The organism is Idiomarina fontislapidosi (assembly GCF_003226255.1).
Lineage (GTDB): Bacteria > Pseudomonadota > Gammaproteobacteria > Enterobacterales > Alteromonadaceae > Idiomarina > Idiomarina fontislapidosi.
Window position 1 is genome coordinate 459,273 of sequence record NZ_QJST01000001.1, and the last position, 55,534, is coordinate 514,806.

Genomic DNA, 55,534 nt, shown 5'->3' on the forward strand with positions numbered 1-55,534 from the left:
ACCTTGGTGACGGTATTGGCAACCGTTTCGGCGTTGGCACCCGGGTAGTTAACCTGAATCTCAACCGCAGGCGGTGCAATCGTTGGATACTGCGCGATAGGGAGCTGGATCAAAGAGATCGTCCCCGCGAGCATCACCAAAATTGCAATCACCCACGCAAATATGGGTCGATTAATAAAAAACTTTGCCATTATGACGTTCCCTTATTTGGAATCTGGCTGTTGACCTTGTGACACGGTCACTTGTGCACCTGGTCTAATTTTCTGCAAACCGGCGGTCACAATACGGTCGCCCGCCTTGAGCCCCTCGCTAATTAACCACTCGTTATCGATAGCGCGTGCCGTTGTCACCATACGTTGCTCGACTTTGTTGTCGTCGTTAATCAACATGACATAAGGACGTCCGCGTACATCGCGTGTCACAGCTTCTTGTGGAATTAGGATGGCGTTATTTAATGTACCCTCGCTGACCTTAGCGCGGACAAACATGCCGGGGTAAAGGTTATTGTCTGGATTTGGGAATTCAGCACGAAGCAAAATCGCGCCAGTGTCCTGATCGACACTCACCTCAGAGAATAAGAGTTCACCTTCAGTTTCATAGTCTAAACCGTTTAAATTTAACGAAACCGGTGCATTACCGTTTTGGTTAGCTTCGATACGACCGGATTCGATTTCTGCCTTAAGTTCAAGGAACTCACGGCTCGATTGATTAATATCGACATAAATCGGATCAAGCTGATTAATGGTCACTAATGGTGTGCTTTGTGAAGCAGTGACCAATGCACCTTCGGTGACATTGGAACGACCAACGATACCGGTAATCGGGGCTTTAACCTTGGTGTACTCGAGGTTAATTTGCGCACGCTTAAGTTGCGCTTCAGCCAGTGCCAACGCCGCTTTGTTTTGCAAATAAGTGGCTTCAGCCGAATCAAATTCATCTTGACTCACCGCGTTATCAGCAAGAAGCTCTTTCAAACGCTTTTGGCGCAATTCAGCAACTTTCAGTGCAGCTTGTGCGCTTTCAAAATCAGCTTCTGCGCTGGCGACTTCAGCTTCGTAAACAGCCGGGTCAATTTGATACAACTGCTGGCCCTCTTCAACTTTTGTGCCTTCCACAAACTTACGTTCAAGAAGCACACCGCTGACCTGAGGACGCACCTCAGCAACACGATACGCAGCTGTACGGCCTGGTAATTCATTTTGAATCTCGACCGACTGAGTCTTAATGGTTAGTGCTTCAACGGGAACCGCTTGTTGTTCTCCACCTTGAGCAGCAGCTTGCTGTTCATCACTACACCCGTAAAGGGTAGCGGAGGTGAGCGCAACAGCGAGTACCGCTGCAATAGGAGTATTCCGCTTTTTCATGAACGACCTCTAGTCATAACTATTATCATTTAACGCATCAATTATACATACATACTTGTATGTTTGTAAATTTAATATGCGACAGGAAGTACGATCTTGCCGATAGCTTTTCCCGATTCGAGTAATTGATGCGCTTCTTTTAATGTGGCTGCAGACATTGCATTCAAGCGCGTGCCCTCGGTGGAGCGAATTTTACCTGCATTAACCAGCTCTGCGACTTGGTTTAGAATATCGCGTTGTGTACTGATGTCGGCGGTTTCAAACAATGACCGGGTATACATAAACTCCCAGTGTAAACTGACACTCTTTTGTTTCATCAAGCGTATATCGAGGGCTTCCTCTGGGTCGTCGATGATACCAATACGACCTTGGGGTGCGATGACTTCGGTGGCAGTTTGAAAGTAATCTGCGCTATGAGTTAACAAAGCAATGTCGGTCGGTTGCGGGAGACCTTCGAGCTGTTGCTTGATGTCCTGATGATGATTAATCACGTAATCCGCACCAAGTTGTTTGACCCACGCTTGAGTTTCGTCCCGTGATGCCGTGGCAATAACCGTCACATCGGTTAATTGTTTGAGTAATTGGATCATGATGGAACCGACACCGCCGGCCGCACCAAAAATAAGCACACAGCGTTGCTTATGCACCGAAGGAACATTCACCTGTAATCGGTCAAAGCTCAGCTCCCAGGCTGTGAGCGAAGTCAACGGTAGGGCGGCGGCCGCCAAATCATCAAGTGATTGCGGCGCATGACCCACAATACGGTAATCAACACAGTGATACTCTGCGTTACAACCTGGCTTGCTAATATCGCCTGCGTAATAAACGCGGTCACCTATTTCAAAACCACTGACTTGAGTGCCTTTGCTTTCGACAACACCCACGGCATCCCAACCGAGAACTTTATAGTCGTCAGCTTGTCCTACACGCATACGGATTTTGGTATCCACAGGATTGACCGCAACGGCGGTAACTTTAATTAACAGTTCATTTTCACCCACACTTGGCTTAGGAATATCAATATCAACAAGCGCCTCTTGTTCGGTGATGGGGAGTGATTGTTTCACGCCGACTGCTTTCATCTGGTTTCTCCTTTTGGGGTAAGTGTGGTAAACAATATGACTATACTACGTGGTTTTTAAATTTTTGATTATTAACGAGAGAATAATGAATAAAAACGTATTCGTTTTACTACTGACTTTAGTACCTTTATTGGCAACAGCTCAAACGGGTGAGACCAAGCCCAGTGATAAAGAAGCGGAAGTCATTCAAACCATCGAAGCGCTGCGTGCGCAGCGTGGTGTTGAGTTTAATTATCAACGCCAATCGCAAATCGGTGACACCCTCCGCATTGAGGAATACTTGGGTGGCAACGAGGATGGCTACCGTTGGCAACTCCTTAGTGAGAACCAGCAAACGCCAAGCAAGGAGCGGTTAGAAGAATACCGTGATATGCGAGTAACCGAGGCGAAAGCCCGTGCCGAAGAGAAGGGGCCAAGCAAATCGCTTGCTGATTTAATCATTATTGATTCACTTGAGTTTGTTAGTGAGTCCAAAAATAACGGTGAACCGGTATGGCAATTTGCGTTTAAACCAAAACTTGATGATTTTTCTGAGTTTGCCGATCAAATCGAAGCACGGATCACCTATCTGCCAGAGCAAACGTTGTTAAAACGCATTGCGCTAAAAAATAAAAATGAATTCTCGCCCGCAACGTCGGTGACAGTAGAGCACTTTTCGATGGAAATCGACTTTATGCGTTTTGCTAACGAGTACACTGTGCCCGTTAGCATGAAACAAAACGCGCAGGGCTCTTACTTATTTTTTAAAGATTTTCACGACCAAACGTCACGCACGTACTCTAATTATTCATTAGTGCCCAGTGCAGACGATAGCAACGATGAGAACGCGTTAAGCGCCTCCAAGCCTTGTGGATCCTCAGACAGCAAAGGTAATCGCACCAGCTCGTGCTGAGCAAAGGTCTTATCTATCTCCTCAAGATAAGCTGCTTCCTGAACGCGTCGTTTTGCAAGAAAGCTACCATCGGCGTCGTCAGGGAGCACGCGGTTCACAAAAATGCCACCAACCGGTAAATGCTCAGCTCGCAATGCCTTCATCGCGCGCTCTGTTTCTTGTATGGGCAGCCGTTCAGGCGTCATTACAAAGACGATGGCAGTATGTTGCGCATCCTGCAGCACACGGCGTGTGCGTTGAAATAAACGTTGCCGATTTAGCAGTTGCTCGCTGACCGCCTTACTACGCTCTGATAAACCGTCGCTGGCATGCTGATCAGGGTTGGCCATTGGATTATGGACATCCTTACCGGACTTAGGCGATAAGTGCTTTAAAACACCCTCGAATTCCTCTGAACGGTTTTGTGAACGCAACATGCCTTGTGTCCAAGCCGCCATCGCCTCTGGTAATGTGAGCAACCTTAGCGTGTGACCCGTCGGCGCGGTATCAAATATTAATAAGTCGTAATTCTGCTCAGACTCATCAATTAGCTTAGCAATACGCTCGAGCAGGGCGGCTTCTTGTGCTCCCGGAGACTGTTTAGACAAACGCATTTGACGCTCAACTTCGGGGAACAAATCAGGATTTGTGAAGCGTTTCATCTGCTGGGTGACGCGGTCAATATGAGCAGCCACTTCGCGATCCGGATCAATCTCAAGCGCGGTCAAGCGGTCGCTGATTGATGTGAGTTTATCACCTATTTTTACGCCAAAGGCGTCAGCGAGACTGTGTGCGGGATCCGTTGAAACGACGAGTACGTTTTTACCTTGCTTTGCAGCAAGGAGGGCAAGAGATGCAGAAACTGTGGTTTTTCCAACACCGCCTTTACCGCCGACCAATACTACCTTACGGTCGAGAATCGACTTCATAAAGACACCTCAAAGTCGCAGGCTAACAGCACCGGAAATGATCAAGGGGTGAGTGTTCCATTCCCATGCGTTGATGCCAATCATGAAAGCGCTCCAGCATCAAAGGCTGGAGCTCAAGCGTGTAATAAGATGCGGGGTTGGGTACCCCCATCATTTCGGAAAAGACCAGCATCATGAACAAATCGTCTTCATCGCGTTTAGCGCGCGCAATAGCCGACCGATAGGGTGCGTTGTAAAACTCATTAACTAACTCACCCGCACGACTAAACCATTGTTGAATCGATTTAATGTTCATGTTGCGCATGGTCTTACTCCTTTAAGTCTATGGTTTAAGACTTTTGCTCTTTCTTAAGGTTCGACAATGCTGATGTTGCTTCGAGTGCGATCCATACAGCGGCAACGAGTACCACAATATCTAAACCGAACAAGAACCAGTTTTCCTGCATGTAGAAACCTTTTAACTGAATAAACAGGGCGAACACTGTCATAATCAGCAAGAAAATCAATGGCAATAGTGTCACATACATTGGACGACCCAAGCGAACCAACATGACGGTGATAACCATTAAGGTCAAGCCAGCAAGTAACTGGTTAGTCGTACCGAACAGCGGCCAAATGGCTAAACCACCAGAACCGTCTGAACCTGCACCAAAGGCAAGGGCAACACACGAGATGACAGCAAGCAAGGTCGCAGGCAGCGCTTTTTGCATCCAAGAGATGTTGTAGATATTACCCCATTCTTGGAAGATGTAACGCTGTAAGCGCAAGCCAGTGTCCATAGTCGTACCGGCAAACAGGACCGCCATAACGGTTAGCAAGGTCTCGGCAATTTCATTATCAAGACCAACACCTTGGCTGATAATATTTGCGCCACCTTCAACGAAGGCTGCCACACCACCTTGACCAAACGAGCTGTACACGGCCTCCCAGTCGGCGAGTGTCGCGAAACCAGCACAGGCAGCGATAATTGTTGCCAGTGAAAGCGAGCCTTCACCAATTGCGCCAAAGTAACCTACAAAACGTAAGTCAGTTTCTTTATCCAACTGTTTTGAGGTCGTACCCGAGGCGACTAAGCCGTGGAAACCTGAGATAGCACCACACGCGATCGTGACGAACAACAACGGTAGCATCGACGGTGTATCTTCCGGCAGATTGGTGTTAAACGCAGGTGCGGTCATATCTGGACCCAGTAAGAGCACCGCTGCGTATAGCAAAATCAAACCAATGAATAGCTGTAGACCATTGATGTAGTCACGAGGTTGCAACAACATCCATACAGGCAACAGCGAAGCAATCGCCGCATAACCGAATAGAATCAGTACCCAAGTCGCGTTATCAGTTAAACCACCAATGGTTTCTGGTAAGGCTAACGGCGCTGATGGACCTGCCCAAATCAGCAAGTATAGTGCGACCACACCAAGGACCGAGATAGCGCCGAGTCCCATCCATTTACGGAAAATAATCTGACCGATGATTAAGGCAACAAAAATGGCACCCCAAACAGGAATAACAGAGCTCGGGAATTTAACCAGCAGACCTGAAATGGCTGTGGCAAATACCGCGTTCACCATGAGTAGTACCAAGAAGATAACAATCATGAACAGGGTTTGAGCGCGTTTACTGACGACATCACCTGTTAGGTTACCCATTGATTTCGCTTTATTACGGTTACTTGCCCAGATTGCGCCAGCGTCATGCACACCTGCGAAGAAAATAGTACCGAAAATAACCCATAAAAACGCAGGTACCCAACCCCAGATAACCGCGATCGCAGGACCTATGATGGGTGCCGCGCCGGCTACGGAAGTAAAGTGGTGACCCCAGAGAACATACTTATTGGTTGGGACGAAATCCACACCGTCTTCAAATTCATGAGCAGGTGTTTTGAAATTTGGGTCTAGCTTGTAGATCTTCTCGGCGATGAACTTTGAATAAAACACATAGCCTAAGAACATCGCAGCTAGACCCAATAGCATCACGAATATTGCATTCATGGATGAAGCCTCTTGTTGTGGTTGATTTTGAGTTTCGCCACCCATTGTAGCGCAAATTCAACCCCAACAGGCATGCGACTAACGTCTAATAGACGATAAATTGGTTATCGACGTCGTTTGCCTAGGAGACCCATTACAATTGAAATAGCGAATAAAATGATGAAGATATAAAAGATAATCTTCGCGATTTCAGCGGCTGCACCAGCGATACCACCAAACCCAAACACCGCTGCCACGACGGCAATGACAAGAAAAATCAGAACCCAACGTAACATAGTATCTCCTTATTTTTTAAAGGTTCACTATTACGTTAGTCGTAATTTGAGCGAATGGATCAAAATAATAGAAAAAAAGCCGTCATTTTTTTCATATGACGGCTTTTGAATAGTGCGTTTATTTTGCTTAATTAGTGAGCAGCAGCGGCCTCGTCAGCGGCTGCTTTGTCTTTCACCGGGTCAGCATAGGTTTCAATTGCGGGTGCTAAGTAGATTGCATTACTGAGCAATTTAGCGGTACCCCAGAAAAAGGCGCGGAAATTAACATTATCCGCAAAGCCAATCACACGTCCTTCGCCAAGACGGTGTGCCGCGATGTTGGTTTTACCGGCGAGCACATCCTGATTGCGCTTGTCAGCATAACCACTGAGTAACGGCTGCTCGCTGTAGTGGGCGACACTGACAAATGGGCTCTGTGGTGCTTCCATCGCGTTTAGCTCGTCCTTAAAGACGGGCATGCTGCGGTTTGGAAAACCAAACATTAATGGGTTCTGAGCATCGATGTCCATTTGGAAAATCGCACCGGCAATACGGCGTTGAGCATAGAAACTATCGCGATCGCCGTAGCCTAGACCCTCAGTTGAGAAGGCATCGCTAAAGGTTTTATCGTCGACAAACTGCGTGTACAACAGACCCTGACGGCTCATCCATTCAGCGCCACCTTGCTGACCAATTAACACGCCACCCTGACGGACCCAGTCGGTTAAGCGGGCGATATCACTCTCGCCAAGCGTGTAATAACTGCCATCGACCAGAATGATATGGCTGTAGCGTGTTAAATCGATGCGACCCACGCGGTCAGTATCGACCATGGACAGTGGCAAGCCTACGTGGCGGTCAAGGTAATACCAGGCTTCACCCGCCTCATACAGGTTAACGCCGTCACCCGTGAGCATCATCACACGAGGTTCATCAACCGGTTGAATGTTGCGACTACCTAAGTCGATACCCTTTGGTGTTAAGCCAGTCTCGACCGAGTAAACAGTGACATTTTGTTGTTCCGCGACATTTTTTACGGCCGCTACCACGTTTGACCAGTTCTGCTCTTGATATGCACGAGTGACAACGATAGAACCTGCCGATAAATCGGCAGTTTTACCATTTACCGTTGGCACATGCAGCGGCTTGAAGCTCTGGCGTGCGTGAATGTCCTGCTCAAGCAAGGCTTGTAATACAGCGGGTGCTTTATAGTCGTTCCAATCAAATGCCAGTGCATAAGCGTTCGCGTTAATCGGCACTGCATCACGTTTAGGTGCATTCCAAGCGGTGTCGTCTAAGCTAATGCGACCACGGTAGGTGGTGAACTGCGCGTTAAAGGCCATCGGTAATGTCCAACCCGATACATCGTAAAACGTATTATCTGGGAAGTCTTTACGCGTGCTAAAAATACCTTGAATGAGACCGTATTGAGCTTGCTCGGCAGGAATAAAGTAACTTAAACCTGCTTTAAACTGCTTGTTGTTGGTCTCGAGATCGCGTTCAACACGATACCCTTGAATACCATGTTGTTTAAGCAGATCGACTAATCCGGTTAAACGGTTAATGTCATTCGCACCAATCAAGTAGCCATCAAAGTTAGCATCATCGCCGGCTTCCATAGCGTCATCATAGACACGCTCTTGGAAGTCGATAAACCGTTTTTTATTCGCATGAGCGCCATACAGCGTGCTTAACGAGGTAATGAATTGATTACGAATGGTAAACGGGAAGCTCACTTCGCCGTTGACAGAATCCTGTAAGTGACCACGGCTGGACGCTTGTTCAAACAATACGCCTACGGCACCTTGGATATCGGGATACGTTGAGCCTTTGCCATAGTAGAAGTCGTCAAAGGATTCTTCGGTGTAGTACAGGTTACCCAGATTATCGAGTGACTCAGCATGTGCTGCGGCTAGTATCTCGGTAAGGCGCACGTTTTCATCAGGTGTTAACGGGTTTTTCCGTGATGGGATACCCGGTTGGAAGAAAAAGGTGCTGTTGGTGCCCATTTCATGAAAGTCGGTTAGCACGTTGGGCTTCCACTTTTGGAAGTTGGCGATGCGCGCACGCGATTCTGGATGTTGTAACAACAACCAATCGCGGTTTAAGTCGAACCAGTAATGATTTACACGACCGCGGACAAACGGCTGCACATGCTCACGTGATTGCGGATCCGCGACTAAGTTCTGGCTGCGATGTTGGTTTGCCCATTGTGCAAAACGAGCCAAGCCATCGGGGTTGAGTGATGGATCGAGCAACACTACAGTATCTTGCAATGCCTTATCGAGCGCAGGGTTCTGTGCGGCGGCGAGGTAGTATGCAAATAAAAGGGCAGCATTTGAACCACTGGATTCGTCACCGTGAATACTGTAACCCATGTACAGAACGAGTGGGGTATCGGCATCAGCATCACGATTAGGATCGGCTGCGGCTAAATGCTTTTCACGCACGGCGTCGATATTTTGTTGGTTGTCAGGTGATGTAACCGTCAGTAGCAGCAACGGACGTTGCTCATGGGTACGACCTGTTTCTTCAATCGTAATGCGATCAGATGACTCTGCCAACTGATACATGTACTGTACGATTTGATCATGGCGTACGTGCCATTCGCCCACTTGATAGCCTAACGCTTCTTCGGGCGTTGGCACAGACGGGTCATACGTTACATCTTGCGGAAGGTAGTAATCCAACTCAACTGGGTCGGTTTGCGCTGCCGTCACAGTGGATGTGAGCAACGCGACACCCGCCAAGCAAGTCGTCAGTGCTTGTTTCAGCATTTGTTATACTCCTAGTTGTTATTGTTAGCAACAGACTAGCAGAAAACCGCGCTGCACGGGATGAGTTTCGTTTAATGGCAAACCAGATGCCACTAACAACTGCTTATGGCTTTATCTGGCGTGCTATGGGCTGCTGCAAGGAGATCCAAGTGTCCGTTGCCTGCACTTCTTTAATGATTTGAATGCGATTAATCAGAATATCTTGCAAATCTTCAATCGAGCGTGTCATGAGTTTGGCGAAAATATTGTAGTGCCCCGTCGTATAGTGGGCTTCGGTAATCGCATCGACGTTAGCCAGTTTTTCAATGGCAATCGGGTAGTCGCCTGCCGTTGTCAGTGTGATACCAATAAAACAACAGACGTCATAGCCCAGTTTTTTGGTGTCGACTGTTAAACGTGTGCCAGTGATAAGCCCAAGTCTTCGCATTTTTTCAACCCGCACATGCACTGTCGCGGTACTGACCTGTTGTTGCGCGGCCATGGTTGCATAGGAAACACGCGCATCATTTAACAGTGTTTCTAAGATAAATTTATCGAGATTGTCTAATTTATAATTTTTCATGAATTAACGGCTTAATATTTAAATATTTTTTAAAATATAAATGAAAATGTAAGACATTATTTTCACATTTTCAATAAATGGTTAAACGCTATTGAAAAACTCATCTAAAGCGTGCTTTTCTTACTTAACAGCCACGAATCATCTATCTGTTTAGGAGCGCGTCATGTGGGAAGGTTACTTTAAGAAGCAACAACAAATTGAGTTCATCAAAAGCGAGTTTCTCTCGCATCTATGTCAGCAAATGGAGTTAGTGAAAAGCGAGGGGCCTTTACTAACCGAGCAGGGTACCGGGTTGCAGGATGATCTCTCGGGTATTGAACGACCTGTATCAGTGCAGGTGTCTGCATTGCCCGAAAAGCAGTATCAGGTGGTGCACTCACTGGCAAAATGGAAGCGTCAAGTTCTTGCGGATTACCGAGCGCCGGTTGGGCAAGGAATTGTGGTAAACATGACCGCTTTACGTCCTGATGAAGAAAAATTAGATGCAACCCACTCAGTATTCGTTGATCAGTGGGATTGGGAAAAAGTCATCGCAGAAGAGCAGCGCAGTGTTGAGTTCTTGAAGCAACAAGTCGAAAAGATTTATACCGCACTGAGAGCGACTGAAACACGATTCCGTGCGATTTACGGCGGGTTGTCGATACTGCCAAAGCACATCGTCTTTATCAGCAGCGAAACACTCCGTGCTGAGTATCCGGAGTTAACCGCAAAACAACGAGAGGATAAAATCGCAGAGAAGTATGGTGCGGTATTTATACATGGAATCGGCGGCGCCTTAAGCGATGGTAAGAAGCACGATGAACGTGCCCCCGATTACGATGATTGGAGCACGCATTGCGAGCAATATGGCACAGGTTTGAACGGCGACCTGCTGGTTTGGAGTCCTAAGTTAAAGCAGGCGATTGAACTGAGCTCGATGGGTATTCGTGTTGATGCTCAAGCGTTAAAGCGTCAGCTTGAACTGACCGAGCAGACGCATCGACTCGCCTTACCTTGGCACCAACGTTTAGTCGCTGGCGAGCTACCTTTTACCATCGGTGGAGGTATCGGTCAGTCACGCGTAGTGATGCTTTTGCTGCAAGCGGAACATATCGCACAAGTTCAGTGCAGCGTCTGGCAACCAGGCATCCAAGAGGCGCTTTAGTGCGTAATTAAGTGCTCAAGTCAATTGGAGTTGTATGATGAAAGCACTCGATGAAGCAGACATTTCGCGTGTGATTGAAATGGCGTGGGAGGATCGCACGCCATTTGAAGCGATTGAAGAAACCTACGGATTGACTGAGCAGCAAGTCATTAAGTTAATGCGTAAGCAGCTCAAGCGAACCGCTTTTAATAATTGGCGCGCTCGAGTATCAGGTCGCGCGACCAAACATCGTAAAATTCGTGGTTTTGAGTACGGGCGTGGTTACTGCCCAACCCAGTACAAGCAATCATGACCGTGATATTATAGCGAACATGCGTGACTATTACAGAAACGGTCCGCCGCATCGCGGCGGTGCCGACGTCAGCTTTGCGGATATCGTCAAGCTTTTTGGCTTTAACTCAGTGCGTATTGGGCGTTGGGTGACAGCGCAAGAGCAACAAGCGGCGGCGAACTTATTCTTTGATGCTTTATGTGATCTGCAGGCGATACTCGGTGTGAATGAGTCGGTCATCTCGCTACGCGGCAGCTTATCAATTAATTATGGCATTGGCGGTCGGCTCGGTGCGAGCGCTCATTATATTCCGTCTCGGCGTTTACTCGCGTTGGCTAAGAATGCCGGCGGCGGAAGCCTTGCCCATGAATGGTTTCATGCCTTCGATCACTACATTGCAACACATTTATTTACGACACCGGCACAGCCCGGACGGTTTGCCAGTAAATCGTGGTTACTTAATGAGCCGGTTCGTTCGCACAGCCTGAATGAACGTTTAGGGCTTGGCTTTCAACGTTTATTTCTATCGGCGGACGGCAAGGCGGCAAGCCCTTTAATGAAACGGTGTATGGCGTTTGATAAAGCCGAGGGCGGTTATTACTTTTCGATGCCCGAAGAGGTCGCAGCGCGCTGTTTTGAGCGGATTATCCAGCAACAGTCGTTAAAGAATCACTTTCTTGTTGCAGGTACCCTTAAAAGCAAGACGGCTGAGCTAGGTCTCTATCCGAATCAAACCGAAGCCAATGCCGTTGCTGAGTGCTGGTTAGATTACTTTCACGCGCTCGGGCAGTCTATCGAGCAAACGGCGCATCGGTATCGGATTTAAGCAAAATATGGTAGACTTTGCGCCCTTTAGAGATGCGAGAAACAGCGAGGCAGTACGGTGCGTATTTTAATTCGTTATTTTTTTAGATTGGTGCGTTTGATCCTCACGCCATTTATGTTGATTATGGAAAAATTAACGACACCCAAAGGTATCGAGCGAACTGAAGCTGCGCAAGCAGAAGTGGACGAGGCCTGTAAAGCGCTTAGCTTGTACCAGTTCAAGACGTGTCCATTTTGCATCAAAGTCCGCAAGGAAATGGCGCGGTTAAATTTACCGATCGAGTTGCGCGATGCTCAACATAATGAGCAGCACCGAGCAACGCTCGCGGAGCAGGGTGGTCGCGTTAAAGTGCCGTGCTTACGCATCGCCGATAACAACGAAGCCGATCGTTGGATGTACGAATCAGACGATATCATTGCGTATTTGCGCGAGCGTTTTGAGCAAGCTTAATCGTCGCGCCATTCATGGTAGCGATGTTTTTTAGCCAAACTACGCTCGATAATTAACATGGTTCCTGCGGTCAGCATCACGATAATGCTCACTGTATAAAGTTTAGGGTGTTGACTCAGGAATGTGTGAGACTCGGTAAACATCGTGTTCAGCCAATCAGCGACAAAAATAATGGCGCCAATGAGCGCAATACTCATTACACTGTAAATACTTGCCGCCCAAAGTTTTCGACTCTTTAAGCGAGTGTGGTGACCGACATTCAATGTATTCCATTCTGACGATTTCATAATGCCTCCAGCAGAATGTTGCCTTCTAACGCGATGACTCAATTATAGTCCTACTCTATACATCGCATGTGTGACATTCGTTAGATGCGCTATACCAAATTGGAATATTTAGCGCGGTTAATCGAGTCATCTTTCTATTAACAAGTTCTACGCAGATGATCGTATTTAGGATTGATTATTTTTTAACAAACAGTCCAGTGTAAGGTTACGCCTTGCTCTTGGGTGATTCGCACACAGGCGTGTTGGTCAAAGCGACGATTAATATGGTACGCGGATGCGAGAGGAATATTGGCAATAGCGACGCCGTGTTCTACCGGCCAGTCACAATCAGGCGCAAGTGCAGCCGAGGCAAAAAAGCGAATGCCGAGTTCACGTAATTGTTGTGTAAGCGCTGAATGATGACGCGTAAACGTGGTGCGGGCGCACTTTTGACTGCCAGGGTTATCCACCGTAATAATGGTGAGCGAGCGGCAAGCTGCATCCGCTAATACGTGCTCGACATGAGTGAGTGAGCTGGAGGTATTGAGCGTGTACCGATGACCCCCGATATCAACACGATAAAGGGCATCGTCGTATGCAGTGGCGACAGCGTGTTGACTAACCAATCGTAAAACTATCCTTAACCCATTGATGCGCGGTATCAGGATTACCCACTAAGGTACCCAAATTACGGCCTGTGCGATTGAAGAAATTGTCACACACCAGTTGACTCCGCTCTGGTTGCATGTGCTCTATTGCTAATGCTGCTTGAGTCAGTAGGGCAATCTCATCGACTAAACGACGGGCGTTAAATGGTGTTGGTGATTGAGCATCAAGCTCACGCTGTAAACGTTCTGCCGCTTGGTCGAAGCTATGATATCGACCATATGCACGACTGATAAAACGGAACCAGGTGGTGAGCAGTTGCGGATCTTTTTCGCACGCGCGCAATACATCTAAGCACTGGATGTTGCCGCTGCCTTCCCAAATCGCATTAATCGGTGCTTCGCGATATAAGCGCGGCATTGGGGTATTCTCCATCACGCCCATGCCACCAATGACTTCCATGGCCTCGTACGTGATTTGAGGTGCACGCTTACAAATCCAATATTTGCCAACGGGAATAAGCAACCGAGCGAGCTTTTTCGCCTCATCATCTTCAGGCTCGTCTAACCATCGCGCTACACTCATAGTCCAAAGCAATGCACAATCGCTTTCGATAGCCATGTCACACAAAAGGTTTACCATAAGTGGCTGTTCAATCAGGCGAGCGCCAAATGCTGTGCGGTAATGGCAATGATGTAACGATTGTACTAACGCCTGACGGAGTAAAGCAGATGAGCCAATCATACAGTCGAAACGAGTCATCGCGACCATATCGATGATCGTTCTCACTCCTTTGCCTTCGGTACCCAGTAATCGAGCCTCTACATCATGCAATTCGACCTCGCAGGATGCGTTGGATTGATTACCCATCTTGCGTTTTAACTGTTGAATATGAATACCATTTCGGCAGCCGTCTTCTTGCCAGCGAGGGACCAAAAAGCAACCCAGTCCTTGTTCTGTTTGTGCCAACATGAGAAACAGATCGCTCATCGGCGCCGATAGAAACCACTTGTGACCGTTCAGTCGATAACGTTCACCCTCACCACCGTGCGTGAAAGGCCTTGCTTGGGTTGTATTACTGCGTACGTCAGAACCACCTTGCTTTTCGGTCATCCCCATACCTACGGTTACAGCTGACTTGTCATAAAACGGGACATCGCGTGCGTCATAGCGAGGCTGCAGGAGGGGCTCTTTTAATTGTGGGTACAAACGACTGTTTTGCAGCACTGGAATAGCAGCAAAGGTCATGGTAATGGGGCAACCATGACCCGCCTCAAGTTGACTATTGAGGTAGTAGCGAATCGTGCGTTCAACATGGGAGTAGGGCGCTTTCGAACGCCACACGCCATTATGAAGCTTCTGCTCTGTCGCGATATGCATGAGCTCATGGTAGCTTTCATGGTAAGCAATGTGGTTAATGCGTTCGCCATACCTGTCATGGGTGAACAACTCGGGTAGATAATGATTCGCCGACTCACAGCGAGCAAGATGCTGCTCGCTCCCCAACAGCGCACCGAATCGCACGCGCTCGGCTTCATCGCGTTGATTGCCAAAGCGCTGAGCACATTGTTGCAAAAAGCGATCACTGTGGTACACATTGTAATTGACCAAATGAGGCGGTTGGTTAAATGCCATGTCGGTATCTATTTATTGACGCTCATCGCTGAACTCAGGGCGGGGACGATCCGTGCCCAACCATAAATCCAACGACTGCAGAAAATCGGAATCGCTCTTAACCTGATTGAGCACTCGGTTCATATTATTTATCGCGTGTTGGCCCCATCGATTATTACTGCAACCCACAGCACCCAAAATAACCTTATCTTGATTCTCTTTGATGGGGATAAATACCAAAGGTTCAAAGTCAGGATCGCTCTGCCCCTCGGTGCGCTGAAAGTAGGTCATCAGCATTTTGTAATCGAGTGTATAATCGATTCGGTTGGTCGCGATCATCGCCATAAGGTTCATATGCGCACCTTCGCCGGATACCTCTTGAAAGTGATCGGACGGAATTAAGTAATCTTCAACAATGGGTTGTAACTCACCGTAGCGCCGTTCTATTGGCTGTGCAAATCGATAATTGCTCTGTGCCAGTTGTGTGAACGACAACGGCTCTCCAAATCGTTTGATGAGTTTTTGAGCATTGGATGCAGAAGTGATAACTCCGTGCGGTGGGTAGGCATGGGTTACCTCAGAGAAAATGAAATCTTTGTTATAATTGCTACCTTTAATTAAGCAAGGAAAGCACAAATGCTGATTACTACGCATGAGCTTGGTAATGCGCCGCGAGGGTAGTTTACGTTTAGTTTGTGAGAGTGTAGGTAGCTCGCGTTCGAAGGTGTTCACTAACGTGTCGCAGAAGCCAGCATTCTCGTACTCGCCTTGCCAGATATGGAATGGAGGTGACACATTAACTCCCCAAACGATCTCGTTATGTTGATCGGCAAAGGTCCAAGTTGATGCAAGTAACATGAACAAAAATAGTTGTACTTTTAAAATAGAACCTATCATATGCGGATTCTCTAACCGTTAGAGCCGCGTCTATCGTTGACGCTTTCTAACAAAAAATCAATATTTTTATAAATTTAAGTTATAGAGGCGAAAATGACAAAGATCGTTTTCAATCATGGCAAGGAAAGTGGCCCGTGGGGCTTAAAAATAAAGGCGCTCGCGGATAGTGCAAAAAATCGAAACTTCGCAGTCGAGAGTATTGATTATCAAGATCAGATGGACCCTGATGCACGTGCTGAGCGTTTAGCGGACTACCTTAATGAACAGCACGATGAGTCCGTGCTCCTCGTTGGCTCCAGCATGGGGGGCTACGTCGCGCTTGCTAACAGTGCCCACCCGAGCGTAGTAGGATGTTTTTTAATGGCGCCGGCGCTCTATATGGGAGGACGTGTTGATTTTGATAAGTTGTCACCTCGTGGACCCGTGAGTGTTATCCATGGCTGGCACGATGACATCGTAAACTGGCAAAACAGCGTCAAATTTTGTCAACGGATAGCGGCGGACTTGCATTTGATCGCCGATGACCACCGCTTGGTCAACCAGCTTGACGAGGTCGTGCGTGATTTTGAACATTTTTTAGGGAACTTTAAATGAGTGATTTTGAACTTGATGCACGGTTAGCGCAGGACTCTGTGTTGTTAGCACGTGGGCCTTTGTCACAGTTGAGATTAATGAAGGCAGCGGATTGCACCTGGTTTTTGCTTGTGCCAGAGCAAAAGGGTGTCACCGAAATAACCGATTTGTCGGAAACTGACCAGCTGAATCTGTGGAAAGAAAGCCAAGCGCTCAGTGAGTGGTTGTTACAAATATATACTGGGTGCAAACTTAACGTTGCCGCGATTGGCAATGTGGTCAGTCAACTCCACATGCATCACGTCGTTAGATATCCTACCGATGCATTTTGGCCAGCGCCGATTTGGGGACAAACAATGACTCGTTTTCATGCCGATAACGATATCGAGGCTATTCGCTCGCGCTTGAGCGAGTGTTCTAAATTTATTTTGGTTTAGGCTGATCGATAACTTTCATATAAACGTTTGATAAGGCATGAAAAAGCACGCAGCACTAAAACATCTAAAGCAAGCAACCGACAGCGCGCACCAAGCAGCGGAGAAATCAGGGCTCATGCAACCACTGATGTCTACCGATGTAAGCAAAGAAGCGTATCTGCATGCGCTGAATGGTTTGTACTATTGGCTCGATAAGTATGAGGTGTGTTTGCAAACGTGGTTGTCCAAAAATAACCACGTGCTGCCCGAGTATGTTTATCAAGCGCGGGCAGGGCACATTGTCAGTGACATACATGAGCTGGGCGGGTTCACGCCACCGCCTCAGACTCAGCATGAACGAGCGACCTCGGTCTATCAAGCGCTCGGATATGCCTATGTCATTGAGGGCAGTACGCAGGGTGGTCGTATGTTGAGCCAACGGTTAGATAAGCTGCTTCAACTTAACGGTTCGGGATTAAGTTATTTTAATTATTATCAACAGGGTTCGTGGCAGCGATTCGTGAGCGCATTTGATTCATTTACGTGCACTCGATCGCAACTTGATGAGATGACTGCAGCTGCACTGAGTGCATTTCATTCGTTTACCCGAGTCGCGCAACAAATGACTCTGAATGATCGCGCAAAAGTGGCTCATTAATTATGTTAGGTGATTTTAGTGACTGACAGTACTTCGGTTTCATATCAAGAGGCAATGGAGAATTGTGCCAAGGAGCCAGTTCATGCACCGCAATGTGTGCAATCAATAGGCACGTTACTCGCTGTAGATAACAAAAGTGACCGTATCGTTGCAGTCAGCGAGAATAGCCACGAGATATTAGGTTGTACCGTCGATAAATTGATAGATCGACCATTAGATGAATGCTTACCCGAAGATTTTTTGAATCAGTATCAGGTGGCACTATCGCAATTAAGACAAGGCGCTGAGCACGAGAATTTTGCCTGGCAAAATGCTGACCACTATTTTTTCTCGCGCATCTATTTTAGCCAATCATGGTTAGTGATAGAAACGGAAATTGATAACGCCGAGCCCGACCTAAAACGTTCGTGTTACTTTGACAGAGCATTGCTTGATATTTCCAATGCTAAGAACGTCGACCAAACCATGAAGAAACTGTGCCAATCAATCAGTGAATTAAGTGGTTACGAACGGGTATTGGTTTATAAATTCGATGATAATTGGAACGGTCGCGTGGTGTGTGAGCATACGAGCCGTGATGATATCGAGCAGTATAATGGGTTAAGCTTTCCAGCCAGTGATATTCCCAAGCAAGTGCGTGAATTGTACCGAGTTAATCCGATTCGCTATATCGCCGATGTCGATACGGCCGACGCCGCTATTATTTACACCGATGAGTTAACCTCAACACGGCTCGACCTCTCTCTGGGTACCATCAGAGGCAAATCGCCAATCCATACGGAATACATGAAGAATATGGGGTTGCAGCGTTCCATGTCGGTGGCGTTGTTCGACCAAAATCAGCTGTGGGGATTGGTCTCGTGCCACGGCGTTTCAGCCCACCGGTTATCTTATTCTACGCGGCTTAATATCCATTCTTTGGTCAAGCTTGCCGAACAACGGTTAATGTTGCATAAGCAGTTCGAGGCCGATCGATTTTTTGACCGAGTCGAGGAAAGTCGTAAGGCACTGTTGGACCGTAAACGCGAGATAAAGTCACCTCAGCAATTGTTAGAGGATGAAGGCGACTACTGGCTCGATCTGTTCGAAGCCAGTGCGGTGGCGCTCATCACAACGCAAATGCAACGAGTGGTCGGTGATGATATTGATGTTCCCACGTTACAGAGAGTCAGAGTGTGGCTTAACGAAAACCATGGTGTAACAGGGTTATTCACAGAGCGCGACTGTCGCTTATCGGAGTTACGCGAAGCGGTACCAGAATTACCTTACTGTGGTGTACTTGCGGTATCGATGCCTGTCGATAAGCGCAACCACGGTTGGTTGGTGTTCTTTAGACAGCAGGAAACTGAAGTGTTTCGCTGGGCTGGTAGCTTAGAAAAAGGTGACGTGCGTGAATATCAGGGACGAAAGGTGCTCTCGCCACGTAACTCGTTTGAACAATGGCAACAAAATGTCGACGGTTACGCGCCCGTGTGGACAGAAGTACAAGTTGAGGCAGCAAAAATCTTAGCAGAAGATCTCGCGATTGGCGCGTCGGCGTACAAAATTGAACAGCTGAATCAAGAATTAACCGAGGCGAACGAGCGACTTGAACACCTGGTTCATACCGATGCGCTAACGCAAATCTGGAACCGTTACCATATGGAGCAGACCTTAGAAGAGGAGGTCAAACGTTGCGAGCGCCACGGTCGAGATTTATCGGTCATTCTATTAGATGTTGATCACTTTAAACGCGTCAACGATGACTATGGTCATGACGTGGGTGACAACGTGCTCAAGTTGATTAGTGAAGCCATTGAAAAATGGCTGCGCAGCAGCGATGTGTTTGGTCGCTGGGGAGGCGAGGAGTTTTTGATTATTGCGCCTGAAACCAATTTGGAACGCGCCGGTCAACTTGCTGAACGTTTGCGTAAACGGTTATCAAATCTACAATTTGACAAAGTTGGTCAAGTCACGGCAAGCTTTGGTGTAGCCGAACTATTAGCAGCTGAGAGCCGTAACAGCTTGGTTAAGCGTGCCGATAATGCACTTTACAAGGTCAAAGAGTCTGGACGGAACAGCGTGGAGGTCTCGCCAGGCAAGAATTAAAAGGAACAACACATGTGGCCTCAACTAGGGTGGACAACCCGCTCTGAGCTATTAAACCTTGCCGAGCAGGCGGGGGGCATCAGAGCTCAATTTGAGTCGGTTGAGGTTGACAGTGTATCGCGGCAAACCTGGCTAAATGAGAAGCAGGCTGCCAGCATTGAGTGTGACAACCTCAACGCCCATCGGGTTAACCTATCGGCGTTGTATGACCACATGGAACAGTGGCAACCTCTGAGTGAACAAGCGCTAAAAAAGGCACACCGGCAACTGATGCTGAATTTGAGCATGCGCGCCGGACAATATCGCGGAACCTCGGTAGCGATTTATCACCATGGTCGAAATATCTATGCTTCGCCACCTGCTACCGGCATTACTCGAGCGCTCAATGAGCTCTTTAACGAACTCAACTCACCTAACTGCCATCCACTCTATCGAACTGCACTGTTCTTCGACACGTTTGAAAATTGGCAACCTTTCGCCGAGGCAAACGGTTGTATTACTCGCTTTTGGCTTACCTTGTTACTCCGTAGTTGGCACCCGTTATTTCAATGGCTGAATTTAGAGCAGGGTTGGCTTCAGGCTATCGATGAGCTGGCCGAAGCGCGGCAAGTTGATCGCAGCGAACGCTCGGAAGCATTCATCATGTGGTTGGTCAGTGTGCTGCGACACAGCATGGTGGATTTAACGCAAAAACTCAGTCACCTGAACGAGAATGAAGCCGAAGAACACACAGTATGTTCGGAGAAGTTTTCGGACATGTGTTCGGTAAAGGGTTCGGAAAAGTGGTCTACAGCCCGTAAGATACTGTTTTTGGTTAATCAGGAGCGTGATATGAGCGCTCAACGCATTGCCCAACTATTAGAGTTAAGCTCACGGGCAGTAGAAAAGCAATTTGCTCGTCTCAAACAACAGGGCAAGCTCGAGCGTGTCGGTAGTCCAAGGGGCGGCTACTGGCGTGTTATGGTGTCGCCGTCTCAGCAGTTATCGTTACCGGAATGTTAAACCGCTGGCGGATTTTTTCAGCCAGTGCGTATTGAGCGGGCGCAGCACCATGTACCAACCGAACTTCGCCCACGGGCAGTGTTGCGTCGCCAATAAAGGCAAGTAACTCACTCTGATCCGCGTGCGCTGAATAGCCCGCAAGGGTCGACACCTGCGCGTTAACGCGTCGCTTTTGTTGATTAATAATAACGGTTTGTCCGGCAGCTGCTTGTTGTATTGTTGCACCTAAAGTTCCGGCGGCTTGATAGCCTACAAACAGAATATCGGTGCGAGGGTCTTCGATAAGAACGTCTAAGTAATTAATAATACGCCCGCCGGTGCACATGCCCGAGCCGGCAATCACAATAACCGGTTCTGCGGTCGACTTAAGTCGGTTTACCAAAGTTAAGTGCAATGCGTGTTCACCGACACGGTGAGCGTGCCGAAAATCTAATGGGTGGCGTCCCGCCGACTGCTTCGCCTGACTTGCTTCATCCCATAGCGAATCGTGGTGTTGATAAATATCGGTGACACGGTTTGCCATCGGGGAGTCGATGACAATTTCAGGGAAGTTGATATGTTTCGCGTCTTGGTGTTGATGCCAAATCTGTTCAAACTCATAGAGTAGCTCTTGCGTGCGGCCAATACTAAAGGCAGGAATAAGGATTGCGCCACCATCGCTGAGCGCTCGTTTAATCACCGCTTCGAGTTGAGTGATACGTTGGCTTCGGTCTCCATGCAGTCGATCACCGTAGGTACTTTCTAGTATTAAGAGATCGGCACGATTAAGAGGCGTAGGATCATTAAGTAGCGGCGAGGCACGACAGCCTAAGTCACCGGAAAATACCACCCGCTTGTTAAGTGGTGTGATATCAAAACACAGGTAAGACGAACCAAGTATGTGACCAGCCTCTTCGAAGGTGACTGTGAGAGAGGGGAGTATATTGGTTGGCACGCCGTAGCGACATATCACGACCTGCCGAGCAAGCAGACGGCTAAATGCTGCGAGGGCACTTTCATCCTTAATCCCGGCAAGCTGTAATGAATCACCTAACACTAATTGCATCAGAGCGTGCGTTGCGGCGGTGCAGTAGATAGGTCCTCGGTAGCCTAACGCCAGCAGTTGCGGTAACCGGCCTACGTGATCCAAGTGCGCATGGGTAATGCAGACCGCTTTGAGACGCTCAACCTCTACTTGTGTTGCTAACTCATTATTGTCGGAAATGCCTTGAAAGGCCCCGCAATCGATCATGATGGTATGCTGTGAGTTGATACGCCAGAGATGGCAAGAGCCTGTGACCTGCCATGTGCCGCCTAAGTGCGATAATTGAATGGGCCAATCAATGGTGGTTGCTGTCATTGTCGAATCACTGTTTAAAGTTATTTTGAACGAGTGTAGTTCAATCCTACTCATCGGCATGCCGAGATAACTCAAAGGCACGTAAGAATTGTGCTGATACATTGCGTGAAGCGAATCAATGTCAGTAAAATAGCGCGTTATTGAGTCGTAGAAAAAGGAAAAAACGTTTGTGAATCAAGCATGCAGTCGTGTAGCTATGGTGCGTCCACATCATTTTCGCAGTAACGAACAAACTGCTGCCGATAATCGCTTTCAACGGTTAGATCCCGAGCGTGTTGATGCGGCGGTTAGCCGCTACGCACGCGAAGAATTCGATGCGATGGTGGCACAGCTTAATCAACAGGGGATACGTGTTGAGGTATTTGAAGATACAACGACTGACACACCCGACTCTGTGTTCCCTAATAATTGGTTTACCAGCCACGCTGATGGCACTTTAGTCCTATACCCCATGCACTGCGCTAATCGACGCTTAGAGCGGCGTGCGGACATCATTGAACGCCTGCAACGCGATTACACAATAAGCCGTACCCTTGATCTAACGGCATTTGAATCTCAGGGGCTCAGTCTAGAGGGCACGGGCGCATTGGTATTTGATCCATTAAACGACGACGTCTATGCAGTACGCTCACAACGAATGAGTGATGTCGTGCTCAAGCATCTTGCTGACCAACTCGGGTGTAACCCTGTCGTTATCGATGCGCATGATCGTGAAGGCGTGCCGATTTATCACACCAATGTGTTAATGAACGTAGGCCAACACATTGCTATGTACGCGCCCGAACTGGTGGCACCTGCGTATCGTGATGATTTAGCTGAACGGCTTGCGCGAGGTAACCGCACGGTGATCACACTCAGCGCCACCCAAATTGAGGCGTTTGCTGGCAATGCGCTCGAGTTAATAGGGCGCGAAGGGCCCGTGCTGGTGCTCTCGCAGACCGCGGCGTCGGTATTAACCGTGCAACAAAAGGATCAACTTGCGCAAAAATCACGTATGCTGATATGTAACCTGCCTACGATAGAACTCGGAGGTGGGTCGGCGCGCTGCATGATAGCGCAGCTTAACTGGCAACCAAGATAGGAATGTTATGGGCTCAAAGGCGATACCGTATTATTACTTGTGTGGCGCATTAGTCGCCTTGTTACTCACCTATGTGCTGCCAACGTGGCCACTTAAAGTGGTGTTTGGCTGGACTTGTATTGCCTTAACCCTAATCGCCTCTGCTTATTGGCTGAACACCGCGCGGTTGTTCCGTAAAAAAGCCAACGGACGCATTCCATGGTACATCCGTTGGTCGCTGATCCCATTTTTAGTTGGAGTACGCGTTTACAACGCGATTGCACGGCGGCAAGACAATTTACCTGCGTTTCAGCAAGTCGCTGAGGGGATTTATGTAGGGCGCCGGTTGTTTAGCCGAGACATGGACACCCTAAAAGACGTGCCGATTAACGCGGTATTGGACGTCACTGCTGAATTTGATGCACTCGATTGGTCTGCTGAGCGTGCCGAAGTGAACTACTTAAACGTGCCTGTGCTTGACCATTTGGCACCGTCGCACGAGCAAATTCATCAAGCCCTACAATGGATACACGAACAACAGCGGCAAGGTCATAATGTACTGATCCACTGTGCGCTGGGTCGTGGTCGCTCGGTGTTTATGGCTGCGGCTTACCTGCTGGCGCACAGTCACACCAAGAATATTGATGAAGTGATGGATAAGATACAGGGTGCGCGCGAAGTGGCGCGCCTGAATCACCAACAGAAAAAGGCACTGCAAAAATTTATCGATGAACACCAAGAATTAATGATCAAGCGCGCCTTTATTGTTGCTAATCCGGTATCGGGCGGTGGTAAGTGGAGTGACTATGAAAAGCCTTTGAAAGATACGCTTACGCCTTATTTTGAACTGACGGTGATAGAGACAACCGAGGATAAAAACGGAACCGAGTGTGCGCGAGAAGCCCTTGAACAAGGCGCAGAACTGGTCATCGCCTGTGGTGGCGACGGGACTTTGACCGAAGTCGCACGTGCGCTTATTGGGCACGATTGTAAAATGGCGATTGTGCCCATGGGCACGGCTAACTCACTAAGCCAGGTGCTGTGGGGGCTCAGTAGTAAACTGAGCCCGGTCGATGTCGCTTGCGAAACCATTATTGAGGGTCGCTGCCGTAAAATCGACTGCGGTTGGGTTAATGACCAGTTGATGCTGCTATGTGCCGGGGTAGGCTTTGAACAGCAGATGATCGAACAAGCCGATCGCAGTGCAAAAGATAAACTCGGTCAGCTCGCTTATATTCAAGGTTTGTGGCGCGCTCTGAGTGAGGATAAACAGCTGCAGTTACAGGTCACGATTGATGATGGTGAGACAGAAAGCTGGGAAACCGCCAGTTTGATTGTTGCCAATGCCGCACCCATGACAACCTTGCTGGCGCAAGGCGATGGCGAACCGGTCATTGATGACGGCAAATTGGATGTGACTTGGCTCGATTCAGAGCAGGGCGAAAGCTCGCCAGTTAAAAGCTTAATTGAGCTGTTGTATGCCAGTATTACAGAAGACCAAGTCGGTATGAATACTCATCACACCCGTGTGAAGCGCATTCGGTTGGCGCGCTGCGATGGCGAAGCACTCGATTATGTCGTAGATGGCGAACCCTATTCGGCAGACGCGCTTGATATCAAAATCGACAAACATGCGCTGCAGATCTTGGTGCCCGACCGTATTGATTACTAAATAATCGATCGCGGCAATCGAGCTAAAGCCCCCGTGATATAACGGTCATAAATCATACGAATGGAGCTGTGCGGTTCAGTTATGGTATACTGTGTACAAATTAATCAATATTAAGTGAGTTATGATTGATTTCGTAGGCTGGTATAAGCAACCCGAACTAGAGGGCGTAAACCCCCGCACCGCACACCGTGCAATTACCGTGGCAAAGTTCCGCGCTAAACTTTATCGCCGAGGCAGCTTTTTACTGCGCCAGTGTGCGTTGTTGTCTGTCGTCGCGGCACTTTTGATTTTACCAAGCTGGCACCACTCAGTGATCAGTGCGGTGATTATCATTAGCTACCTTGGTTTAGCGAAATGGCTCAACATCCGTGCCTATCGCACCTATGCCATACCGTTACTGCCACAAGCCGTGCAGGACGCATCCAAATATTAGGCACGCAGTGCATTAACCGCAGCAGGTCGAAATATCGGTTTTCTCGCCCGCTTTAACCGCATGGGCGTCTTTGATAATCCTCAGCGCTGAACGTAATACAATGATCGCGATGACCGTGGCTATCAGTAAATCTGGCCACGCCTTGTTAATCGCGCTCACCATCCATGCTGACAGAATGACACCTGCGTTCATCAGCATATCGTTACGCGAGCAAATCCAACTGGCGCGGATATTAATATCGCCATTGCGAGAGCTATACAGCAGAGCAAAACAAATGACGTTTACCATTAATGCTAAGCCGGCAACCCATAACATCATGTTGGCATTAGGTTCGCTGCCCCAAATCAAACGCTGTGCGACATCACCGAGCACCAACAGAGCAAGGGCGGTTTGTAATATGCCATTAAAAATAGCCGCATTTGCCTTGTATTTTATCGCCTTACCCACGGCATACAAACTCACCGCATAAACTAAGGTATCGGCAAGCATATCCAGTGAGTCAGCAATCAAACCGCTGGATTCAGCTATCCAGCCCGCAATAAACTCAACAAAAAACATCACGCCGTTAAGCACCAATACGGTCCAAAGAAGGCGTTTTTGGGCGCTATCCATTTGCGCCTGTGTATCCGAGGCTCCGCCACCGCAGCATGAAGACATGTGAACATCCGTTAGTAAAAATCTTGCCACAATTGTATCAAAAAGCGGTGAGGGAAGGGTGCCTTATTGCGGTGAAACAGGTACATTATGACTGAAGATAACTGCACCGATAATAACAATAACGTATGAAACAAAATAAATTTCGATTTAGTCACAAACAGCGAACAACTCGTTACCTCATCTCTGCCAGCATGTTATTGCTCGGGATTAGCATCATGTATTTATATGATGACTGGACATTTTTAAGTGGGCTTATCGGTGTCAGTATGTTTCCGCTTTACCCCCTTTATCTAAAGGCTCAGCGTCCAGAAACTATAAAAAACATGCTGTACTTACTCGAAGTGCGTGGTGATAACTTACGTGTAGGAATGGAGCAGATCCCAATAGATAAATTAAAACGCGTGGCAGTAGGACCTTTTGATAAAGACTACGCTGTTTTACAGTTTCCGTATAACCCAATGTATCAAATCGACTACAGCTTTCCGATACAACAAATGGATGATGTCCGAGCGTGGTTTCGTGTCGAAGTACCTGATGTGGAATTAATCGAGTAAGAAAAGGTAAGAGAAGAATTGGTCGGCGTGAGAGGATTTGAACCTCCGACCCCTGACACCCCATGAAATCCATACCGCTCAATCGAAGTCCGCATGAACAAAGGGTTCAGCCCACTAAAAAAAAGGCTTTCAAGCTATTTATGGCTTCACTTGTTGTAGCTTTAAGTAACTAGAAATAACCGATTATTGCGTTATAATAGCCCCTAATCAGCCCCTCTTAATTTAAGGGGCTATCCAGAGGGGCTAGAAATGAAAACTTCAATCACCACAGCACAAGCTAAAAAATTCGCTGATACAGCAGCACAGGATAAGGAGCTTTATTGCTCGAACATTGCTGGCTTTCACTTGCGAAAGAATAGTAAAGGCGCAAGCTGGCGCTTGAAGTACATGGACGCAACGAGGAAGCGCCGCCGCTTAACGATTGGTGGTTATCCAGCGTTACACCCTCAAGAGGCTGCACAAATAGCCATAGACTGGCGTACGAGCGTAGCAAAGGGAGAATCAGACCCGTTAGCCAAGCGTGACGAGTTAGCCGCTCAGAAGCGGTTAGAGGAGCAGAAGCAAGCACAGAATCAGTACAAACAAGCAGGACGCTTTTTTACTGATGTTTATGAGCCGCACCTAATCGACAATTACCGAAGCGGTAAAGAAGTAGCTAGTAAGATTAGAAACTTCTCATTTTTGTTTGAACGCGACATGGACAAGATCACCGCGCACGATATAAACGCATGGTATAGCAGAGCCACAAAAGCAGGGCTAAAGCGTCAAAGCATAATTGGTTACTTAGGTGCATTTAAGGCCATGCTCAATTTTGCGGCGGGTACGAAGAAAGGCGATCAGAATAACAACCCAGTCATACAGTTTAACCCCCTTAGGGATTACTCATTACCGCGCCCGAATGTTCAAGAGCGAGAGCAGTTAAAACAACAGAAAGAGCGTTTACAAGCAAAGCGTGACATTTTCACGCCTGAAATTAGAACGGGGATAATGCGCGGGCTATCGCTTTATGCTGAACACTTGCGCCAGCAACGCCGCAGCAGCCGCAAGCATGGTAAACCGCATTTACCAGACCTTGATTTAGTGGCCTTTCCGCATTGGTTTATACCGTTCGCCCATATTGCCCGCTTAACAGGTATGCGCCCAAGTGATATTCGATCACTACGCTGGGAGCAACTGACCTACAACCGCTTTAATAATGAAACTACGTTGACCTTTACGCCGCCGAAAACTGAGGACAAAGGCATAGAGCCAATAGAAGTTAAATTTCCAGTAGCGGGCGAATTGCTGGAATTGCTCAACCAGTGGCGAGAGCAGCAAGGCAGCCCCAAAAGCGGCTTTATGTTCAAGTCAGACCGCACTGGCCAGCAGATAGAACGCAAAGCCTACTTGAAGCATTGGAAGCACGTTAAAGAGAAAGGCGGGCTTCCTTATGATCTCGATTTTTATGCGTTCCGTCATAACTTCATTTCAACGCTAGTGAAGCAGAACTACCGCCCACTAAGAATAGCCAAGCTTGTAGGCCATGCTGACGAATCGATGATCATAAAGCACTACTTCCATACTGATAACGAGGATATGACAGAACTAGCCAGCATAGCGGCTCAAAGCTGGGCTAAAGCTGCAGGGGGTGAATGATGAAGATTAAAAAGCCAAACAATGACGGCGCTTATAAATTCGGCTCAAAGAAAGACCCGAAAAAGTTTGATGGTCACGTAGTTACGTACACAGCCAGTTACGGTACTGACACTTCAAAGCTAACTGTAGAGCAGCAAAAGGAATATTTTGATTCACTAAAGGCCGCAGCACCAGATCTATTAAAGCAATACGAACAGACGATTGAAACGAAACGTACTCAGGGAATAGACCTAGAGCCTAGCCTAACTGAATATGAAGAACGGTATTTTAAGCCAGTATTGGAAGATCTGAGCGTACCTATCCCGAGTAATCTAGGTTTTTACCTTTCAGAGCTGGCGCTCATTGAATGGAAACAGAACTTCCCGCATGACGAATGGGAACGAGCAAAAAGCATGGCTGAAACGGCTTGCAAGGGATTATCAGCAATCAACGGAGCAAGAGCAGCCATTAGCGCAAACAACTACCAGCAAGCTCTAGTGTTTATGGCTCAGGCAGGACATCATGCCGTTACATTGCGAACGCAGATAATGGAGCGTGGCTATAGGCGGGGTGAAGAAAAAACAGAGGGCTTAACCAAAGGTAACTTCAAATACAGTCCTGAACAAAAAGAGCAAGCCCAAGAACTCATGCAAAAATTAGTAGATGGCGGCAAAAATTACTCAGATGCCGCGCGAATAGCATCCAATAGACTAGACATTCCTGCAGACACACTGACTGATTGGCGAAAGAATAGGACTATTATCGTAGTCAAACCCTTTTAAAAAGTTGGAGTGTTCCGGTAAGCCACCCAAACCCAAAAAAAATACTTTGAGGCCTCTAGCAACAAACTGCACAAAGGGGCTTAATTATGAACCAGCAGACCGACCTACTCAGACCTAACCAAGCGGCCGCATACCTAAATATGCACCGCGTTACACTTCACCGCCTATCAGAGCGTGATCCTAACTTCCCTCGAAAAATTAAAGCTGGCGAGCGGCTTTGCTATTACCGCAAGTCTGATTTAGACGCGTGGCTAAAAGATTGCGAGGTGTAGCCATGAACGAGCAAAGCAATATACACAACACAAGCTTTACGGCTCAGCGCCAACGACTATTAGAATCACTTAGAGAGCGTTCCCTAACAACGGTAGATTGCCGAAAAGAGCTAAACATTATCGCGCCAGCGCCCAGAATTTATGAGCTTAGGCACAATTACGGGCATGAAATACTGACCGAACGAGTCACCGTTGCTGACGAGCAAGGGCGATTGCATAGACGAATAGCCCGTTATCACTTGATTAACGAAGCAAAGCGCGGGGGTGATTTATGATCAACCAAAAGAAAGCCCCAGCGGGTACTGAGGCCATGCAAAGCAATACAAACACAAGCATAGAGAATATACCGCTTTGCTCAGGTTTTGGCCAGTATCACAGCCAAACGGCGCAGAAAAACCCGCAAGACTATACACGCGTATCACTGGCTGAAATTGCGTTAATGTTAGAGAAGCCGCCAGCGGTAGATAAAGCAAATGGCCAATGGGTGATTTTCTCTAGCCTTGCTTCACGCGTACATAAAGACCAGCTAGAGCGTGGCCTATTCTATGCGTTATGGGCTGACATAGACGAACCGCAGAAGATAGGCTTTGATAATGCTTTTACGCGATTGGCTGGAAACCTTGAAATTGAAATAATGGGTTACACCTCAAAGAGCGCAACCAAAACCCACCAGAAAGCCCGTTTCATATTTCCGCTGGCGCAGCCAGTAAGTGGCCGTGATTTTGTCATCATGCAGAAGATACTAAACGACAAGATCGAAGCATTAGGAATCATTCCCGACAGAGTGACCGAGCGAGCAGGCCAGCTATGTTTTTTGCCAAATGCGGGTAGCTTGTACCTATGGAACCATGAACCATTTTACCCAGAGGTAAGCCCTGATTTATGGGGCAACGAGATAGCAGCAGAATATGAGGCAATAGAAGCTGCAGAGAACGCCCGTAAAGCGCGGCTAGAGGCTTCACGCATTAACGCTAGTAAACGCATGGCCAGTGGTGAGAAAAGCCCAGTAAACGCGTTTCTCGCTGAATATGACTGGCGCGACTTATGGCCAAAGTATGGAGCGCAGCAAATAGGGAAACGCTTTTTAAGCCCTTACTCAGCAAGCCAGAACGCCGCAATTAATGAGTTACCAGACGATCCTAGCAAATGGGTTAGTCATCATGGCAGCGACATAGCGAATGGTGTGGGCCGCTTGAGTGCAGCAGGTGATACTTGCTTTGGTGACGCGTTCGATCTATTTGTTCATTTTGAGCATGGCGGCGACTATGACGCAGCGTTAAAGGCGGCTGGCGCTATGTTCACGGACGCAAGCGGGGTAACCATTACAAAGCAAAACCAACGTAACTTCATGGCCGAACAAGAGCCAGCAGACGTTAGCGATCTATTTGAGCAAGAGCCGTACGAGGACGCACCAAACGCCGCACAGGTGGACTTGCTGAACCCCCCAGGCTTAGCAGGTGATATATGCGAGCTTATCCGCGTTAAAGCGCGGCGAGAAGCACCAGAGCTTTACCCGTTGGCGGCGCTTCACCTGATGGCGCTAGTAGGACGCGACAAACGAAGCGTTTACACCGATAAGCTGAACCTTATCACTTTGGGAATAGCCCCTACTGCAGCAGGTAAGGAAGCGCCACAAAGCACGATCAAGCAACTGGCCAATGATGTTTATTGTTCAAACTTGATACACGGCAGCGCGGGCAGCTTTAAGGACATGATCCAGAACCTAATTGATGGTGACGGGGCAAGCCTTTACACAGTGGACGAAATACACAGCTTGCTTAGCTCGATGAAAAGCGCCAATGCTGCAACCTATGAAACGAAGATGGAAGCCGAAATACTTGTAATGAGTACAACCGAGCTTTACACGTTCCGAGGCATTGAGAAGCGCGATTTAATACGAGCCTATACAGTGCAGCTTGAGAAGTTAGAAGCAAAGCTAGATAAGGCCTCAGAAGAAACGGACGAACACCGCAAACTTAGCCGCGCTTTGGAGAAGCTAAAGCGTAAGATTGAATATATTAAGAACGGTTGGCCGAACCCATTTTTTTCAATCATGGGGCATAGCGTACCTGAACGAATGGACGCTTTCGCAAACGCGGAGAATATCGCCAGCGGCTTTTTAGGTCGGAGTATTGTTGTTCGATGTTCAGAGCAGCGCCGCAAGCTGAAACGCGGTAAACGTAACCCGTTAGAGAGTGCAAGCCTCATGGCGGGGATCACGTTCACGCTTGAGCAGGTGAGAGGCATACACGGCACGATAGACGCAACAGACGAAGCGCACTACTTTATAGAGCAGTGCATAGACTACTATGAAGAAGATGAGCGGCTAAACCATCATATCGTAGGCGGCATTTACGCGAGAGCGCCAGAGCAGCTTATGAAAGTGGCCAGCATATTAGGCCTTGATGGTGGCATGATCACAATAGAACACGCCCGCTATGCTCATGCTTTGGTTGAACAGTCTATTCATAACGTGCGCTATCTGATGTTAAAGGCCTATGCTGAAACCGCAGACGCAACCGAAAACCAGATTATGCTTTCGGCCAAAGAAACGGTATTGAAGAACTGTAAAGGCTCAGGCATAACGCCCAGCCAGTTAAAGCAACTAATCACCAGACCAAAGAGTTTTAAGCGACTGCAGGACAAGAACTGCAAACGCGACTACGCCCAAGAGCTATTAGATCGCATGGTGGAAGCTGGAGAGCTTGAGCTATTCGAGGACGGCCGCAGAACGCGATACAGGAGCAAGGCAGTAGTGTAGAGAGGGGCGAAAGCCCCTTTCCGTTTAAGTTTATACCAACTTTATACCAAAGAGGTATAACGTACAGCCCTTATCTAGCCTAGCTTTGAGCTTTACTTTATACCAAATTAGTAAAAAACGCCTTAGAGAGATTTACACCAAAAACCATAGAGAAAAAGAAGATTTTTTCTTTTTAGTATAAAGAAGCGTATCAGCCATTGATTTATAAGGCTTTGACGTTATACCAAGCCAGTATAAAGCAGTATAAAGTAAGCCTTAAAACCTTATAGAACGAGGCTTTGACGTTATACCAAAGCATGGCTAAAACGAACGGAGCGTCAGCGATGAATAGAAAAGAGCAATTAACACAGCACCAGCAAGTACTAGAAGCAATAAAAAAAATTGTAAAGAATTATGGGCGCTGCAGCCCACCCAGTTACAAGCAAGCAGCGGCTGCGCTCAATGCTCAGCAGGCTAAAACAACGTGGGGTAATGAATGGACACCGCAACGTCTATTAAGGTTTTTACAACGGCGGGGTTACTCAGGCTTACATGGTGTTCAGGCTGAATTAAATGGAAGGCCTAAAAAGCTGAGGTGAGGCTTTGTAAGTCAAAGATTTAGCTGCTACGTTTAACGAAAAACGCTGATCTCATAGTAAACCAATTCGAAATTATTAGAGGAATCTAAAAATGGTTGGTATTGAAGGTACTTTTCATTTTGACACTGAAATAAATGACCTAATAAAGGCAGCTTCTGCGGCTGCGAGAGAAAATAATTACGATGCTGCTATCGAAATTATGAAAGATGCACTCGAAAAAATTTATTGTTCGGATGGGAGCTACTCATTTTCAACTTATGTCAAAATTCTGCCATACTTTCAAAAGGCTGGTAGATATGGTGAGGCGATTAAATTTGCAGATAAAGAGTTAATACCAAAATTAGTTGAGGATTATGACAAATCAACTCTCACCGAAAAAGCATTTATCTGTCTTTACGTTGGGAAGGTCTTTGAGAAGTTAGCACTCAATGCTAAAAGAGCTAATAAAGTGGAAGATGAAGTTTTTTTTACAGGTCGCGCACGTGAAATGGAAGACAGTTATCTGAAATTGATTGATGTTGGAAAGACAGACGATCTTAAAAGAGAGTTTAAGGAGGCTATTGAAGTCTTCGGCGAAGATCATAATTGTTGGCCAGAGGTGCTTAAACGAAAGTTTCAACCGATTATCGGAGTCTAGATTTATCGAGTTTATTACGGCTTGTAGTCTGACTTTACTCTTAACACGAAGTTAAAATTTTTTCCGTAGTCACTACGCGAAAAAAAAGGGTCTTTTGCTACCAGTACGTGCGCGGACTTGCCCGATCACCTCAAGATTACCTCAATGCTTTGGATTATTTCTGCGGCCATGCCGAAACCAAGTGAAGATTTTTGTAGGCTCACTACGCGAGCCAAACGGGTGTTTTCGGACATCCTTACGCGCGAGAGCTACCCCTAGTGTTATCTATGGGAGTTGAGTTTACCAGCTATGAAAAAAGTGTGTTTTAGGGAGCCGAAAAAAGAACGAGTTTAAGGCTTTTGGATATCGACTTGTGAAAAGTATGCTCCAACTGTCACACGATAATCATTAGCTAAAAGTGAATATTTTTGCTCTAAAAATAACAAATTTTTTGAGTGTGACAGTTGGGAATTAATGTATGCTCAATAACTAGAAGTTGTTGAAATCTGAGTTTTTACCCTCGCCTTTGAGTGCTTGCTCAAGTCGTTCAGAAAAAGCATTGAAGTCAGATTTAATAGTTTGATAACCTTGTTCTGTAGGCATTGCCCAGCCTTGACAGCCACTATACGCAGGTGCGCCTTGAATTAATTCAAACTGCAATCGAGCCTTATTATCTTTGGCTGCAAATTTAACATTATGTTCAGTGCTACACGAATTAGTCATAATGTACCAAGGCGAACTACCTCGACCAATGATTATGCCTTCTTTTGCATCAACAACTCTTAAAACTTCGTTGGTATCACCGTAATTGGTTGCTAGAAAGTTTCGAGCTCGGCTGAATATTTCGTCTTTTGTAGCATTTAAATCTTTATAGTCGTATGTAAACTTGGTTGGGTTACTTTCATCCATAGCCGTTACAGAACTACATGCTGATAAAACACCAAAGCAAATAGTGATGAAAGTTGTTTTTAGAATTAATTTCATAAGTCCTCCATGTCTATGAAAGACTAAACACTATCAGGTTTAAATTTCTAATAGAAGCTAAAAAGTAACATTTCTAGTAGCGTAGAGATGTTAACCCATGTATTTGCTTTGGTGTTTAGTCATAGTTTGACTATTTATCATTCTGCTAAAAAAGCGTTTTATCTGACCTAGTAAAAGGGTGATTCTCGGCACGTTAGCGTAGCCTCATTTCTTCGGAGCAGCCCCTAATCAGCCCCTCGCTAATAGCAGCCCATATGTAAAAATAAAAAAGGGGCTTAGACTATTGCCTAAACCCCTGATTTATATTGACTTTTTGGTCGGCGTGAGAGGATTTGAACCTCCGACCCCTGACACCCCATGACAGTGCGCTACCAGGCTGCGCTACACGCCGACCGAGGACAGCTATGTTACTGATTTATGAGCTAAGTGCAAGGCACAAATGCATCTAGCACGACTGTTCGCTGTTATTTTAATCAGTCTCTAGTGCGTCCGCTGAAGCGTTTAAGATCTTTTAGCGCGTCAATTAAAACAGGAACGGTCGGTTCGGCACCGTCGACACGACTGAAGTCGGCGCGGCGATAGATATTGTACTGACCATTAGTATCAAGCACGGTAATCAAGTCTTGGTCGTAAATGACAATGTAAGGGCTGTAGGTTTCTACCAGCGGCCAGCGCTCACCGCCGTTCATTAGGTCCTCGCCGTTGCTAAAGCTCTGTGTGCCACCTGCGCACGACATGACACGCGAGAGAGCGGTGGGCATGACGTCCATCAAGCCACCAATACTTTGCTGCGGCAGTGCGAAATCTTTCTCCCACAAGGTGACACGCATATTTTCAGGTTTAAACTGTTGTTGTCCGAGCAAGCCTTCGGTGTTGTTCGGCGCAAGACTCGATAGCAGCACGCGTTGCTGCCCTAAGCTACTGAGTATTGCAGGCAAACGGTCAATGTCTTCATGACTGAGCATAACGACATTCAACTGGTTATTGCTGCGTGGGTAAAAGCTACTCAGCGGCTCGGCGTTCCAGTCGGTTTTGAACTGTGTAAGCCCCAGTTCTTGTGGCCAATTAGGTGAAGTGTGCCAGCTTACATCAATACCAAAATCTGCCAACGGTTTTAAATAGGCGGGTGAGATGTTTTGATTTTTGATGGTGTCTTGGTAAAAATCGGGTAGCCCGTAAAGCAACTGAAATAGTCCACCTTCGCGACTCGGATGCGCGAGTAACTGAATATTCACTTCTTTGAGGCCGTGGTTGCTCGCGACGGCATCGACCTGAGTGGTTTGCGCTTGATTGAGGCGATCGAACACCATCAGGGTGATACCTTGCGTTTGTGGCGTTTTGGAGCAGAGCAACGTGTTTTGCGGATAACGTAAGCGAATGTTCTCAGCAGACATCAGTTTTTGTTGCTGTGCTTGGTAATTTTCCACTTCAATAAAGCCATGCTTAGACATCAGCGTCTTAGCCGTGGTGGGGTATGAGAGTGGGAATGTATCATCCTGCTGTGTTATGGGATCGTAAAGTTCGGCATCGGCCCATACGTGAATACTGTGGCTGGCAAAAAAGCACAACACAAACACCGTGGTTGCGGGCGCGCCAAGCCGACGATGCTGAAGTTCAGATAGATGCTTCCAAGTGTAGTTGGCGAGTAGCAGTTCAAACCCTAACAAGATTAGGAAACCCAGCATGATCATCAAAATGATAACAAAGCTCGCACCGGTGAATGCCGCCTCAGCATCTTTAGCCATTTGTGCAAGTGAGTAAGCGTTTAAGTGGTATCCGTAATGGCGGAAGAACAACGCGTCAAAAATCAACGCGACGATGCCAAGGGAGCTAATGAGTGCCGCGATGCTGCGTAACACTTTGGAGTAGGGAATCAGCAGACAGAACGGAAATATCAGTATGATAAAGAACACGAACGGCAGAAACGCGAAGTGCCCGATCCAGTTCACAATGAGATAAACGGTACTAATAAAAGTGGTCGGCGACGGCGTTGAATCAATATAGATAATGCCGATAAGAAGACACAAAATAATGTTGGCGAAGGTAAACCAATGACCCCAACTAATCAGTCGTGCAATTTTATCGCGACGTTGGTTCTTTCCCATTCTGTGTCTATCCCGTGCTACAATCTGCCAAATAGTCTAACACAGCGATTTTGCAAGGATAGTCCTAGTTATGCAACTGGCCATTGAAAATAGCATTATTCACCAGTTTTACAGCCATGATGATCAAATTGGTCTGCGCCTCGCGCCAGAACCCTTGTCTGATGACGAGCAGCTGCACGAATTACTCGAGGAGCTGACAACGGTTTATACCAGTAAACCGGCAAAAGGTTACGCCAGCTTCTTGACCGAAGCCGATGAGGCGGAAGAGGTCAGCGACTTTCCTGTGTTGTTAAAACAGTGGCAGGGACAGCAGCTAGAGTTTGTTGAACTCAGCCAACGTGCCGCTAAGTTATTACTAGAGCAGTTGCAGAACTACCAGATGCTCGAAGCGGGCTTTTTATTAGTAACGCGGTATCAACATTTAACTACTGATTATCTGTTAGTCGCGTTCTTGCCTGTTAAAGTCGGGGTGACCATTAATCCTAACTTGGCGGTTGACCGGTCATCGCAATTAGACATTAGCAAAGTGCAGTTAGCCGCGCGTATTGATTTAACTGAGTGGCAAACCGATGCCGAGAGCCAGCGTTACATCTCTTTTATAAAAGGTCGCGCGGGACGCAAAGTATCCGACTTTTTCTTGGATTTCTTGGGTTGTACTGAGCGCTTAGATGCCAAATCACAAACCAAGCGGTTGGTTGATGCAGTGACTGAGTTTGGCAAGCAAGCGGAGTTAGCACCTGAACAACGCCAGTCGTTGAATGCTGTTGCGTACGAATATTGCGATCAACAGTGGAAGCAGGGCGAAGACGTTAAAGTAAAAGATCTATCGGAGCATTTTTCGCAAGCGCAGCCTACCGAGCGTAGCTTTGAAGAATTTACGCAAGCGCTCACGCAAGAGGATAAACCGGCGTTAGACGAGTCTTTTCCGACTGATCGTTCAACGCTGCGGAAGTTGGTTAAATTCCAGGGTCAAGGCGGTGGTGTGAGTGTCGCGTTTGATCATACGCAGTTGGGCGAACGTATAGAATATGATCCGGAAACAGACAAGCTCACGATTCATGGCACGCCACCTAATTTGCGTGACCAACTGCGTCGTTACTTTGGGATCGATTCTTAAGTAGAGAGCGTTGTTTACGAGTAGAATAGCAAAACGCCGCAGAGCGGCGTTTTGCTGGTAGGCTTTCTATTGTTTGTCCGCATGAGGGACAATATTCGAGGCATGCAGTCCTTTAGGACCTTCCTCAAGTTCAAACTCTACGGTTTGGCCCGCTTTTAACGTGCGGTAGCCTTCCATATCGATTGTTGAGTAATGAGCGAAAATGTCACCCTCGCGGTCCTCACTCTCAATAAAGCCAAAACCTTTGGAGTTATTGAACCATTTGACTTTTCCGGTTGCCATACATCTACTTCCTTCTTCTATCGAAAAGAATTTTGTTATTATTAGATTCGGTTGTCGTAGGTGTGGTTGAAAATTACATCAGCCAACACCATGTTTTACTCTAGGACACAGAGTATAATAGTCAAGTAGAAGCGGTGAAAAAATCGACATTTTTGTTTAATTTTTTAACAAAAATTGTCCAGCGAGATTAGACAAATCAGCTATAGTGATAATAGGTTGTTAATTCATGAGCCAGTTTGATCATCAACACGTATATGATGTTGAGGAAGACAGTAAACACGAACTGAAACCACCCTCGATGTATAAGGTCATATTGAATAATGACGACTATACGCCGATGGACTTCGTGATAGAGGTGCTGATAAAGTTTTTTCGTATGAACAATGAAAAAGCGACAGACACCATGTTACAAGTGCACTATAAAGGAAAGGCGGTGTGTGGTGTTTATTCAGCCGAGATTGCTGAAACAAAAGTGGTGCAGGTAAATCAGTACGCTCGTGAAAACCAGCACCCTTTGCTCTGTACCATGGAGCATGAGTAAGATTCGAGCACAGCCGTAGTACGGTAAGGAGAGTGGTATGTTAAACAAGGCGTTAGAACTTACCTTGAACGATGCGTTCAGATTGGCGCGTGAGCGTCGTCATGAACTGATGACGGTTGAGCATTTGCTCGTGGCTTTGCTCGATAACCCAGACGCGGCTGAAGTGTTACGCGCTTGCGGACTCAACTTTGAGCAGCTTAAAGAAGAACTCATTAGTTACATCGACCGCAGCACACCGACCTTCGATGAACAAGATGATAGTGCGGATACACAACCAACACTTGGTTTTCAACGCGTGCTTCAACGTGCTGTATTTCATGTACAGTCGTCGGGTAATGCGGAAGTCAGTGGCGCTAATGTGTTAGTCGCTATCTTCAGTGAGCAAGAATCACAAGCGGTCTATCTGCTTAATAAGCACGATATCACTCGATTAGATATCGTGAACTATATTTCGCATGGCATCGCACGCTCACAAGATGAGCCAATGGATGAACATATTCCTGATGAAGAGGAGATGGCCGCCGCAAGCGAAGAACAGCAAACCCATCTTAAACGCTTCTGTACCAATCTTAATGTGCAAGCAAGAGACGGTAAGATCGACCCACTCATTGGTCGTGATGATGAGCTAGAGCGTTGTGCACAAATTTTATGTCGTCGCCGTAAGAACAACCCGCTACTGGTGGGTGAAGCCGGCGTAGGTAAAACGGCGATTGCTGAAGGTCTAGCGTACCGCATTGTGAATAAACAAGTACCTGACATCCTCGAGGAAGCGGTGATCTACTCGTTGGATATGGGTGGCTTACTTGCGGGCACTAAATACCGTGGCGACTTTGAGAAGCGCTTTAAACAGCTATTAAAAGAGTTAGGCGAAAAAGAGCACGCTATTCTGTTTATCGATGAAATCCACACCATTATTGGTGCGGGTGCAGCGAGCGGCGGCGTGCTTGATGCGTCAAACTTACTGAAGCCTTTGCTTTCGAGCGGTCAGCTCAAGTGCATTGGCTCGACAACCTACACTGAGTTCAAAAACATTTTTGAAAAAGACCGTGCATTAGTGCGTCGATTCCAGAAAGTCGATGTTAGCGAACCCAGTGTTGAAGATACCACTAAGATCTTGATGGGCTTAAAAGAGCGCTATGAAGATCACCACGGTATTCGTTACACCCAACCGGCGATTAAAGCCGCGGCTGAACTCGCTGCAAAATACATCAATGAGCGCCATTTACCCGATAAGGCGATTGATGTCATGGACGAGGCGGGCGCTCAACAACGCTTATTGCCGCCGTCTAAGCGTAAGAAAACCGTCGGTGTGCAAGATATCGAGGCGATTATCGCTAAGATTGCACGTATTCCAGAGCAGTCGGTGTCGCGCACAGACCAAGACATTCTCAAGCAGCTCGATCGCAACTTGAAGATGGTGGTGTTTGGTCAGGACGAAGCGATCGACAAACTCAGCTCTGCGATTCGTTTATCGCGGTCAGGCTTAGGTAATGAACATACCCCTATCGGGTCGTTCTTGTTCGCAGGGCCTACCGGTGTGGGTAAAACCGAGGTGACACAGCAGCTGGCTAAAGCCATGGGTATTGAGCTGATTCGCTTTGATATGTCGGAGTACATGGAGCGCCATGCGGTGAGCCGGTTAATCGGTGCACCTCCAGGCTATGTTGGCTTTGATCAAGGCGGATTGTTAACCGATTCAGTTATCAAGCAGCCTCATTCAGTCTTGCTACTTGATGAGATCGAGAAAGCCCATCCCGATGTTTATAACATCTTATTGCAGGTGATGGACAACGGTACGTTAACCGATAACAATGGACGTAAAGCGGATTTCCGTAATGTCATTATCGTAATGACAACCAACGCGGGTGTACGTGAAACAGTGCGTAAGTCGATCGGCTTTAAGCAACAGGATCACAGTCACGACGCCATGGCGGAAATCAACCGCACCTTTACGCCAGAGTTTCGTAACCGGTTAGATGGCATCGTATGGTTCAATCACTTAAGTGAAGAGGTGATTCTGCAAGTTGTTGATAAATTTATCACCGAACTGCAAGCACAACTGGACCGTAAAGGTGTCTCACTTGAGGTTGAGTCGAAAGCGATTGATTGGTTAGCTAAGAAAGGCTACGACAAACAAATGGGTGCACGTCCAATGGGTCGTATTATTCAGGAACACCTGAAAAAACCATTGGCGAATGAGATCCTGTTTGGTCAATTAACGCGTGGCGGTCAAGTCAAAGTCTCGTTAGATAACAACGACGAGTTGAAATTTGACTATGACAGTACCAGCGAAGCGATTGAGAGCTAGCGTGTTAACTCAGTCAGCAAACAAAAAAGGGGCTTTGAGCCCCTTTTTTATTGCATAGTGATTAACGGGCGCGGAAGACGATGCGTCCTTTACTCAAGTCGTAAGGGGTAAGCTGAACGGTTACAGTATCACCCGTTAAAATACGGATGTAGTGCTTACGCATTTTGCCAGAGATGTGTGCAGTCACAACGTGACCGTTCTCTAGTTCAACTCGAAACATAGTATTTGGCAAGGTGTCTAATACCGTACCTTGCATTTCAATGCTGTCTTCTTTCGCCATTAAAATCCTCTAGAATTTAACTAATGAGCGTACATTGTACGCGTAGGGTTCATTTTTGTGTGGGAGATTTTACCGCTTTTTTCCAATGATTGCCAATAAGGCGTTCATTTGGTGTAAAACGAGCTTTGTAATTCATCTTATCGCAAGCATCAATTTGATACCCAAGGTACAAGTAATCCAGTCCTTGCGCCGCTGTCCACTCGATTAAACTCAAGATAGAGTAGGTGCCTAAAGAACGCTTGTGCTCACTGGGGTCAAAAAATGTGTACATGGCTGAGCTTGAGCGGGCGAGTACATCAACGACACTGACCATTTTCAGCGTGCCCTCGCTGTCACGCCATTCAAAAAATTGTGGCTTCATCCAGTCAGCATCACACCAGAGCCAAAATGATTCGGGGTCGGGTGGATACATGGCGCCATCGGCGTGACGTTCCTCAATAAACTGACAAAATAGCGAGGTGTAGTCTGGTTGTGGGGTATCCGTTATGTTGAGAACTAAATCACGGTTTTTGCTAAGCACACGCTTTTGATTTTTACTGTAGTTAAACTCGTTAACGGGTAAACGCAGCGATTGACACGCTTGGCAGAACTCACAATGCGGGCGATACACATCGTTGTGACTACGACGAAAGCCATGCGCCATTAAATGCTCGTACAAATGTGCGTTCATTGGCGTGTGTTCATCAGTAACCGTAACGATTAAACGCTCTTCTTGTTCATCGAGGTAACCACAGGGGCGGGAGCCTGTAATGCCGAGCTTAACACTCATAAATAACGACTAATATCTCCTAGCGACCAGAAATCACCTGTAAGAGGGCGATCGCGTAACGCTTTTAGTTGCTCAAGAAAATGTTCGCGGGACATGGGTACCGCACCTAATGACATTAAATGCGGATTTTCCATTTGGCAATCGATCAATTCACCGCCGTGTTCTACAAAGGCATTGGCAAAACAATGCAGCGCCACTTTGGATGCATTGGTTGCGCGATGAAACATACTCTCGCCGCAGAATAATCGACCGATGCTGACACCGTATAAGCCACCCACTAAGGTGTCGTCGAGCCATACCTCAACCGAGTGGGCATGTCCGTGACGATGCAACTCGCAGTAGGCGTCACGCATGGGCTCAGTGATCCAAGTGCCTTCGTGCTCGGCGCGTATCGTGGCACACTCATCAATGACCTCCTCAAAGGCATGATTAAGTGTAATACGCCATGATTGGCGTCGCATCGCCTTTTTTAACGAGCGAGAGCAGTGAATGTCGTTAGGAATAAAAACAGCACGTGGGTTGGGTGACCACCATAAAATAGGGTCATCGGCAGCAAACCACGGAAAAATACCTGAGCGATAGGCGCTCAGTAGGCGAGCTTGTGATAAATCGCCGCCCACGGCAAGTAACCCGTTGGGTTCCGCCAGTGCCATCGACACAGGCGGAAAGCTGACTGAGCTAGGACTCAGTTCTACGATCATAGGCAGCGACTCGTCTTAAATTTACTTAGTTAATGCGTCGAGGTAGCGCTCAGCGTCAAGGGCTGCCATACAACCCGTTCCTGCTGAGGTAATGGCTTGGCGATACACATGATCCATCACATCGCCTGCGGCAAACACACCCGGGATACTGGTGGCGGTTGCGTTTCCTTCAAGACCGCTTTGAACCACGATATAACCGTTGTTCATTTCGAGCTGACCATCAAACAAGCCGGTGTTAGGTTGGTGACCGATCGCAATAAAACAACCTGCCACGTCAAGTTCTGAGGTGCTGCCGCCTTTAGTGTCTTTAATGCGAACACCGGTCACTCCTGAGTCATCACCTAAGACTTCATCCAAGGTTTTGTTCAGGTGTAAGGTCACATTACCGTTTTCAGCTTTTTCCATCAGACGGTCCGACAGGATTTTTTCAGAACGGAAGCTATCACGACGGTGAATCACGTGCACTTCGCTGGCGATATTTGACAGGTATAGCGCCTCCTCAACGGCGGTGTTACCACCCCCTACGACACACACTTTTTGGTTTTTGTAGAAAAAGCCGTCACAGGTTGCACATGCAGAAACGCCTTTACCCATAAATGCTTCTTCAGAGTCTAAACCTAAATATTTAGCAGAAGCACCGGTTGAGATAATGACTGAGTCTGCAGTGTATTCGCCTACATCACCTTTTAGGCGGAAAGGGCGTTCAGAAAAATCGACCTTATTGATATGGTCAAATACGATCTCAGTATCAAAACGCTCAGCGTGTTTTTGCATGCGCACCATCAGATCGGGTCCGGTTAAGCCTTCTGCATCGCCTGGCCAGTTCTCAACGTCGGTGGTGGTGGTTAGCTGGCCGCCTTGTTGCATGCCCGTAACGAGTACAGGGTCAAGATTGGCACGAGCGGCGTAGACTGCAGCGGTATAGCCCGCAGGTCCAGAACCCAAAATTAAAAGTTTACAATGCTTGGCTTCAGCCATGTTGTTGCTCCTACTACAAATGTGTATCAATTATAAAATTAGGTATGGGGTCGATTGTATGGATTGCAAGTAAAAGTCACAAGAAGAACATAAAAAAAGCCCACCTTTCTGGGGTGGGCTTTTATGTAACACTCAATGAGTGTCTAATTACTTAGATAATGCTTCACGTGGGTCTATATACTCTAGGCTTAATTCTTCGCCCAAGTCATCGTGGACTGCTTTGTACGTGATTTTGCCAGCGTGCATATTTAAGCCGCGCAACAAGTGCTCGTTTTCTAACATCGCTTGGTTGCCTTTGTTAGCCAACGCAATGCCGTATGGCAAGGTTGCGTTGTTAAGTGCGATGGTTGAAGTACGTGCAACACCACCTGGCATGTTCGCAACACAGTAGTGAACAACATCATCAATCACGTATACCGGATCTTGGTGCGTTGTCGCGTATGAAGTTTCGAAACAACCGCCTTGGTCAATCGCAACGTCTACCAACACTGAACCTGGCTTCATGTTTTTGATGTGTTCGCGCGTTAAGAGTTTAGGTGCCGCTGCGCCTGGGATCAGGACTGCGCCAACAACTAAATCAGCTTCACGTGAATACTTGTCGATAGCATCTACGGTTGAGTAAATCGTGGTGACTTGACCATTGAAGATATCATCGATCTCGCGTAGACGCGGCAATGAACGGTCAAGGATAGTCACATCAGCACCTAAACCGAGTGCCATTTTTGCAGCGTTGGTACCGACAACACCGCCACCGATAATAAGCACTTTACCTGGAGCAACACCTGGAACGCCACCTAACAAAGTGCCGCTACCGCCGTGTGCTTTTTCAAGGTAGTGTGCGCCTGCTTGGATCGACATACGACCTGCGACTTCACTCATAGGTGCTAAAAGCGGTAAGCCATTGCGGTTATCAGTCACTGTCTCGTATGCGATAGCAGTACAGCCTGATTCAGCTAACAACTTGGTTTGTGTTGGATCAGGTGCCAAGTGTAAGAAGGTATAAAGGATCTGGCCTTCACGTAGCATCTTACATTCGTTTGGCTGAGGTTCCTTAACTTTGACAATCATGTCAGCACGTTCGAAGATCTCTTCTGGCGTTTCAATAATTGACGCGCCGGCAGCTTGATAGTCTTCGTTCGTGAAACCAATCGCAGCACCGCCGTTGTTTTCAACGATAACGTCGTGACCATTCGCAACATATTCGCGAACTGCAGCAGGCGTTAAACCGATTCGGTACTCGTGGTTTTTAATTTCCTTAGGAACACCTATTAACATACTCACCCTCTATAATTGACACGCATTGAGTGCGTTTTATTTGCTGATGTGATTGGTAAATTTCGTGGCGCAATTATAGACTGAAAACAAACTGAATTACGCACTTTTTTTAACCCAGTTTATAGTGATATATTAGGGGTAACTGGCAAATTAACGCGATAAAATTATGAGATTTCCAGAAAACACCGATGAAATCACTATTGACAGAATTGACCGTAAGATCCTGCGCATTCTGCAAGACGACGGACGTATAGCCAACGTGGCGCTAGCAAAACGTGTTGGATTGAGCGCAACTGCTTGTTTAGAAAGGGTAAAAAAGCTCGAGCGCGAGGGTGTTATCGAGAGTTATCATGCCCGTATTAACCCCGCTAAGCTCGGCGCTAACTTAATGGTATTTGTCGAGATTACCTTGTCGCGCACGTCGGCTGATGCCTTCGCTGAATTCAGTGAGGCAGCACGTAAAACCGAAGAAATACTGGAATGCCATTTGGTCGCCGGCGACTTTGATTTTCTGATTAAAGCGCGAGTACCCGATATGCGTGCTTACCGTAAATTACTCGGTGAAACCTTGCTGATGATGCCCGGTGTCGACGAATCGCGCACCTATGTTGTAATGGAAGAAGTAAAACAAGAGAATAAAGTTCTAGTAAAGGGCTAACATTAGCAGCGAGATTCGCTACAATCGGGGGCAGAGAGCCTCCACTATAATAAGATCCCAATGACAGGAAGCATAAGACGAGCAATGACAGGTGTACAACGATTATTAGAAGCTGGTTTATTAATCAGCGGTGCGCTCGCGATTTTTTTATTTCTCGCTTTAGTGAGCTTTAATCCAGCCGATCCGAGCTGGTCACAGACAGGTTTCGAAGGCACTATCAATAATGCAGGTGGTGCTGTCGGTGCGTGGCTTGCTGATGTACTTCTGTTCTCATTTGGATTTGTCGCTTATTTAATTCCTTTCGCGTTTGCTGGCTTGGGTTACATGTTGTTTCGCAAAACCCACCAATTACTTGAACTCGACTACTTGGCAGTCAGCCTGCGTTTAGTCGGCGCATTGTTAACCCTCATAGGTGGTGCTGCGCTATCGTCGATAAACTTTGACGATATCTATTACTTCTCGGCGGGAGGCGTGTTTGGTGATGTGATCGCCGCGTCGGTGATGCCGTATTTGAATTTTGTCGGTTCGACTATCTTGCTGTTAACCTTTTTAGCCACCGGCTTAACCTTAGTGACGGGCATCAGTTGGTTACAAGTGGCCGATAAACTCGGCGAATTATGCATTACAGGTGCTTTGTGGTGTTACGAACGCATTCGTACGGTGTGGCAGTCGGATGGCACTAAAGGTCACGACCGTGATACTAAAAAGGACAATAGTGATACACAGGCGAACGACGAGGACGACGACACACTTGATACCTCGGACTGGGATGAAACCACACTGGTAGAGCAAAAAGCTGATACCAAACAAGAGCCTGTGCTTAACTTACCGTCACTCTCTGCATTGGATGAACACGAGTTAGAAAATGACGATGAACCGCCGTTTGAACCGGACCCAGTGTTGTCTGAAAGTGATGCGCCACGCTTTTCGAAGCAGGCAGCCGAGGCGCGTAATAAACGCAGCGAGCCAACCGCTGTAGAGGCGTCCACTCAGCATTCGACGACACAAGCTTCGACAACACAAGCTAAAACAGAGCCAAGCACAGCAGTTGAAGAAGCAGCAGGGGAGGGTGAGCAAGAAGTCATGGCGCCACTCCCTTCGATTGAGTTGCTTGATAGACCGAACAAGCAAGAGAATCCAATCACGCAAGAGGAACTGGATCAAGTTTCACGCACCGTTGAGACCGTATTGAAGGATTTTGGTGTCGATGTCGTGGTTGCCAACGTCCAACCTGGTCCCGTTATTACGCGCTTTGAACTGGATCTAGCGCCAGGCGTAAAAGTCTCTAAGATTTCGAACTTAGCCAAAGATATTGCACGCACATTGTCGGCGGTTGCGGTACGCGTGGTTGAAGTGATTCCAGGCAAATCCTATGTGGGCTTGGAGCTACCTAATAAACATCGCGAAGTGGTACAGCTGAGTGAAGTCATTTACCGCGATGCTTTTCAAAACAGCCAATCACCGTTGACCATGGTGCTCGGTAAGAACATTGCAGGCTCGCCAGTCGTGGTTGATTTGGCGAAAATGCCGCACTTGCTGGTCGCCGGTACCACAGGCTCAGGTAAATCTGTGGGTGTAAACGTCATGATCTTGAGTTTGCTCTATAAGAGCACACCGGAAGATGTCCGCTTGATTATGATTGACCCGAAAATGCTTGAGCTCTCGGTATACGAGGGTATTCCGCACCTATTAACTGAGGTGGTCACGGATATGAAAGACGCAGCCAATGCGCTACGTTGGTGTGTCGGTGAAATGGAGCGTCGCTACAAGCTGATGTCAGCTTTGGGCGTACGTAATCTCAAAGGCTATAACGCCAAAGTAGTGGCCGCGAAAGAGGCGGGGCAGCCACTGAAAGACCCTATTTGGAAACCGGGTGACTCGATCGATGACATGCCACCTGAGTTAGAGAAATTACCCAACATCGTGGTGGTAATCGACGAGTTTGCCGACATGATGATGATTGTGGGCAAGAAAGTCGAAGAGCTCATTGCCCGTATCGCGCAAAAGGCGCGTGCAGCAGGCATTCACTTAATCTTGGCGACGCAACGCCCATCGGTCGATGTGATTACCGGGTTAATTAAAGCGAACATTCCTACTCGGATTGCGTTCCAAGTATCATCTAAAATCGATTCACGCACCATTCTTGACCAGCCGGGCGCGGAACAGCTACTCGGGCAGGGTGATATGCTCTACCTACCACCGGGCAGTGGTTCTCCTGTGCGTGTGCACGGTGCCTTTGTTGATGACCACGAAGTACACGCGGTCGTCGCCGATTGGAAGAAACGCGGCAAACCTAATTACCTTGAGGAAATTCTTTCGGGTGATCAAGGTGAAGACGCGTTGTTGCCGGGTGAGCAACAAGAAATGGACGAAGCAGAATCCGATCCACTCTACGACGAAGCGGTTGCCTTTGTGACCGAAACACAACGCGTGTCAGTTTCAAGCGTGCAGCGTAAATTCAGAATTGGTTACAATCGTGCGGCGCGTATCGTCGAACAAATGGAGATGTCCGGTGTCGTAAGTAGTGCTGGCAATAATGGTCAGCGGGATGTACTCGCACCGAGACCACCGAGGGATTAATATGAAGCAGTATGGAATCGCACTGGCAGTCATCGCGGGTGTAGTAATGAGCCCTGTAAGTTGGGCAACAGAGCAAGCTAAGCAACAGTTGCAAGAGAAAATGCAGCAACTCAAAAGCGTGCAAGCCACCTTTGAGCAAACGGTAACGGGCAGCGGTGGCGATGTATTACAGAGCCTGACCGGTGAACTTGCATTGCAGCGCCCCGCCATGTTGCGTTGGCGCAGTAATCCACCCGATGACACGCTCCTCGTCGCAGACGGTGAGTCGGTGTGGTATTACAATCCGTTCGTTGAACAGGTAACCGTCTATGCGCAGAGCAACGCGGTAGAAAACAGCCCGTTGTTGCTGTTAATGGAAGGTACTCAAGCGCGTTGGCAACAATTTGATGTGAGCTACGACGAAGCCGACGGTGCATTTGATGTAATCAATGAAGCGACAGGTAATGAGCTGACACTGAGCTTTGATGGTGACACCTTAACGCGCATTGTGTTGAAGCAAAAACAAGGTGATACCACGACCATCGCGCTCGATGATGTGGTCATGAACGAAACGCTCGCCACCGACCAATTCCAGTTTAACGTGCCTGAAGGTGTCGAGGTCGATGACCAACGGTGAACTCGCGTTTGAAGAAGAGCATGATTTTAGGCCCTTGGCTGCGCGCATGCGTGCGCAGTCACTCGCCGAATATGTAGGTCAACAGCACTTACTGGCTGAGGGAAAACCACTCTGGCAAGCCGTTGCGCAAGGGCGTTTACACTCCATGATCCTGTGGGGGCCGCCCGGCACCGGTAAAACAACCCTCGCCGAGCTGATGGCAACCTCAGCCGATGCGACCGTATCACGCCTTAGTGCAATCACCTCCGGTGTAAAAGAAATCCGCCAAGCGATTGATGAGGCTAAGCAACGCGCTAAGCAGCAAGGTCGCCGTACCTTGTTATTTGTTGACGAAGTCCATCGGTTTAATAAAAGCCAACAAGATGCCTTTCTACCCTTTATTGAAGATGGCACCGTAATTTTTGTTGGTGCAACGACCGAAAACCCCGGCTTTGAGCTGAACAACGCATTATTATCACGTGCCCGCGTTTACCGTCTTGAGTCCATCAAGCCTGAAGATTTGCGCGCGTTGCTCAAGCGTACCCTGCAAGATGCAGAACGTGGTTTGGGTACTCGTCAGATTAAGCTTACCGCAGAGGCTGAGGACAGATTGTTGGACCTGGCTAGTGGTGATGCCAGGCGCATGCTGAATTACTTAGAAGTCGCGGCGGATTACTTAGCGGATGGAGAGACAGCGCTTGATACCGAACTGTTATTACACGCGGTAGGCGAGCAGCAAGCCGCATTTGATAATAAGGGCGACCATTTCTACGATATTTTGTCGGCTTTTCATAAGTCGGTGCGCGGTTCGTCACCCGATGGCGCCTTATATTGGTATGCGCGCATTTTAGTGGGCGGCGGCGATCCGCTGATAGTCGCGCGACGCTTACTCGCCATCGCCTCTGAAGACATTGGCAACGCCGACCCGCGCGCGCTACAAATTGCCTTAAATGCATGGGATACCTTTCACCGTGTCGGTCCCGCAGAGGGCGAGCGTGCTATCGCACAGGCCGTTGTGTATTGCGCTAGTGCGGCTAAAAGCAATGCGGTGTACACGGCGTTCAAGGCGGCTGTTGCAGCAGCAAAAGCGCACCCAACGGCAGAAGTACCCAGCCATTTACGTAATGCGCCAACTAAAATTCATAAAGAACAGGGCTATGGCGAAGATTACCGCTATGCCCATAATTATCCCAATGCCTACGTGGCAGGCGAACGCTATTTGCCTGACGCGCTCGCGGATGCTTATTTTTACCAGCCCGAGCCACGTGGATTAGAGATTAAAATTAAAGACAAACTGTTATGGCTTCGTCAGCAAGATGAACGCAGCGAGTGGCAGAGAGGACAGTCCGATGACCAGTCTTAGTCAGTGGTTAATGGTAGCTGCAGGTGGTGCGGTGGGTGCAAGCGCACGGCACGGCGTGGCTTTATTGATGTTAAGCACCGGTTGGCGGTTCCCTTTTGCAACGTTGATCGTTAACATAATAGGCTCATTTTTATTAGGCGCTGTATACGCACATGTGCAACACCAAGGACTCTCAGAGTCCGTGCGGTTATTTGTCGGCGTTGGCTTGCTAGGTGCCTTTACGACCTTCTCAACATTCTCTGTCGAAGTGGTGCAATTGGCGACGCAAGGAGAATGGGGGCGAGCCTCATTAAATATCGTACTCAACGTTGGGCTATGCGTCTTAGGTGTCGCAGCAGCAATGGCGTTGTATAATTTCTTTATCATTAAACCGAATTAAGTGAAGTAGGATATCCATGCTAGACGCAAAATTTTTCCGCGAGGAACTGCAACAAACAGCTGAACGCTTAAAAACGCGTGGTTTTGAGCTGAATATCGAAGCGATCCAAGCGCTCGAAGAGCAGCGCAAATCGATTCAAGTAAAAACGGAGCAGTTGCAGGCTGAGCGTAACAGTCGCTCGAAAGCGATTGGTAAAGCAAAGCAGGCAGGTGAGGATATCCAGCCGCTTCTCGATGCGGTCAGTGACCTCGGTTCACAACTCGACGCGGCGAAAGAAGAATTACGAGAAGTACAAGATAAGCTCAGCGCACTGATCATGGGCGTGCCTAACTTGCCTGCGGAGGGTGTTCCTGAAGGCAAAGATGAGTCAGAGAACCAAGAAATCAGTGTGTGGGGCGAGCCACCGCAGTTTGATTTTGAACCTAAAGATCATGTTGAGTTAGCAGAAGCACTCGCGAAGGGCATGGATTTTGAGGCCGCAGCTAAACTCACTGGCGCACGTTTTGTCGTGATGCGCGGTAAGATTGCGCGTCTACACCGTGCTTTAACGCAGTTTATGCTAGATACGCACACCGAAGCGCACGGCTACGCTGAAACGTATGTACCTTACTTGGTCAACCATGACAGCCTTTATGGCACGGGTCAGTTACCTAAATTTGGTAAGGACTTATTCCACATTCAGGGCGAGACAGAAGAACAGATCCCGTTGTCGTTGATTCCAACCGCTGAAGTGCCGCTGACCAACTTAGCGCGTGATGAGATTTTTGATGAAGCTGAGCTACCAGTTAAGCTGACCGCGCATACGCCGTGCTTCCGCAGTGAAGCGGGCTCACACGGTCGTGATACCCGTGGTCTGATTCGCCAACACCAGTTTGATAAAGTTGAGTTGGTTTGGTTGGCGCACCCAGAGCAGTCAATGGATGCGCTTGAGCAGCTCACCAGCCATGCAGAGACTATCTTGCAAAAACTCGGCCTAGCGTATCGTAAAGTATTGTTATGTACTGGCGATATGGGCTTTGGTGCAACTAAAACATACGATCTCGAAGTGTGGTTGCCAGCACAAAATACGTATCGCGAGATTAGCTCGTGCTCAAATATGGGCGACTTCCAAGCGCGCCGTATGCAAGCGCGTTTCCGTCGTAAAGGCGCGAAAAAACCCGAGCTATTGCACACCTTAAATGGCTCAGGTCTGGCAGTAGGGCGCACATTGGTGGCGTTACTCGAGAATTATCAGCAAGCCGATGGTTCAATTGTCGTTCCAGAGGTATTGCGCCCGTACATGGGTGGTATCGAGCGCATCGAGGCGTAATCGGTTAAATACACTTCGCGGGCTTAGGTAAGCCCGCGATACGTGTTGCCTGCTTTGCAGGCCCTTTAGGAAACAGTCGGTAGAGATATCGGCTGTTTGCTTTTTCTTCGCCGAGTTTCTTCTTCATCGCTTTTACCAGCACACGCATGGCAGGGCTGGTGTCATACTCGCGATAAAAATCTTGCACAAAATGCACGACTTCCCAGTGCGCAGGGGTCATCTCAATATTTTCGAGCTCCGCAAAATGCAGTGCCAAGGCTTCGCTCCAGTCATCAAGATGAGCTAAATAGTTGTGTTTATCGGTTTCGTATTGGCGACCGTTGAATTCAATCATACTACCAAGTCCAATGTTGCGTGTGCGTAATCAGTTCAACCCATTGAGCATCACTAATGACTTCGACCCAATCGGCAGGGGCTGTGCGCATTTCATGCTCGGGGATGACTATTTTACACATTTGTAGCGCAGCTGGACATGTTGCGGGTAAATCACGCGCTGTCGCCTCGGTCAGCAATATCGCTGTGTGCTCATTGAGCAAACTCCGCTGTTGCGCTACCCACGTAAGAAGTGGCTGTGTTTGAAGCCAGTGAGTGGTGTCTAGTTGCATGTGATCACCTCGGCATAATCGGCAAGTAGGGCGTTTACATCACGCTTGGCGATCCATTGAAACTCAATATCGCCGTCCTCTAATGCAGGCTCGCTTGCACTGGCAATCAATACGGGGTCGACATCAAGTAACTCTAACAAGCCGTAGCGTTTATGAAGTTCAGACTGTAACGACATCCACGCATTATCAAGCATGATAAGTTGCACCGACTGATCTAAGCTGGCGAGTGACAAGACCAAATCGAGCGCTGAGCGTGCGCACTCAAGCTCTGCACTTAGTTGAATAACCGCATAGTTTTTACTCATGATAAGGTCACCACTTTGTCTGCCGCGTTCATCCAGCTCACCAATTGAGTGAGACCCGCAGGTTCAAAGTAATCGCTGAACTGCTCGATACCTTGACGTTCAGCGGCGGTATGGCATACCACTAAGCCAAATTGATGCTGTCCGGCGAGCGCACACCATTGTTGGCTGTACGGATTATTAACCGCTGCGGCACTGGCGAGACGCACGGCATCTGCGTAAAAGAATACGCCAGTCAGTGTATAGCCATCCTCAAGTGCTTGTTCGGCAAAGCGCAGTGCCGCTCGATGCCGTGCATCGGCGTGTATGTCTGCTTTTATAATGAGCGTAAGGTTCATTGTTCGTCTCTAACTTATCAGTAAAAAAAAGCCCCGCAAGAAGCGGGGCTCTATTAAACTCGCTTTCGCGTATGTTTAGTCGTCGCCGTTAAATGCCATCAACAATGTTAGCAAGTTAACGAACAAGTTATAAATAGAAACGTACAAAGTAACCGTTGCTAAGATGTAGTTACGCTCACCGCCGTGAATAATTTCACTGGTTTGATACATAATCAACATCGCCATCAATGGGATCATGATAGCTGACAGCGCTAATTGTAACGCAGGCATCTGGAAGAAGAAGTTAGCGAGCATCGCTACAACCACCATGATGATACCCGCAGTAATTAAACCGCCGAGCTTAGACATGTCCTTTTTAGTACTCAGTACATAACCTGATGTCGCAAAGAACGTTAATGCGGTGCCACCTAATGCGGTTGCAACCATCTCGCCACCACCTGGCATTTGTAGCGCCATATTAAGTAGTGGACCTAAGGTATAACCTAAGAACCCGGTGAGGGCGAAGGTCAAAACGATACCCATGGCGCTGTCTTTGGTTTTATGAATACCAAACAGCAAACCAACATAAAGAATCAAGGTGATGAAAAAGCCTGGGTAAGGTAAATTCATCATGGTGCTGATGGTTGCTGTCACAGCACTAAACGCAAGTGTCATGGCAAGCAGTGCATAGGTGTTACGTAACACCTTATTCACTGAGCCGGCGACTTGCTGCTGACCGACATACATCTGACTACGATCGTTCATAGTTATCTCCGTTGATTAACGCTAGTTTTTAAGACTGTAAAATTGCTAAAAAGTTTCTTAACTGATGATGCTTGTATACCCTTAGTATATGGGTAGTGATACTACCTTTAAAGTAGTTTATTAGGTAGGAAATTCGATTTATTACTGTGAGTTAGCTCGAAAAGTGATCGCTTTGATTAAATCATAGTCAAACGAACCAAATTTGACGACTTTATTTAAATTTTTACTTTACAAGCGCGGCGAAGGTCTTTAATATTCGCCTCGTCTTCAGGGGAAAGCCCCAAAGACTACGGAGAGGTGGCAGAGCTCGGTTTAATGCACCTGACTTGAAATCAGACGTGGGTTCACACCCACCGGGGGTTCGAATCCCTCCCTCTCCGCCAAATTTCGAAAGCCCGCTCATCGAGCGGGCTTTTTTCGTTTTAGCGGCTATTGTACTTCATCCTGAATGCTGAATATACTGAGGCAATAATAAGAGATGGAGTGCGCCTCATGGAAGCGAGCCAACCACCTGCGACCCACATTTTATGCAAAAACTGTGATACCCCCCTTCAAGGTGAGTATTGCCATCGTTGTGGTCAGCAGGATAAACGCTACTTACGCAGTATATTTGCCGTTGTCGGTGACTTAATGGGCGAATTGGGTCATTGGGACTCTCGGTTTTACCGAACGCTCAGCGGTTTATTTATGCGTCCAGGCTTTTTATCACTTGAATTTGTTCGAGGACGGCACGCGTCGTACGTACCCCCGTTGCGTATGTATTTCTTTATGTCGCTTATTTCGTTCATGGTAATGCGAGCGTTGATTGACTTTACACCACAAGTCAATCAAGACCTATCGCCAGAGCAACAAGCGGAAATTCAACAGCAGATTGATAAAGCTGACGCACTTTTGGCGACACAAAACGAACCGGCTTCGGACGTAACAGTAACACCACCAGATGAAGAACCGGCAACGCTCAACCTCGATTTAAAAGACTTTCCGCTATTAGATGCCGAGGATGAAAAGCTGCTTGAGCAAAAGCTTAAGTTAATGCAACAGAATCCTGGCGCATTTATTGAGCGGCTAGTGGGGAACGCACCTCAGGCGATGTTGCTCATGCTCCCATTCTGGGCGCTATTGCTTAAGCTATGTTACCCCTTCAGTAAGCATTACTACATTGAGCACCTGGCTGTTGCCTTGCACACCCATGCCTTTTTGTTGTTGTCGTTTATGATGCTGACAATTACGGATTCCAGTGCGACTTGGTTGAGTACGCTTTTCGACTATCCATGGATAGATGAGCTTGCCAGTTACGCCGAGAATATCTTATTGATGTGGATGGTGGCGTACCTGCTGTTCACTCAGAAACTGTTTTATCAGCAGTCATGGCCAATGACACTCTTTAAGTTTTTCATTTGCTCATTTATTTATGCCTTTTTAATAGCAGGCGCTTTCTTAGCACTCGTCGTGCTGGGCTTGCTGAGTAGTTAACCTAACGAGGTTTATATGTTTTTTGAAACCCTAGCGCAAATTGTAAAAGATAAACATCAACAAACTATTGAGTTACCTGAAGGATGGGCGCAAGGGCGTGCATTTTTTGGTGGATTTAGCGCCGGTATAGCCGCTGACTTTATTCTTAAGCAATTTGATGCGGCTTATCACATGCGCGCATTTAACGTGTCTTTTGTCGCACCGACGGCACCTGGTAAAGCGGAGCTAGCGCTCAATGTTTTGCGTCAAGGGTCGTCGGTCGTGCAAGTGAGTGCGCAGATTATTCAAAATGGTGAAGTGACACTGTTCGCGCTAGCGAGCTTAGGTAAAGCACGTGAATCTGCCGTATTTGAAGATCAAGAGCCAGCGCCAGAGTTTGCCGCACCAGAACAAGGCATGGGGATTCCCGATTCGCCTGTAACGCCTGAGTTTGCGAAGCATTTTGACTATCGCATTTTGCGCGGCGGTATGCCGTTTAGCGGTCAAGTTGAACGTGAGTTCGGTGGTTGGGTTCGGTTCCGTAATGAACAACATGAAATGACGATTGCTGCGGTACTGGGTTTGGTCGACGCGTGGCCACCGGCGGTATTGCCGCGTTTGAAAAAGCCCGCTCCAGCGTCATCGCTAACCTGGACCATCGAGTTCCCTGATAAGCGATTGTCAGAAAAGCAAACTACGACATGGTGGCGCTACTTAGCAACGATTGAGTACGCGGCTGATGGTTATGGACACAGCCGTGCTGGTTTGTGGGATGAGCAGGGCGAACTGTTTGCGATTAGCCGCCAAACCTTTACGGTGTTTGCATGAGTGAAAAGGCAAACGATGTAAAGCAACACCTATTATCAACCCAGCCTGGCTTCGAACTG

General features: G+C 47.6%; 61 protein-coding genes and 2 tRNA genes (2 of these 63 only partly in view). 34 read left to right on the forward strand and 29 right to left on the reverse strand.

The annotated features are described in order from the left end of the window. The 3 genes from DFP83_RS02255 to DFP83_RS02265 form a co-directional block, all read right to left on the reverse strand. A protein-coding gene (locus tag DFP83_RS02255) for an efflux RND transporter permease subunit (RefSeq protein WP_110572735.1) crosses the window boundary here: on the reverse strand, positions 1-191 show its beginning. It extends 2,911 nt beyond the left edge of the window; only the first 191 of its 3,102 coding nucleotides appear in the window; it begins with the start codon at positions 189-191; its stop codon lies beyond the left edge, outside the window. Positions 192-203: 12 nt separating this feature from the next. After that, complete coding sequence (locus DFP83_RS02260; RefSeq protein ID WP_110572737.1) at positions 204-1,364, reverse strand: efflux RND transporter periplasmic adaptor subunit; 1,161 nt, start codon at positions 1,362-1,364, stop codon at positions 204-206. Positions 1,365-1,435: 71 nt separating this feature from the next. After that, positions 1,436-2,446: a zinc-binding alcohol dehydrogenase family protein gene (locus tag DFP83_RS02265; RefSeq protein ID WP_110572739.1), complete on the reverse strand. Its 1,011-nt coding sequence runs from the start codon at positions 2,444-2,446 to the stop codon at positions 1,436-1,438. An 85-nt stretch (positions 2,447-2,531) separates the two neighbouring features. Between DFP83_RS02265 and DFP83_RS02270 the strand changes: the two genes are divergently transcribed. Beyond that, complete coding sequence (locus tag DFP83_RS02270; RefSeq protein WP_110572741.1) at positions 2,532-3,338, forward strand: hypothetical protein; 807 nt, start codon at positions 2,532-2,534, stop codon at positions 3,336-3,338. Here the strand turns inward: DFP83_RS02270 and DFP83_RS02275 are convergent. The 6 genes from DFP83_RS02275 to asnC form a co-directional block, all read right to left on the reverse strand. Beyond that, positions 3,230-4,246, reverse strand: coding sequence for an ArsA family ATPase (locus DFP83_RS02275; protein ID WP_110572743.1), 1,017 nt, complete (start codon positions 4,244-4,246; stop codon positions 3,230-3,232). The genes DFP83_RS02270 and DFP83_RS02275 overlap by 109 nt on opposite strands. A gap of 22 nt (positions 4,247-4,268) precedes the next feature. Continuing rightward, positions 4,269-4,541 carry a cory-CC-star protein gene (locus DFP83_RS02280; protein WP_071463913.1) on the reverse strand — a complete coding sequence of 91 codons (273 nt, stop codon included), beginning with the start codon at positions 4,539-4,541 and terminating at the stop codon, positions 4,269-4,271. 34 nt (positions 4,542-4,575) lie between these two features. Next, entirely contained in the window at positions 4,576-6,240 is a 1,665-nt protein-coding gene (locus tag DFP83_RS02285; RefSeq protein WP_110572890.1) for a carbon starvation CstA family protein, read from the reverse strand. Positions 6,241-6,344: 104 nt separating this feature from the next. Beyond that, entirely contained in the window at positions 6,345-6,515 is a 171-nt protein-coding gene (locus tag DFP83_RS02290; RefSeq protein WP_110572745.1) for a DUF1328 family protein, read from the reverse strand. Positions 6,516-6,646: 131 nt separating this feature from the next. Continuing rightward, complete coding sequence (locus DFP83_RS02295; RefSeq protein WP_110572747.1) at positions 6,647-9,271, reverse strand: M14 family metallopeptidase; 2,625 nt, start codon at positions 9,269-9,271, stop codon at positions 6,647-6,649. Positions 9,272-9,374: 103 nt separating this feature from the next. Next, positions 9,375-9,833, reverse strand: a complete 459-nt coding sequence (gene asnC, locus DFP83_RS02300) for a transcriptional regulator AsnC (RefSeq protein ID WP_110572749.1) — start codon at positions 9,831-9,833, stop codon at positions 9,375-9,377. Between the two features lie 163 nt (positions 9,834-9,996). Here asnC and asnA point away from each other — a divergent pair, with 163 nt between their 5' ends. From asnA to DFP83_RS02320, 4 genes are read left to right on the forward strand one after another with little or no spacing between them, the layout of a single operon-like run. Then, positions 9,997-10,977 (forward strand): aspartate--ammonia ligase, encoded by a 981-nt coding sequence (gene asnA / locus DFP83_RS02305; RefSeq protein ID WP_110572751.1) that lies wholly within the window; start codon positions 9,997-9,999, stop codon positions 10,975-10,977. Positions 10,978-11,014: 37 nt separating this feature from the next. Beyond that, positions 11,015-11,269, forward strand: coding sequence for a TIGR03643 family protein (locus DFP83_RS02310; protein ID WP_110572753.1), 255 nt, complete (start codon positions 11,015-11,017; stop codon positions 11,267-11,269). Between the two features lie 19 nt (positions 11,270-11,288). Continuing rightward, positions 11,289-12,074, forward strand: a complete 786-nt coding sequence (locus tag DFP83_RS02315) for a CLCA_X family protein (protein ID WP_110572754.1) — start codon at positions 11,289-11,291, stop codon at positions 12,072-12,074. Between the two features lie 57 nt (positions 12,075-12,131). After that, positions 12,132-12,524, forward strand: a complete 393-nt coding sequence (locus tag DFP83_RS02320; protein ID WP_110572756.1) for a glutathione S-transferase N-terminal domain-containing protein — start codon at positions 12,132-12,134, stop codon at positions 12,522-12,524. Here the strand turns inward: DFP83_RS02320 and DFP83_RS02325 are convergent. The 4 genes from DFP83_RS02325 to DFP83_RS02340 all read right to left on the reverse strand — a co-directional run bounded on the left by DFP83_RS02325 (position 12,521) and on the right by DFP83_RS02340 (position 15,907). Beyond that, on the reverse strand, positions 12,521-12,811 hold the full coding sequence (locus tag DFP83_RS02325) for a hypothetical protein (protein ID WP_110572758.1): 291 nt from the start codon (positions 12,809-12,811) through the stop codon (positions 12,521-12,523). The genes DFP83_RS02320 and DFP83_RS02325 overlap by 4 nt on opposite strands. Positions 12,812-12,993: 182 nt before the next feature. After that, on the reverse strand, positions 12,994-13,416 hold the full coding sequence (locus DFP83_RS02330) for a DUF3293 domain-containing protein (protein ID WP_157981511.1): 423 nt from the start codon (positions 13,414-13,416) through the stop codon (positions 12,994-12,996). Next, positions 13,409-15,031 carry an acyl-CoA dehydrogenase family protein gene (locus DFP83_RS02335; RefSeq protein ID WP_110572762.1) on the reverse strand — a complete coding sequence of 541 codons (1,623 nt, stop codon included), beginning with the start codon at positions 15,029-15,031 and terminating at the stop codon, positions 13,409-13,411. Before DFP83_RS02335 ends, DFP83_RS02330 begins: the two co-directional genes overlap by 8 nt. Before the next feature lie 12 nt (positions 15,032-15,043). Further along, positions 15,044-15,907: a hypothetical protein gene (locus DFP83_RS02340; protein WP_110572764.1), complete on the reverse strand. Its 864-nt coding sequence runs from the start codon at positions 15,905-15,907 to the stop codon at positions 15,044-15,046. 93 nt (positions 15,908-16,000) lie between these two features. Here DFP83_RS02340 and DFP83_RS02345 point away from each other — a divergent pair, with 93 nt between their 5' ends. Genes DFP83_RS02345 through DFP83_RS02365 form a run of 5 tightly spaced genes read left to right on the forward strand, consistent with a single transcriptional unit; the run spans position 16,001 to position 20,644 of the window. Next, positions 16,001-16,501 (forward strand): YqiA/YcfP family alpha/beta fold hydrolase, encoded by a 501-nt coding sequence (locus DFP83_RS02345; protein ID WP_110572766.1) that lies wholly within the window; start codon positions 16,001-16,003, stop codon positions 16,499-16,501. Continuing rightward, the gene (locus DFP83_RS02350) at positions 16,498-16,917 is read left to right on the forward strand and encodes an HIT domain-containing protein (RefSeq protein ID WP_110572768.1); all 420 of its coding nucleotides are present in this window, start codon (positions 16,498-16,500) and stop codon (positions 16,915-16,917) included. Before DFP83_RS02345 ends, DFP83_RS02350 begins: the two co-directional genes overlap by 4 nt. Positions 16,918-16,954: 37 nt before the next feature. Then, the gene (locus tag DFP83_RS02355) at positions 16,955-17,554 is read left to right on the forward strand and encodes a biliverdin-producing heme oxygenase (protein WP_110572770.1); all 600 of its coding nucleotides are present in this window, start codon (positions 16,955-16,957) and stop codon (positions 17,552-17,554) included. An 18-nt stretch (positions 17,555-17,572) separates the two neighbouring features. Continuing rightward, positions 17,573-19,642 (forward strand): sensor domain-containing diguanylate cyclase, encoded by a 2,070-nt coding sequence (locus DFP83_RS02360; RefSeq protein ID WP_110572772.1) that lies wholly within the window; start codon positions 17,573-17,575, stop codon positions 19,640-19,642. Positions 19,643-19,654: 12 nt separating this feature from the next. Then, positions 19,655-20,644, forward strand: coding sequence for a Fic family protein (locus tag DFP83_RS02365; protein WP_110572774.1), 990 nt, complete (start codon positions 19,655-19,657; stop codon positions 20,642-20,644). On the opposite strand, the gene DFP83_RS02370 is transcribed toward DFP83_RS02365, so the two are convergent. Beyond that, a complete protein-coding gene (locus tag DFP83_RS02370) occupies positions 20,601-21,983 on the reverse strand; it encodes an MBL fold metallo-hydrolase RNA specificity domain-containing protein (RefSeq protein WP_181416352.1) in 1,383 nt (460 codons plus the stop codon). The two genes, DFP83_RS02365 and DFP83_RS02370, sit on opposite strands and share 44 nt — an antisense overlap. Before the next feature lie 169 nt (positions 21,984-22,152). Between DFP83_RS02370 and ctlX the strand changes: the two genes are divergently transcribed. The 3 genes from ctlX (at position 22,153) to DFP83_RS02385 (ending at position 25,148) form a co-directional block, all read left to right on the forward strand. Beyond that, positions 22,153-23,064: a citrulline utilization hydrolase CtlX gene (gene ctlX, locus DFP83_RS02375; protein WP_110572778.1), complete on the forward strand. Its 912-nt coding sequence runs from the start codon at positions 22,153-22,155 to the stop codon at positions 23,062-23,064. A 7-nt stretch (positions 23,065-23,071) separates the two neighbouring features. Continuing rightward, entirely contained in the window at positions 23,072-24,715 is a 1,644-nt protein-coding gene (locus DFP83_RS02380) for a diacylglycerol kinase family protein (RefSeq protein ID WP_110572780.1), read from the forward strand. Positions 24,716-24,836: 121 nt separating this feature from the next. Beyond that, positions 24,837-25,148 (forward strand): hypothetical protein, encoded by a 312-nt coding sequence (locus DFP83_RS02385; RefSeq protein ID WP_110572782.1) that lies wholly within the window; start codon positions 24,837-24,839, stop codon positions 25,146-25,148. 12 nt (positions 25,149-25,160) lie between these two features. On the opposite strand, the gene DFP83_RS02390 is transcribed toward DFP83_RS02385, so the two are convergent. After that, positions 25,161-25,805 (reverse strand): cation efflux transmembrane domain-containing protein, encoded by a 645-nt coding sequence (locus DFP83_RS02390; RefSeq protein ID WP_110572784.1) that lies wholly within the window; start codon positions 25,803-25,805, stop codon positions 25,161-25,163. 215 nt (positions 25,806-26,020) lie between these two features. On the opposite strand from DFP83_RS02390, the gene DFP83_RS02395 reads away from it, so the two are divergent. The 8 genes from DFP83_RS02395 (at position 26,021) to DFP83_RS02430 (ending at position 33,003) form a co-directional block, all read left to right on the forward strand. Then, entirely contained in the window at positions 26,021-26,359 is a 339-nt protein-coding gene (locus DFP83_RS02395; RefSeq protein WP_126753135.1) for a hypothetical protein, read from the forward strand. A 249-nt stretch (positions 26,360-26,608) separates the two neighbouring features. Continuing rightward, positions 26,609-27,994, forward strand: a complete 1,386-nt coding sequence (locus DFP83_RS02400) for an integrase family protein (RefSeq protein WP_110572788.1) — start codon at positions 26,609-26,611, stop codon at positions 27,992-27,994. Beyond that, positions 27,991-28,755, forward strand: a complete 765-nt coding sequence (locus DFP83_RS02405) for a hypothetical protein (protein WP_126753136.1) — start codon at positions 27,991-27,993, stop codon at positions 28,753-28,755. Before DFP83_RS02400 ends, DFP83_RS02405 begins: the two co-directional genes overlap by 4 nt. Positions 28,756-28,841: 86 nt before the next feature. Next, complete coding sequence (locus tag DFP83_RS02410; protein WP_110572792.1) at positions 28,842-29,027, forward strand: helix-turn-helix transcriptional regulator; 186 nt, start codon at positions 28,842-28,844, stop codon at positions 29,025-29,027. 2 nt (positions 29,028-29,029) lie between these two features. After that, a complete protein-coding gene (locus tag DFP83_RS13775) occupies positions 29,030-29,302 on the forward strand; it encodes a helix-turn-helix domain-containing protein (protein WP_110572794.1) in 273 nt (90 codons plus the stop codon). After that, positions 29,299-31,788, forward strand: coding sequence for a hypothetical protein (locus DFP83_RS02420; protein WP_110572796.1), 2,490 nt, complete (start codon positions 29,299-29,301; stop codon positions 31,786-31,788). Before DFP83_RS13775 ends, DFP83_RS02420 begins: the two co-directional genes overlap by 4 nt. 323 nt (positions 31,789-32,111) lie before the next feature. Next, positions 32,112-32,366: a recombinase family protein gene (locus tag DFP83_RS02425; RefSeq protein WP_157981512.1), complete on the forward strand. Its 255-nt coding sequence runs from the start codon at positions 32,112-32,114 to the stop codon at positions 32,364-32,366. Between the two features lie 91 nt (positions 32,367-32,457). Further along, on the forward strand, positions 32,458-33,003 hold the full coding sequence (locus tag DFP83_RS02430; protein WP_110572800.1) for a hypothetical protein: 546 nt from the start codon (positions 32,458-32,460) through the stop codon (positions 33,001-33,003). A gap of 468 nt (positions 33,004-33,471) precedes the next feature. Here the strand turns inward: DFP83_RS02430 and DFP83_RS02435 are convergent, their stop codons facing one another. The 3 genes from DFP83_RS02435 to DFP83_RS02445 all read right to left on the reverse strand — a co-directional run bounded on the left by DFP83_RS02435 (position 33,472) and on the right by DFP83_RS02445 (position 36,071). Then, on the reverse strand, positions 33,472-33,966 hold the full coding sequence (locus DFP83_RS02435) for a DUF4468 domain-containing protein (protein ID WP_126753137.1): 495 nt from the start codon (positions 33,964-33,966) through the stop codon (positions 33,472-33,474). A 314-nt stretch (positions 33,967-34,280) separates the two neighbouring features. Further along, positions 34,281-34,357, reverse strand: a tRNA-Pro gene (locus tag DFP83_RS02440). 82 nt (positions 34,358-34,439) lie between these two features. After that, positions 34,440-36,071, reverse strand: a complete 1,632-nt coding sequence (locus DFP83_RS02445) for a DUF3413 domain-containing protein (protein ID WP_110572802.1) — start codon at positions 36,069-36,071, stop codon at positions 34,440-34,442. A 70-nt stretch (positions 36,072-36,141) separates the two neighbouring features. Here DFP83_RS02445 and yejK point away from each other — a divergent pair, with 70 nt between their 5' ends. Continuing rightward, positions 36,142-37,188 (forward strand): nucleoid-associated protein YejK, encoded by a 1,047-nt coding sequence (yejK, locus tag DFP83_RS02450; RefSeq protein ID WP_110572804.1) that lies wholly within the window; start codon positions 36,142-36,144, stop codon positions 37,186-37,188. 66 nt (positions 37,189-37,254) lie between these two features. On the opposite strand, the gene cspD is transcribed toward yejK, so the two are convergent. Then, positions 37,255-37,470, reverse strand: a complete 216-nt coding sequence (gene cspD / locus DFP83_RS02455; protein WP_071463775.1) for a cold shock domain-containing protein CspD — start codon at positions 37,468-37,470, stop codon at positions 37,255-37,257. 226 nt (positions 37,471-37,696) lie between these two features. On the opposite strand from cspD, the gene clpS reads away from it, so the two are divergent. Beyond that, the gene (gene clpS / locus DFP83_RS02460; protein WP_071463776.1) at positions 37,697-38,011 is read left to right on the forward strand and encodes an ATP-dependent Clp protease adapter ClpS; all 315 of its coding nucleotides are present in this window, start codon (positions 37,697-37,699) and stop codon (positions 38,009-38,011) included. 37 nt (positions 38,012-38,048) lie between these two features. After that, the gene (gene clpA / locus DFP83_RS02465; protein WP_110572806.1) at positions 38,049-40,319 is read left to right on the forward strand and encodes an ATP-dependent Clp protease ATP-binding subunit ClpA; all 2,271 of its coding nucleotides are present in this window, start codon (positions 38,049-38,051) and stop codon (positions 40,317-40,319) included. Between the two features lie 61 nt (positions 40,320-40,380). On the opposite strand, the gene infA is transcribed toward clpA, so the two are convergent. The 5 genes from infA to ald form a co-directional block, all read right to left on the reverse strand. After that, complete coding sequence (gene infA / locus DFP83_RS02470; protein WP_071463778.1) at positions 40,381-40,599, reverse strand: translation initiation factor IF-1; 219 nt, start codon at positions 40,597-40,599, stop codon at positions 40,381-40,383. A gap of 49 nt (positions 40,600-40,648) precedes the next feature. Next, a complete protein-coding gene (locus tag DFP83_RS02475) occupies positions 40,649-41,368 on the reverse strand; it encodes an arginyltransferase (RefSeq protein WP_110572808.1) in 720 nt (239 codons plus the stop codon). After that, complete coding sequence (gene aat, locus DFP83_RS02480; RefSeq protein ID WP_110572810.1) at positions 41,365-42,069, reverse strand: leucyl/phenylalanyl-tRNA--protein transferase; 705 nt, start codon at positions 42,067-42,069, stop codon at positions 41,365-41,367. The genes DFP83_RS02475 and aat overlap by 4 nt, the downstream gene beginning before the upstream one ends. A gap of 21 nt (positions 42,070-42,090) precedes the next feature. After that, complete coding sequence (gene trxB, locus DFP83_RS02485) at positions 42,091-43,047, reverse strand: thioredoxin-disulfide reductase (RefSeq protein WP_110572812.1); 957 nt, start codon at positions 43,045-43,047, stop codon at positions 42,091-42,093. A gap of 147 nt (positions 43,048-43,194) precedes the next feature. Continuing rightward, the gene (gene ald / locus DFP83_RS02490; protein ID WP_110572814.1) at positions 43,195-44,322 is read right to left on the reverse strand and encodes an alanine dehydrogenase; all 1,128 of its coding nucleotides are present in this window, start codon (positions 44,320-44,322) and stop codon (positions 43,195-43,197) included. Between the two features lie 166 nt (positions 44,323-44,488). Here ald and lrp point away from each other — a divergent pair, with 166 nt between their 5' ends. From lrp to serS, 6 genes are all read left to right on the forward strand, one after another. Beyond that, on the forward strand, positions 44,489-44,980 hold the full coding sequence (gene lrp / locus DFP83_RS02495; protein WP_071463781.1) for a leucine-responsive transcriptional regulator Lrp: 492 nt from the start codon (positions 44,489-44,491) through the stop codon (positions 44,978-44,980). An 84-nt stretch (positions 44,981-45,064) separates the two neighbouring features. Beyond that, complete coding sequence (locus DFP83_RS02500; protein ID WP_110572816.1) at positions 45,065-47,560, forward strand: DNA translocase FtsK; 2,496 nt, start codon at positions 45,065-45,067, stop codon at positions 47,558-47,560. Between the two features lies 1 nt (position 47,561). Next, complete coding sequence (gene lolA / locus DFP83_RS02505) at positions 47,562-48,176, forward strand: outer membrane lipoprotein periplasmic chaperone LolA (RefSeq protein WP_157981513.1); 615 nt, start codon at positions 47,562-47,564, stop codon at positions 48,174-48,176. Beyond that, positions 48,163-49,518 (forward strand): replication-associated recombination protein A, encoded by a 1,356-nt coding sequence (locus DFP83_RS02510; protein ID WP_110572820.1) that lies wholly within the window; start codon positions 48,163-48,165, stop codon positions 49,516-49,518. The genes lolA and DFP83_RS02510 overlap by 14 nt, the downstream gene beginning before the upstream one ends. Next, on the forward strand, positions 49,505-49,897 hold the full coding sequence (gene crcB, locus DFP83_RS02515) for a fluoride efflux transporter CrcB (RefSeq protein ID WP_110572822.1): 393 nt from the start codon (positions 49,505-49,507) through the stop codon (positions 49,895-49,897). The genes DFP83_RS02510 and crcB overlap by 14 nt, the downstream gene beginning before the upstream one ends. A 16-nt stretch (positions 49,898-49,913) precedes the next feature. After that, positions 49,914-51,206: a serine--tRNA ligase gene (serS, locus tag DFP83_RS02520; protein ID WP_110572824.1), complete on the forward strand. Its 1,293-nt coding sequence runs from the start codon at positions 49,914-49,916 to the stop codon at positions 51,204-51,206. A 4-nt stretch (positions 51,207-51,210) separates the two neighbouring features. Here the strand turns inward: serS and DFP83_RS02525 are convergent, their stop codons facing one another. The 5 genes from DFP83_RS02525 to DFP83_RS02545 all read right to left on the reverse strand — a co-directional run bounded on the left by DFP83_RS02525 (position 51,211) and on the right by DFP83_RS02545 (position 53,195). Beyond that, positions 51,211-51,540: a TusE/DsrC/DsvC family sulfur relay protein gene (locus DFP83_RS02525; RefSeq protein ID WP_110572826.1), complete on the reverse strand. Its 330-nt coding sequence runs from the start codon at positions 51,538-51,540 to the stop codon at positions 51,211-51,213. 1 nt (position 51,541) lies between these two features. Beyond that, the gene (locus DFP83_RS02530; protein WP_110572828.1) at positions 51,542-51,811 is read right to left on the reverse strand and encodes a hypothetical protein; all 270 of its coding nucleotides are present in this window, start codon (positions 51,809-51,811) and stop codon (positions 51,542-51,544) included. Then, on the reverse strand, positions 51,802-52,116 hold the full coding sequence (locus DFP83_RS02535; RefSeq protein WP_110572830.1) for a hypothetical protein: 315 nt from the start codon (positions 52,114-52,116) through the stop codon (positions 51,802-51,804). The genes DFP83_RS02530 and DFP83_RS02535 overlap by 10 nt, the downstream gene beginning before the upstream one ends. Further along, the gene (locus DFP83_RS02540; RefSeq protein WP_110572832.1) at positions 52,113-52,451 is read right to left on the reverse strand and encodes a DsrE/DsrF/TusD sulfur relay family protein; all 339 of its coding nucleotides are present in this window, start codon (positions 52,449-52,451) and stop codon (positions 52,113-52,115) included. The genes DFP83_RS02535 and DFP83_RS02540 overlap by 4 nt, the downstream gene beginning before the upstream one ends. Positions 52,452-52,526: 75 nt before the next feature. After that, positions 52,527-53,195 (reverse strand): Bax inhibitor-1/YccA family protein, encoded by a 669-nt coding sequence (locus DFP83_RS02545; protein ID WP_110572834.1) that lies wholly within the window; start codon positions 53,193-53,195, stop codon positions 52,527-52,529. Positions 53,196-53,486: 291 nt separating this feature from the next. Here DFP83_RS02545 and DFP83_RS02550 point away from each other — a divergent pair. The 4 genes from DFP83_RS02550 to DFP83_RS02565 form a co-directional block, all read left to right on the forward strand. Then, positions 53,487-53,578 (forward strand) — tRNA-Ser (locus DFP83_RS02550). A gap of 109 nt (positions 53,579-53,687) precedes the next feature. After that, positions 53,688-54,668 (forward strand): DUF3667 domain-containing protein, encoded by a 981-nt coding sequence (locus DFP83_RS02555; RefSeq protein ID WP_110572836.1) that lies wholly within the window; start codon positions 53,688-53,690, stop codon positions 54,666-54,668. Between the two features lie 15 nt (positions 54,669-54,683). Continuing rightward, on the forward strand, positions 54,684-55,475 hold the full coding sequence (locus tag DFP83_RS02560; RefSeq protein WP_110572838.1) for an acyl-CoA thioesterase: 792 nt from the start codon (positions 54,684-54,686) through the stop codon (positions 55,473-55,475). Then, positions 55,472-55,534: the start of a DNA-3-methyladenine glycosylase family protein gene (locus DFP83_RS02565; RefSeq protein ID WP_110572840.1), read on the forward strand. The gene runs 528 nt beyond the window's last position; only the first 63 of its 591 coding nucleotides appear in the window; the start codon lies at positions 55,472-55,474; its stop codon lies beyond the right edge, outside the window. The genes DFP83_RS02560 and DFP83_RS02565 overlap by 4 nt, the downstream gene beginning before the upstream one ends.

Excerpts from the sequence above, each read along its gene's own strand:
- DFP83_RS02260 (WP_110572737.1), bottom strand. The coding sequence starts at position 1,364 with ATGAAAAAGCGGAATACTCCTATTGCAGCGGTACTCGCTGTTGCGCTC.
- DFP83_RS02265 (WP_110572739.1), bottom strand. The coding sequence starts at position 2,446 with ATGAAAGCAGTCGGCGTGAAACAATCACTCCCCATCACCGAACAAGAG.
- DFP83_RS02270 (WP_110572741.1), top strand. The coding sequence starts at position 2,532 with ATGAATAAAAACGTATTCGTTTTACTACTGACTTTAGTACCTTTATTG.
- DFP83_RS02275 (WP_110572743.1), bottom strand. The coding sequence starts at position 4,246 with ATGAAGTCGATTCTCGACCGTAAGGTAGTATTGGTCGGCGGTAAAGGC.
- DFP83_RS02280 (WP_071463913.1), bottom strand. The coding sequence starts at position 4,541 with ATGAACATTAAATCGATTCAACAATGGTTTAGTCGTGCGGGTGAGTTA.
- DFP83_RS02285 (WP_110572890.1), bottom strand. The coding sequence starts at position 6,240 with ATGAATGCAATATTCGTGATGCTATTGGGTCTAGCTGCGATGTTCTTA.
- DFP83_RS02290 (WP_110572745.1), bottom strand. The coding sequence starts at position 6,515 with ATGTTACGTTGGGTTCTGATTTTTCTTGTCATTGCCGTCGTGGCAGCG.
- DFP83_RS02295 (WP_110572747.1), bottom strand. The coding sequence starts at position 9,271 with ATGCTGAAACAAGCACTGACGACTTGCTTGGCGGGTGTCGCGTTGCTC.
- asnC (WP_110572749.1), bottom strand. The coding sequence starts at position 9,833 with ATGAAAAATTATAAATTAGACAATCTCGATAAATTTATCTTAGAAACA.
- asnA (WP_110572751.1), top strand. The coding sequence starts at position 9,997 with ATGTGGGAAGGTTACTTTAAGAAGCAACAACAAATTGAGTTCATCAAA.
- DFP83_RS02310 (WP_110572753.1), top strand. The coding sequence starts at position 11,015 with ATGAAAGCACTCGATGAAGCAGACATTTCGCGTGTGATTGAAATGGCG.
- DFP83_RS02315 (WP_110572754.1), top strand. The coding sequence starts at position 11,289 with ATGCGTGACTATTACAGAAACGGTCCGCCGCATCGCGGCGGTGCCGAC.
- DFP83_RS02325 (WP_110572758.1), bottom strand. The coding sequence starts at position 12,811 with ATGAAATCGTCAGAATGGAATACATTGAATGTCGGTCACCACACTCGC.
- DFP83_RS02335 (WP_110572762.1), bottom strand. The coding sequence starts at position 15,031 with ATGGCATTTAACCAACCGCCTCATTTGGTCAATTACAATGTGTACCAC.
- DFP83_RS02340 (WP_110572764.1), bottom strand. The coding sequence starts at position 15,907 with ATGATAGGTTCTATTTTAAAAGTACAACTATTTTTGTTCATGTTACTT.
- DFP83_RS02345 (WP_110572766.1), top strand. The coding sequence starts at position 16,001 with ATGACAAAGATCGTTTTCAATCATGGCAAGGAAAGTGGCCCGTGGGGC.
- DFP83_RS02350 (WP_110572768.1), top strand. The coding sequence starts at position 16,498 with ATGAGTGATTTTGAACTTGATGCACGGTTAGCGCAGGACTCTGTGTTG.
- DFP83_RS02355 (WP_110572770.1), top strand. The coding sequence starts at position 16,955 with ATGAAAAAGCACGCAGCACTAAAACATCTAAAGCAAGCAACCGACAGC.
- DFP83_RS02365 (WP_110572774.1), top strand. The coding sequence starts at position 19,655 with ATGTGGCCTCAACTAGGGTGGACAACCCGCTCTGAGCTATTAAACCTT.
- DFP83_RS02370 (WP_181416352.1), bottom strand. The coding sequence starts at position 21,983 with ATGACAGCAACCACCATTGATTGGCCCATTCAATTATCGCACTTAGGC.
- DFP83_RS02380 (WP_110572780.1), top strand. The coding sequence starts at position 23,072 with ATGGGCTCAAAGGCGATACCGTATTATTACTTGTGTGGCGCATTAGTC.
- DFP83_RS02385 (WP_110572782.1), top strand. The coding sequence starts at position 24,837 with ATGATTGATTTCGTAGGCTGGTATAAGCAACCCGAACTAGAGGGCGTA.
- DFP83_RS02390 (WP_110572784.1), bottom strand. The coding sequence starts at position 25,805 with ATGTCTTCATGCTGCGGTGGCGGAGCCTCGGATACACAGGCGCAAATG.
- DFP83_RS02395 (WP_126753135.1), top strand. The coding sequence starts at position 26,021 with ATGTATTTATATGATGACTGGACATTTTTAAGTGGGCTTATCGGTGTC.
- DFP83_RS02400 (WP_110572788.1), top strand. The coding sequence starts at position 26,609 with ATGAAAACTTCAATCACCACAGCACAAGCTAAAAAATTCGCTGATACA.
- DFP83_RS02405 (WP_126753136.1), top strand. The coding sequence starts at position 27,991 with ATGATGAAGATTAAAAAGCCAAACAATGACGGCGCTTATAAATTCGGC.
- DFP83_RS02410 (WP_110572792.1), top strand. The coding sequence starts at position 28,842 with ATGAACCAGCAGACCGACCTACTCAGACCTAACCAAGCGGCCGCATAC.
- DFP83_RS13775 (WP_110572794.1), top strand. The coding sequence starts at position 29,030 with ATGAACGAGCAAAGCAATATACACAACACAAGCTTTACGGCTCAGCGC.
- DFP83_RS02420 (WP_110572796.1), top strand. The coding sequence starts at position 29,299 with ATGATCAACCAAAAGAAAGCCCCAGCGGGTACTGAGGCCATGCAAAGC.
- DFP83_RS02425 (WP_157981512.1), top strand. The coding sequence starts at position 32,112 with ATGAATAGAAAAGAGCAATTAACACAGCACCAGCAAGTACTAGAAGCA.
- DFP83_RS02430 (WP_110572800.1), top strand. The coding sequence starts at position 32,458 with ATGGTTGGTATTGAAGGTACTTTTCATTTTGACACTGAAATAAATGAC.
- DFP83_RS02435 (WP_126753137.1), bottom strand. The coding sequence starts at position 33,966 with ATGAAATTAATTCTAAAAACAACTTTCATCACTATTTGCTTTGGTGTT.
- DFP83_RS02445 (WP_110572802.1), bottom strand. The coding sequence starts at position 36,071 with ATGGGAAAGAACCAACGTCGCGATAAAATTGCACGACTGATTAGTTGG.
- yejK (WP_110572804.1), top strand. The coding sequence starts at position 36,142 with ATGCAACTGGCCATTGAAAATAGCATTATTCACCAGTTTTACAGCCAT.
- cspD (WP_071463775.1), bottom strand. The coding sequence starts at position 37,470 with ATGGCAACCGGAAAAGTCAAATGGTTCAATAACTCCAAAGGTTTTGGC.
- clpS (WP_071463776.1), top strand. The coding sequence starts at position 37,697 with ATGAGCCAGTTTGATCATCAACACGTATATGATGTTGAGGAAGACAGT.
- clpA (WP_110572806.1), top strand. The coding sequence starts at position 38,049 with ATGTTAAACAAGGCGTTAGAACTTACCTTGAACGATGCGTTCAGATTG.
- infA (WP_071463778.1), bottom strand. The coding sequence starts at position 40,599 with ATGGCGAAAGAAGACAGCATTGAAATGCAAGGTACGGTATTAGACACC.
- DFP83_RS02475 (WP_110572808.1), bottom strand. The coding sequence starts at position 41,368 with ATGAGTGTTAAGCTCGGCATTACAGGCTCCCGCCCCTGTGGTTACCTC.
- aat (WP_110572810.1), bottom strand. The coding sequence starts at position 42,069 with ATGATCGTAGAACTGAGTCCTAGCTCAGTCAGCTTTCCGCCTGTGTCG.
- trxB (WP_110572812.1), bottom strand. The coding sequence starts at position 43,047 with ATGGCTGAAGCCAAGCATTGTAAACTTTTAATTTTGGGTTCTGGACCT.
- ald (WP_110572814.1), bottom strand. The coding sequence starts at position 44,322 with ATGTTAATAGGTGTTCCTAAGGAAATTAAAAACCACGAGTACCGAATC.
- lrp (WP_071463781.1), top strand. The coding sequence starts at position 44,489 with ATGAGATTTCCAGAAAACACCGATGAAATCACTATTGACAGAATTGAC.
- DFP83_RS02500 (WP_110572816.1), top strand. The coding sequence starts at position 45,065 with ATGACAGGTGTACAACGATTATTAGAAGCTGGTTTATTAATCAGCGGT.
- lolA (WP_157981513.1), top strand. The coding sequence starts at position 47,562 with ATGAAGCAGTATGGAATCGCACTGGCAGTCATCGCGGGTGTAGTAATG.
- DFP83_RS02510 (WP_110572820.1), top strand. The coding sequence starts at position 48,163 with ATGACCAACGGTGAACTCGCGTTTGAAGAAGAGCATGATTTTAGGCCC.
- crcB (WP_110572822.1), top strand. The coding sequence starts at position 49,505 with ATGACCAGTCTTAGTCAGTGGTTAATGGTAGCTGCAGGTGGTGCGGTG.
- serS (WP_110572824.1), top strand. The coding sequence starts at position 49,914 with ATGCTAGACGCAAAATTTTTCCGCGAGGAACTGCAACAAACAGCTGAA.
- DFP83_RS02525 (WP_110572826.1), bottom strand. The coding sequence starts at position 51,540 with ATGATTGAATTCAACGGTCGCCAATACGAAACCGATAAACACAACTAT.
- DFP83_RS02530 (WP_110572828.1), bottom strand. The coding sequence starts at position 51,811 with ATGCAACTAGACACCACTCACTGGCTTCAAACACAGCCACTTCTTACG.
- DFP83_RS02535 (WP_110572830.1), bottom strand. The coding sequence starts at position 52,116 with ATGAGTAAAAACTATGCGGTTATTCAACTAAGTGCAGAGCTTGAGTGC.
- DFP83_RS02540 (WP_110572832.1), bottom strand. The coding sequence starts at position 52,451 with ATGAACCTTACGCTCATTATAAAAGCAGACATACACGCCGATGCACGG.
- DFP83_RS02545 (WP_110572834.1), bottom strand. The coding sequence starts at position 53,195 with ATGAACGATCGTAGTCAGATGTATGTCGGTCAGCAGCAAGTCGCCGGC.
- DFP83_RS02555 (WP_110572836.1), top strand. The coding sequence starts at position 53,688 with ATGGAAGCGAGCCAACCACCTGCGACCCACATTTTATGCAAAAACTGT.
- DFP83_RS02560 (WP_110572838.1), top strand. The coding sequence starts at position 54,684 with ATGTTTTTTGAAACCCTAGCGCAAATTGTAAAAGATAAACATCAACAA.